Origin of the sequence: Lelliottia sp. AC1 (assembly GCF_023278595.1) — a bacterium.
In the GTDB taxonomy this organism is placed as follows: Bacteria; Pseudomonadota; Gammaproteobacteria; order Enterobacterales; family Enterobacteriaceae; genus Enterobacter; species Enterobacter nimipressuralis.
This window is the reverse complement of record NZ_CP025699.1, coordinates 57,672-112,940: the sequence shown is the minus strand read 5'-3', so window position 1 is coordinate 112,940 and position 55,269 is coordinate 57,672. Positions and strand designations below refer to the sequence as shown.

The window sequence follows — 55,269 nt, the reverse complement described above, 5'->3', positions numbered from 1 at the left end:
ATTTTCATCAACACCTAAAAAGCCGTGAATAACGCCAGCGTCATCGCGGGCAATCACAACCTTGAGATTTGGCAGATACGTGTTGAGCAATAACGGGCGCAGCGCCACAATATCGTTTTCCTGCAAAAAGTGGTGGGTGGCGCGAACGGAGGATTCCCAGATCGCGACCAGACATTCGAAATGTGAAGGGTGTGCGGTTTCTATTTTCATGAGGGGATCATGTGCGGTTAAAGACGTTAATTCAAGTCTGTCTCGACGGTCTGTTCCCACTCATACTCTCCCGTTTGGGAGAGGGAATCGATCGAATTAAATGCCCCCACATCAAACCCTAACCTCCATCACCGCATAAACCCCATCTTTCGGCACAATCACCGTCACGTTCTTCGCAGGTATCCCCGCCGCAAGATGGATATCCTGCAACTGCTGCAAGGTGCGCGGGTAGATGTGCGCCCAGCCGATGCAGCGCAAAATAAAGTCAATTTGCGGGCTGGTGGTGAGCATATTCGACACAATCACCGCCCCGCCGGGCTTCACCAGTCGTACGGCGCGTTGCAGGAAGATCACCGCATCGGTGTCGTTGAAATATTCGAAAATCCCCAGCGCGTCGACCAGTTCGGCCTGATGTTCACCCAGCTCGAGCAGTAAATCGTCACTGCGGATGAAATGATGAATCAGATGGCGCTTGAGCAACGTCAATTGTTCCCCCACCACCAGCCCCTCCTGCGCCGCCATGGTTTCTGCCCAGCGCAGGGCGACGGGGTCATCGTCCACCAGCGAGAGATGCACCTTCTGCCCGTCCAGTTTTGCCGTGCGAAGCGCCTCCAGCACCGGGATCGCCGCGCCGCTCGCCAGGCTTATCCAGTCGCTTTCCAGCTCATTGTGAATGTATTTCTCCACCAGCGCGCCCAGCACCTGCGCGCGGGAGCGCACGCCGATGGCGTCGTTGGCGTGGATAAACCACTGGCGGCTTTCGCTGTCCATCCGCGTGCCTTCGGGCAGGCGTTCTTCCAGCGGGTTTTGCACCACAAACAGCGCCAGCGCAGAGGGCACCAGCCGCGCGCGCCAGGCCGCCATCGCCGGGCGTGTGCGGAACGCTCGCTCGGAATGAACATGCTGCGGAATCAGCCTCGGCAGGCCGTTTTCGCCCTCTTCCAGTAGCGGGGGCAGCAGCTCAGGGTCGGCTTTCATGGCCAGATTGAGCGCGTTAATCTCCCGCGTGACATCGTCTTTCATCGGCCATTGATCGCTGATATCAGGAAACGATGCGCTGTAAATTGTCATATTTGCCGGTGCATCACCGCGAAAAGAGTGCCAGTTCATCTCGTAACCCCCCGTTCGACCCTAAACGGAAGTCTATGCAAACGGTACGGCATTGCCCTACGAAAAATGCACGATATGCCTTAATTTTCAGCTCACCTGTGCCGCTTTGAATCGCTATACATGAAGGAGCGATCGGGATGAAAAAACAGGTTTGGCGGCTGCTGCTGCCGTTGATGCTAACGGGCTGCGCCAGCATTGTCGGCAGCAACGAAGAGACGCTGTATATCGACAGCACCCCGACGGAGGCATATTACGCGGTCATCGATCGCAACGGCGACCTGATCGCCACCGGTAAAACGCCGCAGTCTGTAGTACTGAAAAAATCCGACGGCAGTTATTTCGGCAAACGGGAATACACCCTGACGCTTAAACAGGAGGGCTATTACTCGACGATGATGCCGCTCGAGTACCGCTTCAGCCACTGGTACACCTTCGGGAATATCCTCTTCTTCGGCGTGCCGGGCTGGCTTGTCGTAGACCCGTTCTCGGGCGGCATGTACACGCTCAAAGAGGACCACGTAAACGCCATATTGCGCCCCTGCCCGCCGGGGCCGTTCAATCACATGTGCTCGTAAGGAGCGGAATTCGTAGTATATTGAGAGTTAACTTGGTCATCAGGCGCACTCCATGTCTTACTCCATCGGCGAATTCGCCCGACTTTGCGGCATCACCGCGACCACGCTGCGCGCGTGGCAGCGTCGCTATGGTTTGCTGAAACCGCTTCGCACCGATGGCGGGCACCGTCTTTACAGCGATGACGACGTCCAACAGGCGCTCAAAATTCTCGACTGGGTGAAAAAAGGCGTACCGGTCAGCCAGGTAAAACCGCTGCTGGCGCGGCCTGGCGCACGGCGCACCAATAACTGGCTCACCCTGCAGGAGAGCATGCTGCAGCGCCTGAAAGAGGGGAAAATCGAATCCCTGCGCCAGCTGATTTACGACTCAGGCCGCGAATCGCCACGGCCAGAACTGGTGACCGAAGTCCTGCGCCCGCTGCGCAGCCAGGTCTCCGCGAATATCCCGGCGATCGTGACCCTGCGGGAAATCCTCGACGGCATCATCATTGCCTACACGTCGTTTTGCCTCGAAGGGGATAAACGCGCGCCGGGCGATAATTGTCTGATCACCGGCTGGCATCTTAACGACCCGTGTGAAATCTGGCTCGAAGCGCTCAAACGCACGGGGCAAGGCCACCGCATCGACGTCCTCCCGATACCGCCCGCAACCCTGGCACCGGAAATTTTCCCGGACCGAAAATGGCTGCTGGTGACCACCGGCAAATTAACCGTCGCGCGCAAAAAACAGATTGCGCAGTGGCAGGAACAGGGTATTTCTCTGGAAATCATCACCCTGTAAAGGCTATTTCCCGCCCCAGTTATCACAAAAGATTGAATATTTTCCTGCCGCCATAATGCTAACGTTTTCCTGTATTCATCACTCAACAGGAAAACAACATGAATAAAGTCTCCGGCCTGCTGCTTTTATCCTCCCTCGCCTTTGCCCCGGTCGCGTTTAGCGCCCCGGTGGGTACGTTGAGCGTCCATATCCTTAACCAGCAAACGGGCACACCGCCGCCGGATGTCACGGTCACGCTGGAAAAACAGCAGCAGGGAAAATGGACCACGCTGGCGAGCGGCAAAACCGATCACGATGGACGTATTAAATCCCTCTATCCGCAGGATCAGGATATGCAGCCCGGCGTGTATAAAGTGACCTTTAAAACCGGTGAATACTTCCAAAGCCAGAAATTATCCTCGTTTTTCCCTGAGATCCCGGTGCTCTTTACTGTCACCACCACCAACGAAAAACTGCATATTCCACTGCTGCTGAGCCAGTACGGCTACTCCACCTACAAGGGCAGCTGATTCGTCCTGCGCTCCTGCCCCGCTATCGGGAGCGCATTAATTTCCGCAAAAATCACCTTTCCTATCCAATTGAAATAAATCACTAATTAAAAATAATCCAAATCAAACTTGGACAAATATCATTGTTTGTGTAAGTTTTAATTATTGGGTTTTTTCAGGATCGTCAACCGGAAAGGTGAGTCAATGAGCGCCGTGCATACCGTCATCGATCGGTTCGTGAGTTACTACGCCGAGCTGGACAACCAGCCGCCATCGGCGCTGCCTGCGCTCTATCATCCTGAAGCCGTGCTGATTGATCCTTTCGGTGAGCATCAGGGGTTGTTCGCGATCCAGCGTTACTTCACCCATCTGCTGGCCAATGTGGACCAGTGTCATTTCTCCATCGATAAGCCATTTACCGACGGTGACCGTTTCGCGCTCACCTGGACCATGCACTGGTCGCATCCCCGTTTAACGGAGGGTAATACGCTGGCTCTGCCAGGCTGTTCCGTGGTGGACGTGCAGGACGGCACAGTGAAACGCCAGCGGGATTATTACGATGCCGGGGAGATGATTTACGAACACCTGCCGGTGCTGGGCTGGGCGGTTCGCGGTGTGAAAAGGAGGGTGCGCCCATGATGACTGTCCTCATCACCGGCGCAAGCTCAGGGATTGGCGAGGGGCTGGCGAAGTCCTGGGCGGATGACGGCTGCCGCGTCATCGCCTGCGGCAGGGATGCTGCCCGCCTTGAGGCCCTGCGCCAGTACAGCCCGCTAATCTCCCTGCGTCAGTTTGACATGACCGACGCACAGGCCTGCCGCGACGCGTTGGCCGATTGCCCCGTGGATCTCGCCGTTTTGTGCGCCGGAACCTGTGAATATCTCGATCACGGGTCGATCGACATCGATCGCGTCTCGCGGGTCATGCGCACCAATTTTCTCGGCCCGGTGAACTGCCTGGCCGCGCTTCAGGATCAACTCGCGCCCGGTAGCCGCGTGGTGCTGGTCAGCTCCATGGCGCACTGGCTGCACTTCCCGCGCGCCGAGGCGTACGGCGCATCCAAAGCAGCGCTGACGTGGTTTGCCAATAGCCTGCGTCTGGACTGGGAGCCTAAAGGCGTGGCCGTTACGGTCGTCTCACCAGGCTTTGTCGACACCCCGCTCACCCGTAAAAATGATTTCCCGATGCCCGGTAAAGTCAGCGTAGAGCAGGCCGTTGCCGCCATCCGCCGTGGCGTGGCGAAAGGCAAAACGCACATCGCGTTTCCTGCCGGGTTTGGTGTGATCCTGCGGCTGCTGGCGTCCCTGCCGCCGTTTGTGCAGAACGCGCTGCTGCGCAGGATGGTGCGCTCATGAACATCGCCATCATCGGCAGCGGGATCGCCGGGCTGACCTGCGCCTGGCGGCTGGCCGGGCACCATCAGGTGACGCTGTTCGAAGCGGCACCCACCGTCGGCGGCCATACCGCCACGGTCGATGTCACCACGCCGTCGGGAGATTTTTCCATCGACACTGGTTTCATCGTTTACAACGACCGCACCTATCCCCGCTTTATGGGCCTGTTGAGCGAGCTGGGCATCAGCGGGCAAAAAACGCAGATGAGCTTTTCTGTGCATAACCCGGCCAGCGGGCTGGAATACAACGGCCACACACTCTCCAGCCTGTTTGCCCAGAGGCGCAATCTGCTGAACCCGACCTTCTGGCGGCTGCTGAAATCCATCGTGCGGTTTAACAAACTGGCGAAACAGACGCTGATTAAGGGCACCAGTAATAACGACACGCTGCAAACGTTCCTGGAACAGCATCACTTCAGCCCTTACTTCGCCAGGCACTACATTCTGCCGATGGGCGCGGCAATCTGGTCCTCCTCGTTGCAGGAGATGCGCCGTTTTCCGCTCGCCCTGTTTTTACGCTTTTTTGAGAATCACGGGCTGCTGGACATCACCCATCGTCCCCAGTGGTACGTGGTGCCCGGCGGATCGCGCGAATATGTCCGCGCACTCGTTACGCAGCTGGGCACTCGTCTGACGCTGCGCACGGATGCACCGGTGCAGAAGGTGATCCGCCACCCCAACCAGGTTGACATTGAACTTGCCGACGGAACTCACACCTTCGATCAGGTCATTTTCGCCTGCCACTCCCGTCAGGCACTGGCGCTACTGGCTAACCCCTCGCTCGCGGAAAAACAGATCCTCGGCGACATCGGCTGGCAGCGTAACGAGGTGGTGCTACACAGCGACAAACGCTGGCTGCCGGTGCGTGAACGAGCCTGGGCAAGCTGGAACTATCGTCTGAACGATCGGGAACAAAACAGCGCCTGCGTGACCTACAACATGAACATTTTACAGGGGCTGCCAGAGGGCGCGCCGCTGTTCTGCGTGACCCTGAATCCGGATGCTCCCATTGACGAGCGTTACGTCTGGCAACGCTTTGTGTATGAACATCCGCAGTTCAACCCAAGAAGCTGGCGTGCCCAGACGCGCCGCGCCGAGATCAACGGCCAGCAGCGAAGCTGGTTCTGCGGTGCCTACTGGTACAACGGATTTCATGAGGATGGCGTGCGCAGCGCGCTCGACGTGGTGACGGGGATCGCAGGAGTGGGAGGGGCGGGAACATGAACAGTTGCCTCTATCAGGGCGTGCTTCGTCACCGTCGTCTGCTGCCGCGAGCGCACCATTTCCGCTACAGCATTTTTTTGGCATGGCTCGATCTCGACGAGCTGGCGCGCCTGCCGTCGCTGGGCATTCGCCGTAACCGCTTTGCCGCCGCGTCGTTTTACGATCGCGATTATCCGCTGGGCGAGCCGCTTAAAGAGCAGGTGCTCACCAGGCTGGAGACGCTGACCGGTGAGCGCACCGATGGCCGGGTGATGCTGCTTACCCAGCTGCGCTATTTCGGTATTCATTTTAATCCGGTCAATTTTTATTACTGCTTTGACCAGCAGGACGTCCTGCGCTGGGTGCTCGCGGAAGTGCGCAACACGCCGTGGAACGAGCGGCATTACTACGCGGTGAACGGGCAGGAGACGCGCCCGATGGCAAAAGCCTTCCACGTTTCGCCGTTTAATCCAATGGATATGGTGTACCACTGGCGCTTCAATCGCCCGGCGAAAACTTTATTCATGCACATTGAGAACCATCAGGAAGCCAAAGTGTTTGATGCCACGCTGATGCTCACTCGTCAGCCTCTGACACGTGCGGCGCTGAGTTCGCTGCTGTGGCGCATTCCGCTCATGACGCTCAAAACCGTCCTCGCCATTTACTGGCAGGCGCTGCGGCTGTGGCTCAAACGCGTACCCATCCATCCCCATCCCACCAGCAGGAGTGAACGCTCATGACCGATCCCGTTTATGCGCTTGAGCCAGACTATCCGCGCAACGCGCGCATGGCGCGCTGGCTGCTGTTCCGCCTGCTGGGGGACTTACAACAGGGTTCGCTGACCGTACGCGAGGGCAACCAGACGTTCCATTTTGGCGACGCCAGTGCGGCCCTGCATGCCGACGTGGAAGTTCTCTCCTCCTCCGTTTACCGGCGACTGCTGACGGGCGGAAGTCTGGCCGCCGCCGAAGCCTGGATGGACGGCGAGTGGGAGACGCATCAGCTCACCACGCTGCTGCACATCCTCGCCCTTAACGGTAAAACGCTCGGGCGGCTGGAGAGCGGTTTCCGACTGCTGGGCAAGCCCGTCGAACGGCTACGCCACTGGATGCGCCGTAACCATCGCCAGCAGGCGCGGGAAAATATTGCCGCCCATTACGATCTCGGCAACACCTTTTATGCCCAGTTTCTCGACGAAGAGCTGCTCTATTCCAGCGCCCTGTTTACCTCGCCGGATCAGGATCTCACGGCCGCGCAGAAGGCAAAAATGGCCCGCCTGTGCGATCAGCTGGCGCTGACCCCGGACGATCATCTGCTGGAGATTGGCACCGGCTGGGGAGCAATGGCCGAATTCGCCGCGCGCCACTACGGCTGTCGGGTCACCACCACCACGCTCTCTTACGAGCAGTTTTGCTGGGCGCAGGCACGGATTAACCGCGCCGGGTTGCAGGATAAAGTCCAGGTTTTGCTGTGTGATTACCGCGACTTAACCGGGGAGTACGACAAGCTGGTGTCCGTTGAGATGATCGAAGCGGTCGGCAAAACCTTTTTGCCGGAGTTTTTCCGCACCTGCCAGGCCCGCCTGCGCCCCGGCGGCAAAATGGCGCTTCAGGCGATCACCATTCAGGACCAGCGCTACCGCGACTACAGCAAAAGCGTCGATTTCATTCAGCGCTACATCTTCCCCGGCGGCTTTTTGCCGAGCATTACGGCGATGAACGAACTGATGACGCGCCACACGGACTTCGTGGTACGCAACCTTTTCGACATGGGACCGGACTACGCCCGCACCCTGACACACTGGCGCACGCGCTTCCTCCACGCCTGGCAGGAGATCGAAAAACTCGGCTTTGACGAGCGTTTTCGCCGCATGTGGCTCTACTACCTGGGCTACTGCGAAGCCGGGTTCAACGCCCGCACCATCAGCGTGGTGCAACTGACGGCAGAGCGCGTATGAACCGCCATGTGCAGGTCTTCGTGCTCGCCATCGCGTTCGATCTCTACTGGACGCTGGTGGTGATATTTCGTGAGCGGGGAGTGATGGTGTGGCTCGCGCTGGCGCTGCTGGCCTGCCTGATGCTGAAACCGATCCAGCGACTCTTCGCCCTGATGCTGGCGGTCGCCGGGAGTTCCCTGGACACCCTCTGGTCGCTGACCGGTCTGCTGCGCTTCAACGGCGAAGGGATTTTGCCTCTCTGGATGATGGCACTTTGGCTGATGTTCGCCTGCGTCTGGACCCAGCTCACGACCACCACCGCGCTGCCGCGCTGGCTGCTGGTTCTGATGGGCACCGCTGGCGGTCCGGTGGCCTATTTTCTCGGCGAGCGGCTGGGCGCGATCACCTTTCAGGCACCGGCATTCATCGTCCTGAGCTGGATGGCGATGGGCTGGCTGGTACTGATTCTCTTTTTCCATCTGCTGGTGGGGAGGCAACGATGAAATCCGCTTTGCTGCTTCTGCTCTGGCTGGCTGCCGCGCTCCCTGCGGCGCACTCCGCCGACTGGCTCACCTGGCGCAAAGTGGGCGAGGCGACCCTCACCTGGGGCCCGTTTGACGTTTATCGCTCACAACTGAGCACCCCGGATGGGCGTTACACCGGCCTGCAACAGGATCAGGCGCTGCTGATTACCTATCAGCGCAGTATCAGCCGTGACGAACTGGTCGACGCCACCCGCGAGCAATGGCAGGCGCAGGGCATTCTGGACAGTGAACCCAACAGCGCCGAATGGCTGCGCAGGCTGCAGGGAATTTGGCCCGATGTGAATCAGGGAAGCCAGCTGGCGTTTGTCGTGAATAACGGACAGGGGCAATTCTGGTATCGCGCCCCGACCGCCCGTTCGGCGTTCACACCGCTCGGCCCACCGCAATCGGCGACCTTCAGCGAGCGCTTTCTGGCGATCTGGCTCGGTCCTCGTACGCAATATCCCGAACTACGACTGCAGTTGCTCGGAGGTAAACCATGAAACGTTTTCTGACTCTCGGCCTGGTGCTGATGACGCTGCTGGCGGGCTGTAGCGCCGACATTAACGATTACCGCGATCAGCAGCCGCGGCTCGATATCTTCCACTATTTTCAGGGCCAGACCGAAGCCTATGGGATGGTGCAGGATCGCAGCGGGAAGCAAATTCGCCGCTTCCACGTCGATCTCAAGGGCGAGGTCAGCGGCGATACGCTGACGCTCAACGAGCAGTTTGTGTATGACGATGGCGAAAAACAGCAGCGCGTATGGCATATCCGGCGCGTCAGCGCCGATCGCTTTGAAGGTCGTGCGGGGGATATCGAGGGCGTGGCGACCGGCCAGGCGGCGGGAAACGCCTTCAACTGGCGCTACAGCATGAACGTCAAAGCCGACGGCAAAACCTGGCTACTGCACTTCGACGACTGGATGTATTTGCAGGACGGCAAACACCTCTTCAATAAAACCGCGATGACGAAGTTTGGCTTTAACGTCGGAACGGTGACCATTTTCTTCACCCGCAACGAGCAGTAAGGGGACAACACCATGAACAATAAACCCATTCTCGGTATCAGCGGATGTCTGACCGGCTCAGCCGTACGGTTCGACGGCGGACATAAACGCATGAGCTTTTTAATGGATGCACTGGCGCAATGGGTAACATTTAAACCCGTATGCCCGGAAATGGCGGTGGGCTTGCCCGTCCCTCGCCCGGCGCTGCGACTGGTCAAAACGCCCGACGGTGAGATGCACATGCGTTTTACCCAAGCCCCCCATGAAGACATCACCCATAAAATGGCCGAGTTTGCCGGGCACTATTTGCCGGGTATTGCCGATTACGCCGGTTTCATCGTCTGCGCCAAATCGCCAAGCTGCGGCATGGAGCGCGTGCGCATCTACGACGAAGCGGGTAATCCTGGCCAGAAAGAGGGAAACGGCCTCTTCACCGCCGCGATGCAGGAAAAATACCCGTGGCTGCCGGTGGAGGAAGACGGGCGGTTGCACGATCCGGTACTGCGGGAGAACTTTATCGCGCGGGTATTTGCCCTGCACGAGCTGAACATGCTCCGCGCCAGCGGCCTGACGCGCGGTGCGCTGCTGGCCTTTCACAGCCGCTACAAGCTGCAACTGCTCGCACATAATCAAGCCGGTTATCGCGAGATCGGGCCTTTTGTGGCGTCGCTTCACGAATGGGACGATTTGGAGGCCTTTTTTGCGGTCTATCGCGAGAAACTGATGGCGATTTTGAAACAGCCCGCGTCGCGCAAAAACCACACCAACGTGCTGATGCACATTCAGGGCTATTTCCGTAAACAGCTCAATACCCGCCAGCGTCTGGAGTTGCGTGAAGTTATCCTCAACTACCGCGCCGGACAGCTGCCGATCCTCGCCCCGCTCACGCTGTTGAAACATTATCTGGCTGAGCACCCGGACCGCTATCTCCTGACGCAAAACTACTTCGACCCGTACCCGCAAGACTTAGGCCTGCGGCTGGCGATCGCCTGATTTAACAACGAGAGACCTTTAGCCCCAAGGGTCCTTACACGCACCCCGTTTTAGACGACAAACCTCACTGTCGTCTTTTTTTTGGCCCGCGGCATGGGTTATTGGCTGGTAGAATGAGTGGGTTGACCCCGTTTTGCATCACTCAGGTAACCACGATGATCCGCGCCCTGCATATTGAAAACTACCGCTCGATTCGCCAGCTCTCGCTCGGGCTGGAACAGCTCAATATCGTTTTTGGGCCGAACGGCACCGGTAAATCGAATATTTACAAGGCGATCCATCTGATGCACAGCGCGGCGCAGGGCCAGTTTTCGCAGGCTCTGGCGAACGAAGGCGGGATTTTAAAGGTGTTCTGGGCCGGGAAAACGCGAAGCGATCAGCTGCGCCGCGTCAATCTGGCGGCGGAAACCGAAACCTACGAGTACGAGCTACAGGTGGGGTTTGTCGAGAAGCTGCCCTATCCTTCACAGTTCCAGCTCGACCCGGTGATCAAAGAAGAGACCCTTTGGCTGAGCGATCACCATCGCCGCCCGTCGTCGCGGCTGATGCAGCGTAAAAACCAGACCGTATTTCTGAACAACATTCACCACGAGAAAGTGACCCACAGCGGCACGCTGTATGAGAACGAATCGGTGTTCGGCCAGTTGGGCGAGCCGCATCTGTATCCTGAGGTGTCGCAGATGCGCGAATCCCTGCGCAACTGGCGCTTTTACCACGAATTTTCCGTCTCGTCTGGCTCGGCGATGCGCGCCCCGCAGGTGGGTTTTCGGTCGCCGGTTTTAGCCAGCGACGGGGCGAATCTCGCGGCAGCGTTCCAGACGATTGTGGAGATTGGCGACGAGCTGCTATTGATGCGGATCCTCGACCAGGCCTTCCCCGGCTGCGTATTTTACAGCGATAACAGCGGGGGACGTTTTCGCATGATGATGCAGCGCGAAGGGTTAAGCCGCCCGCTGGAACCGGCAGAATTCTCGGACGGCACGCTGCGATTCCTGTGCCTGGCCGTCGCACTGCTCAGCCCGCGACCACCCGCGTTTATTGCCCTCAACGAACCGGAAAACAGCCTGCACCCGCAGATGCTGCCCGCCCTTGCCAGCCTGATCGCCGAAGCGAGCCACTACTCGCAAATCTGGCTGACCAGCCACTCACCGGAACTGGCAAATTTAATCGAAAAACACCGCGCGTTTTCGCTGTATCAACTGTCGATGGTCGACGGAGAGACAAGGATGGAGCGGCTGGCGATGACTTAATTTAACAATGCGAGACCTTTAGCCTAAAGGGTCCTTACACGCACCCCGCTTTAGACGACAAACCTCACTAAGGCTTAGAGCATGCAAGAAGGCCATTCATCGCTTTAATGGCCTTCTTGAGATCACCAGCCCGGAACCGCGCCGCCGTTAAAGATTTTTTCTGCCGCTTTCGCCACTTCTGGCGACTGGTACGACTGAATAAATTCTTTCACGTTTTCCGCGTCTTTATTCTCTTCGCGGGTTACCACAATATTCACGTAAGGCGAGTTTTTATCTTCGATAAACACGCCGTCATGCACCGGCGACAGCCCGGTTTGCTGGAGGTAAGTGGTGCTGATGATCGCCACATCCACTTTTGGGTCGTCAAGCACGCGCGGCAGCTGCGCGCCTTCCAGCTCCATGATGTTCAGCTTTTTCGGGTTAGCGGTAATATCAAGAGCCGTTGGCAGCAGGCCGACGTCGGGTTTAAGCGTAATCAGCTTCTCTTTTTGCAGCAGCAACAGCGCGCGGCCAAGGTTAGTGGGATCGTTTGGAATTGCAACGGTCGCGCCATCCTTCAGTTCCGATACCGATTTGATTTTGCGCGAGTAGCCTGCCATCGGGAAGACAAACGTATTTGCCACCGCGACCAGCTTATAGTTGTGAGCTTTGTTATCTTCCGCCAGGAATGGGCGATGCTGGAAGACGTTCGCATCCAGTTCGCCGTGGTTCGTCGCATCGTTGGGCAGCAGCGAGCCGCTGAAACCGACCAGCTCCACATCCAGCCCGTACTTCTCTTTCGCCACTTTTTTGGCGACTTCCGCCACATCCTGCTCTGCGCCGTTAATCACGCCGACTTTAATATGTTTGGCATCGCTGCCGCTTTGATCACAGCCCGCAAGCAGAACGCCCGCCAGAAGTAATGCACCACATCGAGGTAAAGGGAATTTCACGAGACAGATCCTTTTGATAAACGTTTAAACGACTATATCGACAACGAAGCGGTACGCTAAAAACCGAAAAAGAATCAACCAGAAGGAAAAGTTATATATCGGTACTCTCTGAATGGCAGGCCCGGTCACACCGCGCCACCGGGCATCCACCGTTACAGTTCTTTCGCCAGATAGTGCCGCTGCATACCCTGATAAGGGAAATCCTCCAGCGTCATCTGCAGTGTGTACCCCTGCTTCTCATAAAATGGACGCGCCTGAAAGCTGAACGTATCCACCAGCGCACGGCGGCAACCCTGGCGGCGGGCTTCTTCTTCGGCGGCATTCATCAGCTGGCTCCCCAGCCCACTACCGCGCGCGTCATTGCTCACCCACAGGTACTGAATATTCAGCCATTCGCCTTTGCGATTGCCGATCAATCCGCCCGTCATCACGCCACTGTCGTCGCGTGCATAAACGGCGATATCGCCACCGACCGCAGAAAAATCGATATACTGCCGGTTATACGATCGTAATCCATTCAGCAGTTCTTCTTTATCGGCTTCAGTAATGGTATCCGTAAGACTCAAGTGCATGTGGTTCTCCTTATTTTCAGCGCAATCTGAATATCGCACACCTTTATCTTCATAAAAACTCCTTATTCTCTCCTTTATTTCGCAGTAGAAATATTCTTTCAATATGAAAATAAAAAAAGCGCTTTCCTGTACCTTCCTGAAACGTATAATAACCAAAAATGAGAACGATCATTCTCACTCTCAGCGCGGCGGGGAAACGATGAGCACAACGCTTGAAGAACGGCAGAAACTACGGCAGGACGAGATCATCACCGCGGCGCGGCGCTGCTTTCGCGCGAGCGGCTTTCACGGTGCCAGCATGTCGCAAATCGCCAGCGAGGCGAAGCTGAGCGTCGGGCAGATTTACCGTTATTTCAGCAATAAAGATGCCATTATCGAAGAGATGATCCGCCGCATTATCGATTACCGCATCGCCGAGATGGAAGGCAAAACCCAGACCGACCGCATGCCGCAGATCCTTGCCTGGCGCCAGACTCTGAGCGAAGACGACGATGCGCTGATGCTGGAAATGTCCGCCGAAGCGACCCGCAATCCGCTGGTTGCGGCAATGCTGGTGGAAGCCGACGCGCGCATGTTTGCCAACGCCTGCGAGCACCTGAAAAAACAGTGCCCGCACCTGAGCGACGAGCGCATTCGCTGCTGCGTGGAAATAATCGCCGTGATGATGGAAGGCTCCATCTATCGTCGATTAACCCCACAAAAAGTATCAGCAGAAGAATTAGAAAAAATTTATCGGGAAATACTCAATATGCTTCTCATTGTGAATTAATTAAACCTGAACTCATCACCGGGAAATAGCTATTTCCCGTTTTTTCATTTCCGCGAATCGCGGAGATGCGGCAACGCTTTGCCTTAAAACCTCCTCATCTCGTTAAGCCATTAACGGGACAGGCGTCGTTCACCCTGGAAAAAAGTATGAAAACCCTAACAACCGCCATCGCGGCATTATTTCTCCTGACCGGTTGCGATAATGCACAAATATCCGCGCCAGAAGGCGCACTCCCGCAAGTGGGGATCGTCACCCTCATGAGCCAGCCCGTCCCGGTGGTCAGTGAGCTTACCGGGCGGACCAGCGCCGCCCTGAGCGCGGAGGTGCGCCCGCAGGTGGGCGGCATCATCCAGAAGCGGCTGTTTAATGAAGGCGATACGGTGAAAGCCGGGCAGGCCCTGTATCAGATTGACCCGGCCAGTTTCAGAGCGAGCTACGACGAAGCCACCGCCGCGCTGAAACAGGCCCAGTCACTGGTGCAGGCCGACTGCCAGAAAGCCAGGCGCTATGCGCAGCTGGTGAAGGACGATGGCGTTTCGCGCCAGGATGCAGAAGATGCACAGGCCACCTGTGCGCAGGACAAGGCCAGCGTCGAATCCAAAAAAGCTGCACTGGAAAGCGCGCGCATCAGCCTGAACTGGACCACCGTCACCGCGCCGATTAGCGGGCGCATTGGTATTTCGTCCGTCACGCCGGGCGCACTGGTGACCGCCCAGCAGGAGACGGCTCTGGCGACCATTCGCGGGCTGGACAGCATGTACGTCGATCTCACCCGTTCGAGCGCCGATCTGCTGCGATTACGCAAGCAAACGCTGTCCACCAACAGCGATACCCTGAGCGTTTCGCTGATCCTCGAAGACGGCAGCACTTACAGCGAAAAGGGCCGTCTGGCCCTGACGGAAGTGGCCGTTGATGAATCCACCGGCTCCGTCACCCTGCGGGCGATTTTCCCCAATCCAAAGCAGCAGCTTCTGCCGGGCATGTTCGTTCGCGCCAACGTGGACGAGGGCATCATGGATGACGCGATTCTGGCACCGCAGCAGGGCATTACCCGCGACGCCAAAGGCAACGCCACCGCGCTGGTCGTGAACGGCAGCAACAAAGTCGAACAGCGCACGCTGCAAACAGGGGAAACCTACGGCGACAAATGGCTGGTGCTGAGCGGGCTGAAGGCGGGCGATAAGCTGATCGTAGAAGGCACCGGAAAAGTAGCCTCCGGGCAGGAAGTGAAAGCCGAAGAGATCAAAACCGCCGGAGGAGACGCCTGATGTTTTCCCGTTTCTTCGTGCGTCGCCCGGTGTTTGCGTGGGTGATCGCCATTCTGATTATGCTCGCCGGGATGCTGGCGATCCGCACCCTGCCGGTCGCGCAGTACCCGGACGTTGCGCCGCCGTCGGTGAAAATCTCCGCCACCTACACGGGGGCCTCCGCCCAGACCCTGGAAAACAGCGTCACCCAGGTGATTGAGCAGCAGCTGACGGGCCTGGATAACCTGCTTTATTTCACCTCCACCAGCAGCTCCGACGGCTCCGTAAGCATCAACGTCACCTTTGAACAGGGTACGGACCCGGATACTGCCCAGGTGCAGGTGCAAAACAAAGTTCAGCAGGCCGAATCGCGCCTGCCGAGCGAAGTGCAGCAGTCGGGCATCACGGTGGTGAAATCCCAGAGCAACTTCCTGTTGATCATGGGTGTGTACGACAAAACCGACAAAGCCAGCAGTTCAGATATCGCCGACTGGCTGGTGAGTAACGTGCAGGACCCGCTGGCGCGCGTGGAAGGCGTGGGCAGTTTGCAGGTGTTCGGCGCGGAGTACGCGATGCGCATCTGGCTCGATCCGGCGAAGCTGGCCTCGTACGCGCTGATGCCGTCCGACGTACAAACCGCGATTGAAGCGCAGAACGTGCAGGTCTCTGCCGGGAAAATTGGCGCGCTGCCGTCGTCGAATGCACAGCAATTGACGGCCACCGTGCGCGCCCAGTCGCGCCTGCAAACCGTCGATCAGTTTAAAAATATCATCATTAAGAGCCAGTCCAACGGCTCGGTGGTGCGCATCGGCGACGTCGCCCGCGTTGAGATGGGCAGCGAAGATTACACCGCTACTGCGAAGCTAAACGGCCACCCGGCGGCTGGCGTGGCGGTGATGCTCTCGCCTGGGGCTAACGCCCTAAGTACCGCGACCGCAGTAAAAGAAAAAATCGCCGAGTTCAAACGCGCAATGCCCGAAGGCTATGACGTCGCCTACCCGAAAGACAGCACCGAGTTCATCAAAATCTCCGTTGAGGATGTGATTCAGACGCTGTTCGAAGCCATCGTGCTGGTGGTGGTGGTGATGTATCTGTTCCTGCAAAACGTCCGTGCCACGCTGATCCCGGCGCTGGCGGTACCGGTGGTGCTACTCGGCACCTTCGGTGTGCTGGCGCTGTTCGGCTACTCCATCAACACATTGACCCTGTTCGCGATGGTACTGGCCATCGGCCTGCTGGTGGATGACGCCATCGTGGTAGTGGAAAACGTCGAGCGCATTATGCGTGACGAGGGCCTGCCCGCCCGCGAAGCGACCGAAAAATCGATGGGTGAAATCTCCGGCGCACTGGTGGCGATTGCCCTCGTGCTCTCGGCGGTGTTCCTGCCGATGGCGTTCTTTGGCGGCTCAACGGGGGTGATTTACCGTCAGTTCTCCGTGACCATTATCTCGGCGATGATCCTCTCGGTGGTGGTGGCGCTTACGCTCACCCCGGCCCTGTGCGGCACGGTTCTCAGCCACACACCGCCGCACAAGAAAGGCTTTTTCGGCGCCTTTAACCGCTTTTACAGCAGAACAGAAAGTGGCTATCAGCACCGTGTCCTGCGCGTGTTACGCCGCTCCGGCAGCATGATGGCGATCTTCGCCGTCCTGTGCGGGGCGATGGCCCTGACCATGTGGAAACTGCCAGGCAGCTTCCTGCCGACGGAAGATCAGGGCGAAATCATGGTGCAGTACACCCTCCCCGCAGGCGCGACCGCCGTGCGCACCGCCGAGGTGAGCCGCAAGGTCACCGACTGGTTCCTCAGCGAAGAGAAAGACAACACCAATGTGATTTTCACCGTTGAGGGCTTTAGCTTTAGCGGCAGCGGCCAGAACGCCGGGATGGCGTTTGTGTCGCTGAAAAACTGGTCCGAACGTAAGGGCAGCGAAAACACCGCGCAGGCGATTGCCCTGCGCGCCAGCAAAGAGCTGGGCGGCATTCGTGATGCCACCGTGTTCGCCATGACGCCGCCGTCCGTGGACGGTCTCGGCCAGAGCAACGGCTTTACCTTTGAGCTGATGGCGACGGGGAATACGGATCGCGATACCTTGCTGGCGTTTCGTAATCAGCTGATTGGTGAGGCGAATAAAAACGCGTCGCTGCAGGCGGTGCGCGCCAACGATCTGCCACAGATGCCGCAGCTGCAGGTCGATATCGACAACAACAAAGCCGTTTCTCTCGGCCTCGCGTTGAGCGATGTCACCAGCACCCTCTCCAGCGCCTGGGGCGGAACTTACGTGAACGATTTTATCGACCGTGGCCGCGTCAAAAAGGTCTACATCCAGGGCGATAGCGATTACCGCGCCGCGCCGTCGGATCTCAACAAATGGTACGTGCGCGGCAGCGATGACAGCATGACGCCGTTCGCCGCCTTCGCCACCACCCGCTGGGAATACGGCCCGGAAAGCCTGGTGCGCTACAACGGCTCTGCTGCGTATGAAATTCAGGGTGAGAACGCCAGCGGCTCCAGCTCTGGCAGCGCGATGACCACCATGGAACAGCTGGCAAACAAACTGTCCACTGGCACCACCTGGGCGTGGAGCGGCCTGTCGTTGCAGGAAAAACTGGCCAGCGGCCAGGCGATGAGCCTTTACGCCCTGTCGATTCTGGTGGTGTTTCTGTGCCTGGCGGCGCTGTACGAGAGCTGGTCGGTGCCAATCTCGGTGATCATGGTCATTCCGCTCGGCGTACTCGGTGCGGCGCTGGCCGCGACGATGCGTGGTCTGAACAACGACGTTTACTTCCAGGTGGCGCTGCTGACCACCATCGGCCTGTCGTCGAAAAACGCCATTCTGATTGTCGAGTTTGCCGAAGCCAAAGTGGCGGAAGGGTACTCCCTGACGCGCGCTGCCCTGCGCGCCGCCCAGACCCGCTTGCGCCCGATCATCATGACCTCGCTGGCGTTTATCGCAGGGGTCACGCCGCTGGCGGTCGCGACGGGCGCGGGCGCTAACAGCCGCGTGGCAATCGGCACCGGCATCATCGGCGGAACGCTTGCGGCAACGCTGCTGGCGATTTTCTTTGTCCCGTTATTCTTTGTACTGGTGAAGCGTCTGTTCTCCGGTAAGCACGCAAACCGGAGGTAATCATGTTTCGTGTTTCTGTTTTAGTGTTGGCGCTGATGAGCGCAGGCTGTGTCTCACTGGACCCGACCTATCAGCGCCCGGATGCGCCCGTCCCGGCGACGCTGCCGGGCAGCCACGGCGAGGCCAGCGCGGTCGTCAGCCAGTGGCAGCAGGTGGTGAACGATGCGCGGTTAAAAAGCGTGGTGACGATGGCGCTTAACAGCAACCGCGACGTGCAAAAAGCGATTGCCGATATCGACGCCGCCCGCGCCCAGTATGGCGAAACGCGATCGTCCCTGTTCCCAACGGTCGATGCTGAGCTGAGCCATACCCGCAGCCGGACGCTGGCCGGTGGCGTCACCACCAGCGACGAAGCCAACGGCACGGTGTCGAGCTTTGAGCTGGACCTGTTTGGCCGCAACCAGAGCCTCTCCCGCGCCGCGCGGGAAACCTGGCTCGCCAGCGAATTCACCGCGCAAAACACACGCCTGACGATGATTAGCGAGCTGACCACCGCATGGCTGACGCTGGCGGCGGATAACAGCAATCTGGCGCTGGCGAAATCCACCATGGAAAGCGCAGCCAATTCGCTAAAAATCGTGAAACGCCAGCAGGAAGTGGGCGTGGCGGCGGCGACGGATACCAGCGAAGCGATGGCGGTGTATCAGCAGGCGCGTGCCAGCGTGGCGAGTTACCAGACGCTGGTTGCGCAGGATAAAAACGCCCTTAATCTGCTGGCGGGCGATACGGTGCCAGACGCGCTGCTGCCGGGCACGCTGGAGAGTCTGAGCGACAACGCCATCACCCTGATCCCGGCGGGTGTCAGCTCCAGCGCGCTGCTGCGCCGCCCGGATATTCAGGAAGCCGAGCACAATCTGCTGAGCGCCAACGCCAGTATTGGCGCGGCGCGTGCGAATTTCTTCCCGACCATTTCTCTGACCGCCAGCGCCGGTGTTGGCAGCGATTCGTTATCATCCCTGTTCAGCCACGGCCTCAAAGTGTGGTCGTTCGCACCGTCGATCACCTTGCCGCTGTTCAGCGGCGGGAGCAATCTGGCGCAGCTGCGCTATGCCGAAGCGGAGAAAAAGGGGCTGATCGCTACCTACGAAAAGACCATTCAGAGCGCGTTCAAAGACGTTGCCGACGCGCTTGCGCGGCGGGAAACGCTCAGCGAGCAGCTGGACGCGCAGCGGGAATACGTCGCGGCGGAGCAGAAAACGCTGGATGTGGCGACGCGCAGCTATCAGGCGGGTGCGGGGGATTATCTGACGGTACTGACCGCACAGCGGTCCCTGTGGTCGGCGCAGACGTCGCTGATCGCCCTGCAACAGACGGACTTCACCAACCGCGTGACCCTCTGGCAATCGCTCGGCGGTGGCATCCAATAAATCTTTTGCCGGGCGCTGATGCCCGGCAAAAACTCCAGCTACGCTTAAAACGTCTCATACCTGTGTCTGTCCAGAATCATACTTTCGGCTTGAATCGCTTTGATGAATGTAACGATATATTTCAGAGAACAATGCGCGTTTTACTCCGGGGGTTTCAATGAAAGCTGCTCACCTGTTTTGTCTGGTTATCTGTTTGCTTTTCGCCGCCTTCGTCCACGCCAATGAGACGCAGGACCCGGTAAAAACGGAGAAAATCCGCCAGGCCGTGATGAAAGATATCAAGAAAGTCTGCTCGCCTCAGGGCAAGCAGACGGACAAAGAGTGGCAGGCGATGATCATGTCATCCGAGGCTAACAAGCTGCTGGTGAAAAACGCCGTGCTGGCGATGGAGCGCGACAACCTGGATAACTACTGGGAAGCCGTCGGCAAAGTGGACTGCATGGAGGATTACTAAGCGTGAAGCGTGCTTCACGCTTTTTTTTGATTAGCGTTTGCGCATATCCGGGATAATCAGATCCCCGCGCAAAACGTAAGAGCCGAGCATCTGCGTTTTCTCATTCAGCCACGCCACAATCCGCGCCGCCATCGCATCCATGGAGTATTCGATGGCCGGAATGGTCGGAATTCCCGGAAGATGCAGCGATCCGGCGAGACTAAAGACCATGATGTCTTCCGGAACCGACTTATTAAACGCCTGCAATTGCGGGATCACGCGCTGCGCTTCCTGCTCATCCGCCACCAGCAATGCGTTGAAATTCAACGTGGTCGCGTTATTCAGTAGTTCCTGCAACGCCACGGACGACGAAGTGGCGTCCATAAACACCAGATTACGGTTAAACGGCAGGAAGTTTTTCTCCAGCGCGTGTTTGTACCCGAGCAGCACCTGATCGGCAAAACCGCTGCCCTGTGGCTGAATTAAGGCAATCTGCCGACGGCCCTGGCTGGTGAGGTAGTTACAGGCGGTTTCGGCGGCAAAGGCGTGGTCAAACTGGATGCTGTTGGCGTTATCGGACTCCATGCAGTCCACCAGGATGACGTTATCCTGATCGATATGGAGCGGGAAACGCGCCCCGATTATCAGGATGTCGTCGCAAAGGCCGCAGGAGAGTTCATCGAGCGCGTTGAGCACCTCGCTTTTAGTGTTGGCGAAGCGCAGCAGCAGATGTTTTTGGTGCTGACTGAGCTGTTTTTCCAGCGCGTAAAGATACCCGGTGGTCTGGTTGATATTATCCTGCGCACAGATCACGCCGATACAGCCGGTGGACTGGCTCAACAGCGATTGCGCTATGACGTTGGGCCGATAGTTCAGCTCATCCACCGCTTTCAGTACGGCCTCACGGCTGGCTTCCTTCACGCCGCGCGACCCGCTCAACACCCGTGACACCGTGGCTTTGGACACCCCGGCCAGACGTGATACATCGTTGATTGTAGACATCATATTCCCCTGTCAGGACCCACGTAGCCCTGTAATTCCTGTTACCGCTTCGGCTCACATTATAGCCAATCCGGAGTATATCCGTTTCCGTTTTCCATGGAAACCGATTTTCCGTTTCCACTCAATTTGATGTCAAAAACGCCAAAATATGTGACCCACATCGTGATAACAAGCCCCATAAGCTGCGGATCTTGATGGTTATCACACTTCTGGGGTTTATGAATGGAAACCGGTTTCCATATGATATCCAATCATCCCCGCAATAACTTTTTACACTTTGAGGATGGTTGTCGATGTTCAAGATTATGCTGTGCTGCTCTGCCGGGATGTCCACCAGCCTGCTGGTGAGGAAAATGGTTGAAGTGGCAGAAGAACGCGGAGTCCCGGTCACGATTGATGCGTACGGCGTGTCCGAATTTGACACGCAGTTTCCGCAATACCAGGTCGTTCTTCTCGGACCGCAAGTGAAATACATGTTAAAGACACTGGCAGACAAGGCCGCTACGCAGGGTATTCCGGTACAAGCCATCGACATGATGGACTACGGTATGCAGCGTGGTGATAAGGTACTGGACTATGCTCTGTCGCTCATCGAAGCGGCACACTAAGAAGGTGTTCTCATGAGTTCGTTATATCAATCAATGGTTGCCGTTATTGAGCAGTCCATTACCCCGCTGGCGGCAAAGCTCGGACAGCAAAAGTACGTGATTGCGATCCGTGACGGGTTTACCGCCGCCCTGCCGTTTATGATCATCGGCTCGTTTATGCTGGTGTTCATCTTCCCGCCGTTCTCGGCGGATACCACCAACAGTTTTGCCCGCGGCTGGCTCGATTTCTCCCAGACCTACCGCGAACAGCTGATGCTGCCGTTTAACCTCAGCATGGGCGTGATGACCTTCTTTATCTCGGTGGGGATCGGCGCGAGCCTGGGTCGCCAGTTTAATCTCGATCCGGTGATGTCCGGCCTGCTGGCGTTTATGGCGTTTCTGCTGGTGGCGGCACCCTATGCTGACGGCAAAATCTCCACGCAGTATTTGTCCGGCCAGGGGATTTTCACCGCGCTGATTACCGCCATCTACTCCACCCGCGTTTACGCGTGGCTGAAGGAGAACAAAGTCACCATTCGCCTGCCGAAAGAAGTCCCGACTGGCGTGGCACGCTCCTTTGAGATCCTGATTCCGGTGATGGTGGTGATCGGCACGCTGCACCCGCTGAACCTGTTTATCGAAGCGCAAACCGGGATGATTATCCCACAGGCGATTATGCATCTGCTGGAGCCGCTGGTGTCCGCCTCTGACTCCCTGCCGGCGATTCTGCTCTCCGTGCTGCTGTGCCAGATCTTCTGGTTCGCAGGCATCCACGGCTCGCTGATTGTCACCGGTATCATGAACCCGTTCTGGATGGCGAACCTGTCGGCAAACCAGGCGGCACTGGCGGCGGGCGCAGCGCTTCCGCACGTCTATCTGCAGGGCTTCTGGGATCACTATCTGCTGATCGGCGGCGTTGGCTCGACCTTACCGCTGGCCTTCCTGCTGCTGCGCAGCCGCGTGACGCATCTGCGCACCATCGGCAAAATGGGCGTGGTGCCGAGCTTCTTTAACATCAACGAACCGATTCTGTTCGGTGCGCCGATCATCATGAACCCGATGCTGTTTATCCCGTTTGTGTTCGTGCCGCTGGTGAACGCCTGTCTGGCCTACGCCGCGACCAAACTCGGCTGGCTGGCGCAGGTGGTATCCCTGACGCCGTGGACCACCCCGGCACCCATCGGTGCGTCGTGGGCCGCAAACTGGGCGTTCAGTCCGGTAGTGATGTGCGTAATCTGTATGGTGATGTCGGCCCTGATGTATCTGCCGTTCCTGCGCGCCTATGAGCGCTCTTTGATGAAAACCGAAGAGCAAAAAGCCCAGGCAACCGTCGGTACTGCTGAAGCTGCACGTTAATAACGTCAAAGAGGAAGCATTATGAAATATTCATTTCCCGATAACTTTTGGTGGGGCAGCGCAAGCTCCGCGCTGCAAACCGAAGGGGAAAGCCTGGGCGGCGGCAAAGGAGTGACCACCTGGGATCACTGGTTCGCCAATGAGCCAAACCGTTTCCATCAGGGCGTGGGGCCGCAGGATACCTCAGCCTTTTACCAGAACTGGAAATCGGACATTCAGCTGCTGAAACAGCTGAACCATAACAGCTTTCGCACCTCGATTAGCTGGGCGCGCCTGATCCCCGACGGTGTCGGTGAAGTGAATCCGCAGGCGGTGGAATTCTACAATCAGGTCTTCGATGAGCTGCTTGAGCAGGGCATTACGCCGTTCATCACCCTGTTCCACTTCGACATGCCGATGGCGATGCAGGAGATCGGCGGCTGGGAAAACCGTGACGTCGTGGCGGCGTACGCCCGCTACGCGCAGATCTGCTTCGAGCTGTTCGGCGATCGCGTGCTGCACTGGTTCACCTTTAACGAGCCGATTGTCCCGGTGGAAGGCGGTTATCTGTACGATTTCCACTATCCCAACGTGGTGGATTTCCGTCGCGCGGCGACGGTGGCGTACCACACGGTGCTGGCCCATGCGCAAGCGGTGCGCGCCTTCCGCGCCGGGCATCATGCGGGGGAGATCGGCATCGTGCTGAACCTGACGCCGTCCTATCCGCGCTCGCAGAATCCGCAGGATCTGAAAGCCGCGCATTATGCGGATCTGATGTTTAACCGCAGCTTCCTCGATCCGGTTCTGCGCGGGGAATATCCGGCGGATCTGGTAGCGCTGCTGAAAGCCTACGATCAGCTGCCTGCCTGTCAGCCCGAAGACAGCGCGCTGATTGCCGAAGGAACCATCGACCTGCTGGGCATTAACTATTATCAGCCGCGCCGCGTGAAGTGTCGCGACAGCGCGGTGAACCCTCAGGCGCCGTTTATGCCGGAGTGGTTCTTTGATAATTACGAGATGCCAGGGCGCAAAATGAACCCGTACCGCGGCTGGGAAATCTACGAGCCGGGTATTTACGATATTCTCGTTAATCTGCGTGAGAATTACGGCAACCCGCGCTGTTTTATTTCTGAAAACGGCATGGGCGTTGAAAACGAGCAGCGTTTTATTGAAAACGGTCAGATTAACGATCAATACCGTATCGACTTTATTTCTGAGCACCTTAAATGGGTTCACAAAGGAATTAGCGAAGGCGTAAATTGTCTTGGTTACCATATGTGGACATTTATTGATAACTGGTCATGGTGTAATGCGTATAAAAACCGCTACGGATTTATTCAGCTGGATTTAGCCACGCAGAAACGCACCATTAAGAAAAGCGGGGAGTGGTTCGCCGCCACCTCGTTAAATAATAGTTTTGATAAAGAGTAATGAATGATGATCGCATTAGAAGATGCCGTAATGGAAATTATCGTCAACGCCGGTCAGTCGCGTAGCCTGTGCTTTGAAGCCCTGCACGCGGCCCGGCAGGGCAACCTTGACGAAGCCAAAAGCCTGCTGCGCGAAGCCGATGGCTACGCGCGCCAGGCGCACCATATGCAGACCAAACTCATCGAACAGGATGCGGGCGAAGCCCGCCAGCCGATGACTTTAATTATGGTGCATGCCCAGGATCATTTAATGAATTCACTGTTGGCCCGTGAATTGTCCGAAGAGATTATCCATCTCTACCAGAGATAATAAAGGGAGATATCGTTACGCTAAATTAAACCCTCTGTACCTATAAAAATATAAATCAACTTTTTCTGATGATAGCGACATATTCTGTCAGATCGGAATGGGATGGTTATTGTCTGAATAAAATTTAAATTAATAGAGATGACAATGAATATCATAAAAAAACTTCCATTAACAATGGCGGTTATCGCCGCGCTTTGCCCAATTTCTGTGCTCGCACAAGAATTCACGCAGGAGCAAATTGACGCCATTGTCGCCAAAGCGGTGGATAAAGCCCTGACAGAACGTCAGGCAAAAATGGATGCGGCAGTCGCGAAAAAAGCGGACGTGGTGACGGAACCGCAAAGCGCCGCGCAGTCCCCGGATCTGGCGATTCCCTTTGGCATTAAATTTACCGGCTACGCCCGCTACGGCGCACACTTCCAGGCCGCCGATCAGAAATATGTGGCGGTCGATGGCTCGTATAACGGCGGCTCGGCGATAGGTCGTCTGGGTAACGAAGGCAACGGCGGTGAGTTCCAGCTCTCTAAAGCGTTTAAAGGCGATAACGGCGCGATCTGGGACATCAACGTGATGATCGACCACTGGGGCGACGAAGTTAACCTGAAAAAAGCCTACGCGGGGGTGACCAACATTATGTCATCTAACCCGAATGCCTATTTCTGGGCCGGTCGAGACTTCCACCAGCGTCCACAGCAGGGCATCAACGACTACTTCTGGATGAACCACGATGGCCAGGGTGCCGGGGTGAAAAACTTCGACATCGGCGGGGTGCAGTTTGACGTGGCAACCGTCGCGGCGGTGGAGTCCTGTAATCCGGAAGTGGAAAACGACGGCTCTAACCCGTCGCGCATCTCCTGTACCGGCGGCTCCGGCACCGGCGATAAAGGCAACTACGCGGCCACCTCCAAAATCCACGGCATGAAAATCGGGCCGCTGGATCTGGAACTGTACGCCAACTACGGTTTCGACTCGAAAGCCATCGAGAGCGACGATCGTCTGAACGCCTGGCAGGGCGGCGTAGTGCTGAGCCACACCAACGACAGCGGCGTGAACAAAGTGATCGCCCGTTATTCGGATAACTCAGACAACAGCGTGTTTAATAAAACCGAAGACCTGACCACGGTTTACGCCAGCTTCGAAGGGCTGCATAAATTCACCCAGCAGACGCAGGTGGAGTACATCCTCGCCTTCCACGATTACGACAACAGCCGTGACAGCACCGACAATCGCAAAAACTACAACGCGATTGTGCGCCCAATGCACTGGTGGAACGACGTTCACTCCACCTGGCTGGAAGCGGGCTGGCAGCACGTTGACTACGATAACGGCGGTGATAACAAAGGCTGGAAGCTGACCCTGTCGCAGAACATGTCTATCGCCATGGGCCCCGAGTTCCGCCCAATGCTGCGCTTCTACGTGACCGGTGGCAAGGTGGATAATGAACGTACCGCTCGCGTGAACGGCACCGATGACCAGACGCTCGACGATTTCAACGTCGGCGCAATGTGGGAAGCCTGGTTCTAAGGTAAAAGCAAAACGGCAACGCCCGTTGCCGTTTTTCGTGTTTTCCCCTCTCCCGGTTTGGGAGAGGGCGGAGCGAGGGCATCAGACCACACCACCCGGCATTGCTCCCATGATATGCTAGAAAAAAACGAGCATGCAGGGGAGAACATGGGTTCCACAAAAAGAGGGATGCTGAATGTCCTGATCGCCGCCGTGTTATGGGGCAGTTCAGGGGTTTGCGCGCAGTACATTATGGAGAAGAGTCAGATTTCCTCGCCTTATCTGACCATGATTCGTCTGCTGTTCACCGGCGTGATTTTACTGACGCTCTCTTTCGTCCACGGTGACAAGATTTTCTCGGTCATCAAACATCGCAAAGACGCCATCAGCCTGCTGATTTTCTCACTGGTTGGCGCGCTCACGGTCCAGCTCACGTTCCTGCTGACGATTGAAAAATCCAACGCCGCTACCGCGACTGTCCTGCAATTCCTCTCCCCGACCATTATCGTGGCGTGGTTCGCGCTGGCGCGGAAAAAACGGCCTGGGATATTTGTCCTCTCGGCAATTTTGACCTCCCTGATTGGCACGTTTTTACTGGTGACGCACGGCGATCCGACATCGCTGTCCATCTCCCCTGCGGCGCTGTTCTTTGGCATCGCCTCGGCCTTCGCCGCCGCGTTTTATACCACCTATCCCTCGACGCTTATCGCCCGCTACGGCACGCTGCCGATTGTCGGCTGGAGTATGTTGCTGGCAGGGCTGATGCTGACGCCGTTCTACGCCGGGCGCGGCACCACCTTCGTGATTGACGGCAGCCTGCTGCTGGCCTTTTTCTATCTGGTGGTGATCGGCACCGCGCTGACCTTCAGCTTGTATCTGAAAGGCGCGCAGATGATTGGCGGGCCGAAAGCGAGCATTCTGAGCTGCGCCGAACCGCTGAGCAGCGCGTTGCTGTCGGTGCTGCTGTTAGGGGTGGCGTTTACGCTGCCGGACTGGCTGGGGACGTTGTTGATTGTGTCGTCGGTGGTACTGATTTCGATGGATTCACGCAGACGCGTTCAGGCTTCAGTGTAACCCGATATCCTCACCCGAAAGGGTGAGGATATGCCAGACTTACTGCGCCTTGACCTTCCCCGCCACCAGCAGTGCCGTCAGCAGCATCAGCGTGCCAGACAACACCAGCGGCGACAGCAGCCCCAGATTATCCAGCGCATAGCCGCCAATCGCCGCGCCGCAGGTGTTTGCCAGCTGAATCACTGCCACCTGAATCGACCCGGCTTTTTCCGCCTGATCGGCAAGGGAACGGGTGATCCACGTTGACCAGCCCACCGGCACCAGCGCAAAAGCAAAGCCCCAGATAATCGCAATGGCCGACGCCACCCACTTGTCACTTCCCCACAAAATCAGCACCACGGCGCTGACTGCCAGCACCAGCGGCGCACCTGCCAGGGCGAATTTAAGAGAGCGCTTCAGGAACTGCGCCGACAGGGATGTGCCGACAAAACTCGCAATACCAAAACTCAGCAGCACCAGCGTCAGGCCATCCACATCAAAACCGGCCATGGTCATAAACACCGGGCGGATATAGGTGAAAAAGGCAAACTGTCCGGCAAACGCCATAAAGATGGCGGTCATCCCCGCCAGCACACCGGGGCGTTTCAGCAGGCTGAACATATTCTGCTTGTGATGCGCCGCTTCGCCCGGCAGGGACGGCAGCGCCTTCCACACCCAGAAAATACACAGAATGCCCATGATCGCCGCGCCGTTAAAGACGTTACGCCAGCCGATAATGCCGCCCAAAAAACTGCCCAGCGGTGCGGCAATCACCAGTGCAATCGAGACGGCGCCGAAGATCACCGAGAGCGCTTTCGGCACTTTGCGCGCGGGCACCAGACGCATGGTCAGCGAAGCCGACATTGCCCAGAATCCACCCAGCCCCAGCCCCAGACAGGCGCGGCCCAGCAGCAGCAGGGTAAAGTTATCGGCAAAGGAGACCAGTACGCAGGAGAGCGTGAGCAGAACCGCAAACAGGATCACCACTTTGCGGCGGTCGATGGTGCCGATTATCTGGGTGATAAACAGGCTGGAGAACATGGCGACAAACGCCGTGACGGTGACGGACTGGCCCGCCACTCCTTCGGAAATCCCCAGATCCTGCGCCATCGGCGTCAGCAGGCTGACCGGCAGAAACTCCACGGTAATCAGGCAGGCGACGCAAAACGCCACGGAGAAAACCGCCGACCAGTTAGGTCGCAGGACCTCACCGGTATGGGCTGTGGGCGTGGAGTGGATCTGTTCTGTCATGGCGTCACCTGAGGATAAAACTGCGGGAAAGTCGCGCAGTTTATCATCAAAACTGTGACGGATTTAACGTTTTGACAACTTTTGTTGAAATCTGACCTTCACCGACAGACAGCCAGCATGGGGCTCAGTGCAGGAAAAAAACGCCCTCTTCAGGCAGGAACAGGCGGTTGTAGCGCAGCTGAAAAGCGTTGAACTCCTGCGGATCGGGGTCTATTTCGCGCATAAATCCCAGCGCCAGGCGGATCTGCGCGTCGGTAATCGGCGCGGCAAGACGCGCTTTACGCAGTAGTCGATGCCAGGTATGCAGATTCTCTTCGCTGCCGTCGACGATGCAGACCTGCCAGATCAGCAGCACCTGCGCGGCATTTTGCAGATGGGCTTCGTCCGGGCGCTCCAGGTAGCGGATAAACTCACTGCCTGCGGCTTTACCACACTGGTCAATCATCGACTCCAGCGGAACAGGCGTAATCCCTAAGCGTTCGCTCAGTCGTTTGATCGCCCGACGCGAATCAGACGTCAGAATGCGAAACCCGACAACAAACACCACAACCAGGGTGGCCAGCATTATCCAGACCATGCGTTCTCCTTAATAATAGCCGCTCATGATATCGGGAAACGCGCCGTTGTCGACAGCGTAAAACATGCTGAAAGGGATCGGAAAAAACAGGGGCGGGAATGAAAAAAGCCCGGCACATAGCCGGGCAAAAAAGTTACCTGCACAATCACTCAAGCCATTAGGCCGCTTTCAGTCGTTGAATGCGTTTTTCGCGGCGAATTTTGCGCTCTTCCATCACGGCAACCATCGCCATCAGGCAGATACAGGCGATAGCTGCGGCGTCCAGCGCGGCGAAGGTGCCCGCCCAGCCGGTCAGGCCGAAGATCGGCGTGCCGTCGGCGATCATCCCGAGACCCAGCTTGGCAAAGCTGTCGCCGATCAGATAGGCGAAGGTGCCTTTGATCCCATCGGCAGCGCCGATCGCTTTTTTCGGCACAAATCCGACGGCCGCGACGCCAATCAGCAGCTGCGGGCCAAACACCAGGAAACCGAGCGCAAACAGGGAGGCGAGATAGACGTACTGGTTGCTGGCGTGCTGATACACACCCAGCGTAGCGATAATCAATGCCAGCGCAACGCAGGCCACTAGCGCCCGACGACCGTTTGCCAGATCCGACAGCCAGCCCCACAGCAGCGTTCCCACCAGCGCGCCCACTTCAAACAGGGTAAAGCCCTGGATCGCCACCTCTTTGGAGAGTTTCAGCTCCTGGAAGGCGTACACGGTAGACCACTGGTCGATGCCGATGCGCACCACGTACAGGAAGATGTTGGAGAAGCAGAGCAGCCAGATGACTTTGTTTTTCAGCACATACTCAACGAAGATCTGCCATTTGGTCATCGACTCGTCTTCAGCGTCTTTGTCTTCTTCACTCAGCTCTTCGCCAAACAGCTCTTCCGCTTTGCCCAGACCGTAGGATTCCGGGGAGTCGCTGCCGTAGCGCAGGCCGATAAAGCCAACAATCAGCGCGATAATGGACGGGAAGATGAACATGCCGATCACATGGCCGTCGAACAGGACATTTGCCCCGAACAATGCCACGCCTGCCGCACCCGCCCCACCGAGGTTATGGGAGATGTTCCACATACCAAGATAAGTGCCGCGCTTACGACGTGGCGTCCATTTGGTGATGGTGGAATAGCTGCACGACCCGCCGGTGCTCTGGAAGAAACCGCTCAGGGCATAGAAGGCGATCATCATAAACAGGCTGACGGAGCCTGCGCCCATGCTGGCGCTAAAACCGAGCATACAGATGGCGGAGAGGATCAGCATAAACGGCAGGAACTGCTTGGTATTTTTACCGTCGGCGTAGTACGAAACCAGGGTTTTCCCCACCCCGTAGGTGATGGAGAAACCGAGGCCGATCATCCCCAGCTGCGTCATGCTCAGCCCGTAGGTGGAGATCATGTCGTTCTGGGCGATGTTGAAGTTTTTGCGGATCAGGTACATGGTCAGGTAGCCGATGAACACCACCAGATAGGACTGCATGAACGGCTTGAACCACATTTTGCGCCGCATCTCGAGCGGCAGATCCAGGGTCGGCTTGCGCACCTGGTTTAGAAAGGCCAGCATCAAAAACTCCTGATATGAATACCTGCGAATGGCAGGCATTGTAAAAATCAGCAGTCGCATTGGCCTGAGACAGCGTCCAGGCGAAACCGGGAAAATTTCCTAGTTTTGCCCCACTCGGAGCAAAAAGGTGAGGCGCATCACGCTTCGTTGACCTCACGCGGGGCCTGAGCGTTCAAAAACGGCAACAGCAGCAGGGCGGAAATCCCCGCCGCGATAGCGATCACCGCGAAAAAACCGCTCCAGTGCCAGATGTCGATGACCCGCGCCAATGGCCAGCCGGACAGGGACGCGCCAAGATAGGCAAACAGGCCGACAAAACCGGTCGCCGCCCCCGCCGCCTCTTTGTGCGAGCACTCCGCTGCCGCCATGCCGATCAGCATTTGCGGGCCGAAAACGAAGAATCCGGTGGTGAAGAAGCACGCCGCCTGCATCACGTAGCTGGCAAAAGGCATTAGCCACAGCGAGCCAACGGAGAGCAAAATTCCGGCGGCGAAAATCAGGTTCATCGGGCCACGGTTGCCGTTAAACAGTTTGTCCGAGCCCCAGCCCGCCACCAGCGCGCCGATAAATCCGCCCAGCTCAAACATGGTCACCGCCGAGTTGGCGGTCACCAGATCGACGCCGAGCGTCTCGGACATATACAGATTTCCCCAGTCGTTGATCGCCGCACGCACCACGTACACCAGCACATAGCACAGGGACAGCAGCCAGATATACGGGTTCAGCAGCACATATTTGGTGAGGATCTCTTTGCGCGTCAGCCCCGCCCCTTCCTGCTGCTGGGCGATCTCCATCTCATCGTGACGCCAGTCACCCACCGGCGGCAGGCCGACGGTTTGCGGGCGGTCGCGCAGACGCCAGCAGAGAAACAGCCCGGCGAAAATGGCCAGGGTTCCGGCGATCATCATCCCGGCGCGCCAGCCGTAGTGTAGCGCCGCCGCGCCCACCACGATGGGGATCAGCGCCCCGCCGACGTTATGGGCAGTGTTCCAGATTGCCCACCAGCCGCCGCGCTCGTTGCGGGAGAACCAGGCGGTGAGCAGACGCGCGCAGACGGGCGCGCCCCAGCCCTGGAAAAAGGCGTTCAGCGCCCACAGCAGGGCGAAGGCCCACAGGGAGGTGGAGAAACCAAACAGGATATTGACCACTCCGGTTGCGATCAGCCCCATCCCCATAAAGTAACGGGCGTTGGAGCGGTCGCTGACGATGCCGGAGAAGAATTTCGACAGACCGTAGGTGATGTAAAACAGCGTCGCCAGCAGGCCGATGTCCGTGCGCGTCATCACGCCGCTGGCGAGGATTTCGGGCGCAGCGGCGTTAAAACTTTTACGGGTGAAATAGAACAGCGCATAGCCCAGCCAGATGGTGGTCAGAATATGACGTCGCCAGTAGCGGTAACGCGCATCTCTTTCGCGTTTATCGCCAATGGGGGCGGTATTCGCTGGCGTTTTCAGAAAGGTAAACATGGTCGGTCCTTACGTATAACGCAGCGGCAAATTCACGCTGACGCGCGTGCCGTGGGTACAGGAGATCGTCAACGTTCCGCCAAGCGCCGTGACGCGCTCGCGCATTCCTGCCAGGCCAAATCCCTGCTGCCCGGAGCCGGGCGGCAGACCGCATCCGTCGTCTTCGAGAACCAGCATCAGGCGCTCGTCCTGCTGCCAGCCCTGGAGCGTCACCGCGCTGGCACTGGCGTGTTTGACGATATTGTTCAGCCCCTCCTGACAGACGCGGAACAGGGTGACGCGCTGGCTTTCGCTCAGGAGTGTCTCGTCGATAGCCCAGTCGAGATGGCTGACGATCCCGCGATCTTCCAGCTCCATCTCACGCATCAGGGAACGCACCGCCTGCTCAAGGGATAAATCATCTAACTGGCGTGGACGCAGGCGTCCCAGCAGTCGTCGCACGGAATCGTACACCCCGAGAGAGAGCTGCTCGATGTGCGCGCCGCCCTGCCGGACGCCGGGATTTTCCGGGGCCAGCCGCTGAACGATACCCGCCTGAGTGCGGATGGCCGTGATGGTCTGGCCGATATCATCGTGCAGTTCGCGCGCCACTTCCTGCCGCACATTTTCTTCGGTTTCCAGTAACCGCTCCGCCAGGCGTCGATTGCGGGCCAACTCGTTTTGCAGCGACTGGTTCAGCTCGCGCAGACGCTGTATACCCGCGCCCAGCAGCAGTCCGGTCAGGCTTTGCGCCAGCAGCGAGAGGAGTAAATCAACGGGATGATCGTGCCACGTCTGGCTGGCAATCAGGGCGATGGCGTTCATCAGGGTAGCGATCAGCGCCCCCTGCCAGCCGTAATGCCAGGCCAGCGCGATAATCGGCAGCGCCAGACAAAACGGCGTAAAGCGGGAGAGTTCCGCAGGCAGACCCAGCTGAAGCCACAGGCTGACCACAAACAGCAGCAGATACCAGATAAGGTGCCGCGCGCGCCAGTTCACCGGCTGGGAGACCAGCGCCGGGCCGAGCGGCTGCCAGACAGTGCTGGTGAGATAATGCCAGATGACGAGGCACGTGGGCGCAAGCGTCAGGCCGCCGGTCAGCGTCAGCAGGAGCGCCGTCAGGGTGTCGGGTTTGCCGATCCACGGCAGGGATTGCAGCAGCGCAGCGGCAATCAGCGCCGCCCCCTGACGCAGCAGCGTGCGCCAGTCGCGCTGATGGCGGTAGCGGGAAATCAGCGCCACCGGCAGCAGCGTCAATACGCCCCCGATCATCAATAAGGGGAGATGCGCCAGTGCCACTTCCTGCGCCAGCCAGACCAGCATGATCCACTCGGCCCCCAGCAAAACCGGCCAGTAGCCGCGCGGACATTGCAGCATCAGCCCCAGACGCAGGCCAAACGGGAAGAGCAGCACCGCCAGCTCCGGGCGCTCGACCAGATGCAGGCTAATACTCCACAGACAAAACCAGGCGGCCGAGAAGATAAAAAAGCTGGCGACGACGGAGACCAGCCGCGAGAAGTACGGGCTCATTGCCAGCCGTCAAACATGCGGCGGGCCAGCTCGACATCGTTACTGACGCCGAGTTTTTCCATCAGATTGGCGCGATGAACGTGAACGGTTTTGGGCGACAGGCCCAGCTCGACGGCAATCTCTTTCACCGCCATCCCCTGGGCGAGCTTTTCCGCCACCTGACGCTCGCGTTTTGTCAGCGGGTCCTGGCGTCCGGCGGCCAGTTTAATGGCGATATCCGGCGTGAGGTAACATCCGCCCGTCGCGACGGTGCGCACAGCGGAAATGAGTTCGTCGGGGCTACAACGTTTGGAGAGAAACCCTCGCGCACCGGCGTTGAGCGCCTGTTCTACCAGCGCCGGGCTGTCGTGAACAGAGAGCATAATGGTCGCCATTCCTTTCGGCAGCTGGCTGAGCAGCTCAAGCCCGGAGAGATCCGGCATTGAGATATCGCAAATGCAGACCTGCACGCCACGCCCCGGTAATCCGGCCAGCGCCTCGCGGCCTGAACCGAATTCAGCCACGACCTGAAAATCTGCCTCCAGGCTCAGCAACTGGGCAAAACCGGAGCGGACGATAAGGTGATCGTCGATAAGGGCAATGGTGGTCATGTGGCATTCCTGGCGGATAAAAAACGCGCTTACCTTAACGATAAGCGCGTTGCCGTTCAAGCCTTGAGCGATTTACTCGAAAAACACCGCAATTTTATTAAACATGGTCGGATCGGACTGGTTGCGGACCACTTGGGTGACATCTTCCAGTTTGTCGATTTGGGCAATCATCTGCTCGAGGCGCTGATCGTCGTTCACGAGGAGCCAGATGCGGCTATGATCGCTGCCCTGAATCGGCAGACAAAGAATGCCTTCCACGTTAAATGCGCGGCGCGCGAACAGGCCGCAGACGTGGGTCATGACGCCAGGGTGGTTGCGGACGGTGAGTTCGAGAATGACGTTATCATATTGTTTTTGCATGGCTTATTCTCCCACCATCTCAGTATTCGCCGCACCCGGCGGGACCATTGGATACACTTTTTGTTCTGGATCGATGCGCACGTGAATCAGCGCCGGGCCAGGGCGGGAAATCGCCTCCTGCAGGGCGGCTTGCGCGTCCTCGGCGGCGTTCAGATCGCAGGTGTGCAGGCCAAAACCGGCCGCAATCTGCATAAAGTTGATCATCCCCGGGTAGGTCGCCGCAAACACGCCCTGCTTGTAGAACAGGCTCTGCTGCTGATGCACCAGCCCCAGCGCTTCGTTGTTCATCAGAATGATTTTCACATCCAGCTGGTTTTCAGCCGCCGTCGCCATCTCCTGAATGTTCATCATCAGGCTGCCGTCACCGGAGAAGCAAATCACCTTCCGATCCGGATTCGCCAGCGCAGCGCCCACGGCGGCGGGCAGGCCAAAGCCCATGGTGCCTAAGCCGCCGGACGTCAGCCACTGACGCGGACGGTTCAGCGGGTAAGCCTGGGCGGTCCACATCTGATGCTGGCCGACGTCGGTGGTGATAATAGCGCTGTCGTCCACGCAGGAGGCGACGGCGTTAATCAGGCCGTAGTGGCTCAGCGGGTCGCCTTCGGTCGGGATGGCGCTCGGGAACTCCTGCTGCAGCTGAGCAACCAAATCGCACCACTCGGCGTTGTCGGTGGCGTGGGTTTGGGGGATTAACTGGGCCAACACCTCGCCCACGTCACCCTGAATCGCCACATGCGGCTGCTTGATTTTGCCAAGCTCTGCGCGGTCGATATCCACGTGAATGATTTTCGCGTTCGGGCAGAACTGCTCAGTTTTACCAATCGCCCGGTCATCAAAACGTGCGCCAAGAACGATCAGCAAATCAGACTCTTGCAAAATAAAGTTGGTGCTGCGCGCGCCGTGCATCCCCAGCATGCCCAGCGACAGCGGGTGCGCTTTCGGCAGCATTCCCAGCGCCATTAAGGTCATGGTGGTGGGCAGATTGGCTTTTTCGGCAAATTCACGCACCTGTTCTGCGGCGTTGATCGCCCCGCCGCCCAGATAGAGCACTGGCCGTTTCGCGGCGTTGATCATCGCGGCGGCGTCCTGCACGCTCTGGGCGCTGAATTCCGGTGCGGGGGCACGGCCACCCGGCTCCGGGAAGGTTTCGATGTCGATTTCAGCGGTTTGTACGTCCTTAGGAATGTCTATCCACACCGGGCCTGGGCGGCCGGATTGCGCAATGCGGAACGCATCGCTGATCACCTGAGGTAACTCGGCGATGTCGCGAACTAAATAGTTATGCTTGGTGATGGGGATAGAAATACCGTAGGTGTCGACTTCCTGAAACGCGTCGGTGCCGATCATCGACGAAGGAACCTGGCCGGTAATACAGATCAGCGGAATGGAGTCGAGGCGCGCGTCGGCAATCGCTGTGACCAGGTTGGTGGCACCCGGCCCGCTACAGGCCATACAGACCGCAGGTTTGCCCTGCGTACGCGCCATGCCCTGCGCGATAAAGCCTGCGCCCTGCTCGTGGCGCGCCAGAACGTGGCGGATTTGCGTGCTTTGACTTAACGCGTCATAGAGCGGCAGGACCGTACCGCCCGGGATCCCCGAAACGATGCTGATACCCTGACGTTCCAGTAAGTGAACGATTAATTGCGCGCCCGTAAAACGCGTCTTGCCTGATGTTGTGCCCGAACTTGCCATGCTCCAGTCCTTTTGTTCTGAGCCGACTTTCCGGGAGGTTTAAACTAAAAACCCCGCCGGTTTGCGCCGGCGGGGTTTTGGATTCGTGTGTTGATCCAGTCCCTACGGCGCATTGCCGACGACCACCACCACACGTACGACGACCACTGCGGCAGGTTGCGCAGTTTTTAGTAGGGTCGACGCCATCATGGAAGTTGTCATTGAGGACCTGTGTTTAGAATCATTGATAGAATTTATACAAACACAGGATTCGGTGCCTGACAATGGAAATATTTTCATCCACCCAAATTTGCGTCAGGGATCACGTTTCGTTTGTAAGAGAAATAAAAACAAAAAACCCCGCCGGAGCGAGGTTTTTTTTCAGGGTTTGCGGTTGGTTTCCGCGAACACACTGTGTTACGTCAACGCAAGAAGTATACGCGATCGGCCACGAACGCGCAATTTTAGCTCTCTTTTTTGACGAATATGAGTATGGATCAGCCTTCCGAATTTGTCGACAAAATACTGTTCATGCATCCAGTGTTTATCTATACTGAGTTTGTTCGCAGTGCGTATTGGGGGCCGCAAGCAGTACACCGGCGCAAAGAAGTCCTGGCTGAAACGGGTGGTGCCGTCAGTGCCTTAACCCCCAAATGAGCACACTGTGTTACGTCAACAAAGGTGCTGGCAACAGGCGGCGGAGAGGTACGCCAGCATCGTGCTCCTTCTGCCAGAAGGAGGCGCGTATGGGCGTCGTGGATATGGTTATTCTTATCCTGAGACTCATTGTTGCGGTACTGCAACTGCTTGACGCTGTCCTGAAATAACTCCGGTGATTCAGGGTCAAGTCGCACCAAAGAGGGGCGGGCAACCGCCCCTCTTTAACATCTGCACACTGGCAACATAAGTTGCCGATATCGTTTACAAATCCTGCCTGCTTCTGCTCAATCATTCACCCCAGAGATGCTTAAATTGTCATCTCGTTGTGGTAGATTCCTCGCGCATTTACGGGAATGCGCAGTCACTTATTCTTTATTTCTCTCTTTTTGCAAAAGTATTCAGCGACATGAAAAAGCAAAGGAACGTTAATTTACTGTTGATGCTGGTGTTACTGGTGGCCGTCGGTCAGATGGCGCAGACCATTTATATTCCGGCGATTGCAGACATGGCGAAAGCGCTCAGCGTGCGCGAAGGTGCGGTGCAGAGCGTGATGGCCGCCTATCTGCTGACTTACGGCGTCTCGCAGCTGTTCTACGGTCCGCTGTCTGACCGCGTCGGGCGTCGCCCGGTGATCCTGGTCGGGATGACCATTTTCATGATCGCCACGGTGATCGCCATAACCACTCACAGCCTGACGATCCTGATTGCCGCCAGCGCCCTGCAGGGCATGGGGACCGGCGTCGGCGGGGTGATGGCGCGTACGCTGCCGCGCGATCTGTACGAAGGGACACAGCTGCGTCATGCCAACAGCCTGCTGAATATGGGGATTCTGGTAAGCCCGCTGCTGGCACCGCTGATTGGCGGCGTGCTGGACAGCATCTGGTCGTGGCGCGCCTGCTACGCTTTCCTGCTGGTCCTGTGCATTATCGTCACCTTCAGCATGGCGCGCTGGATGCCGGAAACACGCCCGACGGGCGCACCGCGCACCAGGCTTATTGCCAACTACAAAACGCTTTTCGGCAACGGCGCGTTCACCTGTTACCTGCTGATGCTGATTGGCGGCCTGGCGGGGATTGCTGTGTTTGAGGCCTGTTCCGGCGTGTTGCTGGGTGCAGGTCTGGGGTTAAGCAGCATGGTGGTGAGCATTCTGTTCATTCTGCCGATCCCGGCGGCATTCTTCGGCGCATGGTTTGCCGGTCGCCCGAACAAGCGTTTTTCCACGCTGATGTGGCAGTCGGTGATGAGCTGCCTGCTGGCAGGGGTGATGATGTGGGTCCCAGGCTTACTGGGTGTGATGACCGTCTGGACGCTGCTGATCCCGGCCGCCCTGTTCTTCTTCGGTGCGGGAATGCTCTTCCCGCTCGCGACCAGCGGCGCGATGGAGCCGTTCCCGTTCCTGGCAGGAACCGCAGGTGCGCTGGTGGGCGGCCTGCAAAACATCGGCTCCGGCGCGCTGGCCTGGCTCTCCGCCATGATGCCGCAGACGGGTCAGTCTAGCCTTGGCCTGTTGATGACCCTGATGGGGTTGCTGATTTTACTGTGCTGGCTGCCGCTGGCGTCGCGCGAGCCGCATCACGAGCAGACGATTTAATCACATGATGGCCCGGCTTCTCATCGGGCTTTTCACACACCGGTGCAAGCATCGCCTGCAGCAGCGGTTCCGGCCCTGGTCGCCACGCCCCCTCCTCGCCGTCATAAAACTGGAAATCCGCGTTAATGGCGTAAGGGATTTTGGCTTTTTGCAGTTCGCAGGCCATAAAGCTGGCGAAAGCCATCTGCGGTGCCGTTGGGGTAACGCGGCTGGATTCACCCACGCCCCAGCCGCCCACCCAGCTCACATGCCCGGTTTTTTGCTGCCAGCGCAACGCGGTAGTGATCCGGCTGCGAATCATCGATTTCTCCGCCGCCGTGCCTGATGTCCACGGGTATTTTCCGTTGTTCTTGAGCGGTCCCCACGGGAAGATGTGCCATTCGGCCAGCACGTAATTCTGGCTGTGGGCAGGCAGCTTAAGGCTGCCGAGATCTTCCGGTGCCGCGCGCAGGCGCGGAGCGACGAAAATCATGCGTTCGGCATCGATGGCATGAATGGCTTTGATCGCTTTTTCGTAGACGCGGTTAAGGGATGCGAGATTGTGATTGAGCTTGTCCGCCGGCTCGTAGATCAGGTCAAAACCGAGCAGCGGCGAGCTTTTCTCAAAGTAGTGCGCCACGGCAATCCACCAGTTCACCACCTCTTTTTCGTTATCCGCTTTCGGGTCGTTTTTGTATTCATCCGCCTGATAGGCAATCACCGGGATCACGCCGTATTGCTCACAGGCTTCCACCAGCTTGCGCAGATGAATCAGGCGCGCTTCCGTCGGCTCGCCGGCCACGCGGATACGCACGTGGGTAAACCCTTTGGCCTTAAAATCACGCACTTCCAGCGGATCGAATTCGCGAATGCCGCGCTCGGTGCGCGCCCAGTCCACGTCGATGCCCACCCCGAGCTGCTGCGCGTAGCGCGCAGCCGTCAGCGGTGGCTCAGCGGCAGACACCCAGCCAGAGGAGATAATCAGCGCAGCGGCGATCAGGGGCTTTAACACGGTTAACCTTGCGAGAAATCGAAAGCAATATGCTGTATTTAGCACGCTTTTCGCGGTTTGGTGTAGAGGCTACGCGTAATAATTCTTCAACCCACCTGACTTTTCAGCCAGTCGATAAAGGCATCAATTTTCGGCCACTGCCTGCCCGAAAGGGTCGATATGTAGTAGTGCTGATGGCATTTCAGGGCTTTCTCGCCGAAGGGCGCAATCAGCTCCCCGCGATCCAGCCGCTTTTGCACCAGCCGCTGACGCCCCATGGCGACACCCACGTGGTTCATCGCGGCGATAACGGCTAAATCGGAACGATCGAAACCAATGCCCGACGATGGCGGCAAATTCACTGCAAAGTGCTGCGCCCAACTAAACCACTCATCGGTTCCCGAGTCGTTACTCCACGCCTGTCTGTCATGCAGGAGCGTGCAGTGGCGCAGATTGTCTGGGTTTTTAATTAACTCATGTTCGCGCGCGTATTCCGGCGTGCAGACCGGCAGGATCGCCTCGTTCATCAGAAAATGATGGGCGAGCTGAGTGGGCGGCGTATCGTCGAAGTAGAGCGCCAGATCGATACCCGTTCGCTGCATGTTCGGGTAATCATTGCCAGTGAGAATGGTCAGGGAGATCGACGGATAGCGGCGGGAAAAATCCCCGAGCATCGGCACCAGCCAGCACTGGGCAATGCTGGGGCGCGAATAGACGGTCAGGGTGCCGGAAAGCGCCTGATTCTTGATGTCGAGGATCTCCTGGTTCAAGGTATCCAGCGACGATTTGAGGGTCCAGAAAACCCGTTTTCCCTCCTGCGTCAGCTCCACTTTGCGGTGCGAGCGGACGAACAGCTGAATCCCCAGCTCCTCTTCCAGCAGGTTAATGCGATGGCTGACGGCGCTCGGGCTGAGCGACAGCTCTTCCGCCGCCAGCGCGAAGGACTCATGCCGGGCCGCCACTTCAAACGTGTACATTTTTGACAGTTGCCAGCCGTTCAGCAGGCGATTGCCGACCTCATTCGCATCGTTCATGGCGGTTTTTTATCCCCTCAGCCTCGTATTTCTGCCCTCAGAATATCCGTTATGAATGAATTAATGTGAAGCAACGCCGAATAAAGTGCGCTTTTTAGAGCAATGTCACTCACTTGATCCAATCTGCCTCACCTGAACGGCAATTTATATCGTTTGTCAGCCGGTGCCGTTTTTTCGTCCAATAGCCGCAGATTACTTAAGGGTGGGGTGAGATATGGGATCTCAGATGTGGGTTGTGGCGACGCTGCTGGCAAGCATCGTGTTGATTGTATTAACCATCGTAAAACTGAAGTTTCACCCGTTTCTGGCGCTGCTGCTGGCGAGCTTCTTCGTTGGCGCAATGATGGGCATGAGCCCGCTGGATATGGTCAATGCCATCGAGAGCGGCATCGGCGGCACGCTGGGATTCCTGGCGGCGGTGATTGGCCTCGGCACCATTCTCGGCAAGATGATGGAAGTTTCTGGCGCGGCGGAACGCATCGGGCTAACGCTGCAGCGTTGCCGCTGGCTCTCCGCCGATGTGATTATGGTCCTGGTCGGGCTGATCTGCGGTATCACGCTGTTCGTTGAAGTGGGCGTGGTGTTGCTGATCCCGCTGGCGTTCTCAATCGCCAAAAAGACGCAGACTTCGCTGCTGAAACTGGCAATCCCTCTGTGTACGGCGCTGATGGCGGTTCACTGCGTGGTGCCTCCCCATCCGGCGGCGCTATTTGTCACTAACAAACTGGGCGCGGATGTCGGAACGGTAATTGTATACGGTCTGCTGGTCGGGCTGATGGCCTCTCTGGTGGGCGGCCCGCTGTTCCTGAAAATCCTCGGCGATCGCCTGCCGTTTAAACCGGTTCCGGCGGAGTTTTCTGACCTCAAAGTGCGAGAAGAACATACGCTGCCCACGCTGGGCGCCACGTTGTTCACGGTGCTGTTACCGATTGGCCTGATGCTGGTAAAAACCATCGCCGAGCTGAATATGGAAAAAACCGGCTCGCTCTACACGCTGCTGGAATTTATCGGCAACCCGATCACCGCCATGTTTATCGCCGTGTTTGTGGCCTATTACCTGCTCGGCATTCGTCAGCATATCGGGATGAGCGCGCTGCTCAAGCACACGGAAACGGGCTTTGGTTCGATTGCCAACATCCTGTTGATTATCGGGGCGGGCGGGGCATTTAACGCGATCCTCAAAACCAGCGGCCTGGCCGATACGCTGGCGCTGATTTTATCGAACATGCATATGCACCCGATTCTGCTGGCCTGGCTGGTGGCGTTAATTCTGCATGCGGCCGTCGGGTCTGCCACGGTTGCGATGATGGGGGCCACGGCGATTGTCGCGCCGATGCTGCCTCTCTATCCCAACGTCAGCCCGGAGATCATCGCCATTGCCATCGGTTCTGGCGCCATTGGCTGCACGATCGTCACAGATTCTCTCTTCTGGCTGGTGAAGCAATACTGCGGCGCGACCCTGAACGAGACCTTTAAATACTATACAACGGCGACATTTATCGCCTCGGTACTTGCACTTGGCTGCACGTTCCTGCTTTCTTTCATTATCTAAGCGCGAAGAGACGTACTATGGAAAACGCAAACATCACCACCTTAATCGCCCAATATCCTCTGGTAGAGGATCTGATGGCGCTGAAAGAGACCACCTGGTTTAACCCGCGCACCACCACGCTTGCCGAAGGGCTGCCGTATGTCGGGCTGACGCAGGCGGATGTGAAGGATGCCCACGCCCGCCTGGCCCGCTTTGCGCCTTATCTGGCGAAAGCGTTCCCGGAAACCGCGGCCAAAAACGGCATTATCGAATCAGACGTGGTGGCCATTCCCGCCATGCAACAGCGCCTGGCGAAGGAGTTTGCCACGCAGATCAACGGCACTTTGCTGCTGAAAAAAGACAGCCATTTGCCGATTTCCGGCTCTATCAAAGCGCGTGGCGGGATTTATGAAGTGCTGACCCACGCCGAAAAACTGGCGCTGGAAGCGGGGCTGCTGGCGCTGACAGACGATTACAGCATCCTGCTGGAACCACGCTTTAAAGCGTTTTTCAGCCAGTACAGCATTGCCGTTGGCTCAACGGGTAATCTGGGGATGTCGATTGGCATCATGAGCGCCCGCGTTGGCTTTAAGGTAACGGTGCATATGTCTGCCGACGCCCGCGAGTGGAAAAAGGCCAAACTGCGCAGCCACGGCGTTGAAGTGGTGGAGTACGAACAAGATTACGGCGTGGCGGTGGAGCAGGGGCGAAAGGCTGCCGAGAGCGATCCCAACTGCTTCTTTATCGACGACGAAAACTCTCGCACCCTGTTTTTGGGTTATGCCGTGGCGGGTGAGCGTCTGAAAGCTCAGTTTGCTGAACAGGGGCGCGTGGTGGATGCGGATCATCCACTGTATGTCTATCTGCCGTGCGGCGTGGGCGGTGGCCCTGGCGGCGTCGCGTTTGGCCTCAAGCTGGCCTTTGGCGACCACGTTCACTGCTTCTTCGCCGAGCCAACCCATTCGCCGTGCATGTTGCTGGGTGTTTATACCGGTTTGCACGATGAAATTGCGGTGCAGGATTTGGGGATCGATAACCTAACGGCCGCAGATGGTCTGGCGGTGGGACGCGCGTCCGGGTTTGTTGGCCGCGCAATGGAGCGTCTGCTGGACGGGTTCTACACCCTGTCCGATCAGAGCATGTACGATATGCTGGGCTGGCTGGCGCAGGAAGAGGGCATTCGTCTGGAGCCATCGGCGCTGGCGGGTATGGCCGGGCCGGTGCGTGTGCCTTCTTCAGCCAATACGACCCACCTCGTCTGGGCAACGGGCGGCGGGATGGTGCCGGAAGCGGAGATGGCAAAATATCTGGCGAAAGGCCGTCCGTCACGTCTGCCGTAACAGCGTCATCAGCTCTTGCGTCGAGCGGTTGTGCTTTTTCAAATCGCGCATCACTTTCATAAAGGGTGCGCTGTAGTCATAGAACGCCAGATAGCCCTGACACAGCACGTCGTCATTTGCCGACGTGCATAACCGCCGTCCTGCGCACGTCTGGCATTTCAGCAGCCCTTTCTTCTGGCACAGCGCGGTGCCGCACCAGCCGTCCAGTGTGTCGTCGAACAGGCGCACCGAGATCTCCCCGATATCCTGCCGGACCCACATCGCAAAAATCTGCGTTAAGAACTCGCCCCACACCTCCGGCGTTACAGGCTTTTCACCCGCCGTCTGTGGCAAAAAATGGACGTTTTTGTTACCGCTGAGGCGTAACGCTTGATAAACCTTCCCTGGCTCGCGCGCGTTGCAGTTATCGACTACAACCACGCGGGTACTTCCGTGGCATCCTGTCATTCACGACCCTAGAAAAATCAGTATTTGCTGTAAGTGTGTTACAGCAAACAGTAATGCGAGGGAGAGTACTGCGAGAGAGATCAAGAATTTGTCACGCACTGCTTTGGGCTGCGCGAAATCGTTGTGATTCACGTCCATCAGGTTGCGGCTGCGGGTGTAGCGCCAGAGAAGAGCCGCTACCAGTGCCAGCACCACAATCGAGACCCAGAACGGCAGACCGGTGCGGTGCCAGTTGTGTTTAATCGCCAGTGCGATCAGCGCGCCGTAGCCCAGCAGCGTGCGTAGCCAGGCTAGCGATGTGCGTTCGGGCTGCAGGCCGGGATCGGCTTCTCGCCGCGCTTTGCGGCTATCCGCCATAGAACACCAGCACCATGACCGCTGCCGCGACGGCCAGCAATATCACGCTGATCGCCAGCAGGCCGCGCGTGTAGGGCATATCCTGTTTCAGGCGCATCGCCTTTTCATTGCGCAGCCAGCGCAGATAACCGTAGATCGCCAGCACACCGGCGAACAGACACAGCAGCAGGGCCAGCACTTCACGAATCAGGGGCGTGGCGAAATCCGGTGCGAGCTGGTCCAGCCCGACGCCTGCCGCGAGAAACCCCAGCGCGGTGCGGATCCATGCGAGAAATGTGCGCTCATTGGCGAGGGAAAACCGATAGTCAGGCGCTTCGCCCAGCTGGGAAATTTTCATGAAGGCTCCTTGTCGTACCGCAAGCAGGCTTCAGCATAGCGTAAATTGACCGGCATCTGGGATGCCGGTCGGCGGGATTAGTGCAATTCTGGCCAGTAATCTTTGTTGGCCTCAATCAGATCATCGAGGATGGCTTTGGCAACCGAAGCGCTTGGCACCGTTTTAGACAGGGTAATCGCCTGCCAGAGTTTGGTGTAGGAGCGCTCTTCCCAGGCGTCGACCACCAGTTTTTCCACTGCCACCTGCTGGCCCATCAGCCCTTTCTGGAAGTGTGGAATATCGCCCACGGTCAGCGGCTCAGGGCCGTTTTTCCCGACCAGGCAAGGAATTTCGACCATCGCATCGGCGTCGAAGTTATGAATCGCCCCGTTGTTCGGCACAATCAACAGCATCCGCTCCTGAGTGTTGAACGCAATAGCCGTTGCCAGATCGACGATGTACGACGCATGTTCATCGATTTCCAGCTCACCGGCGGAAGATTTCCCCGCTTCGATGATGGCGCGGCAGGAGCTGAAAACATGCTTCTCGCGGTGATCCATCACTTCGTTCGCGCGGGTGCGCTCCGGGTTTGAGTGCGCCACCACGTAATCCGGGAAGAGGTAATATTTCAGGTAGGTGTTCGGCATGGTGTCCGGATCGAGCGCCTGCACGTCTTTTGCTTTCGCGAACGTGTCATTCCAGCTGGCTTCCGTATGGGCATCGTCAGAAGGTGGCACATAACCGTTTTTCGCCACGTACTCGCGCAGTTTCGGCATCAGATCGTTACCGTTCAGATCTTCAATCGACGTCCACCAGCCGAAATGGTTCAGCCCGTAGTAGCGCACGCGCATCTCTTTGCGGTCTTTCAGACCGACGATCTGCGCCATTCGCCCTTCGATGCCAATCGGCATATCGCAGATGTTGAGAATTTTGGCGTGAGGTCGCAGACGGCGGGTGGCTTCAGCAACGATCGCCGCCGGGTTGGAGTAGTTGAGCATCCATGCATTCGGGGAGTATTGCTCCATATAATCCACCAGCTCCAGCACGCCGCCAATGGAGCGCATGCCGTAGGAGATCCCACCCGGACCGCAGGTTTCCTGGCCCAGCACGCCGTGACGTAACGGGATTTTCTCATCCTTCTCACGCATCGGGTATTTGCCGACACGGATATGCGCCATCACAAAGTCCACGTCGGTAAACGCGGTTTTAGGGTCGGTGGTGTAGCTGAATTCGATATCCGGCGCCTGCTCCTGCAGGATGATTTTGCACGCCTCGGCGATGGTCTCCTGACGTGCACCGTCGTTGTCATAAAACTTGAGCGCACGCAGTGGGAAGCGGTCGCGATTCGCCAGCAACATCAGGACGATACCAGGAGTGAAGGTGCTGCCGCCGCCTGCGATAACAACTGAGAATTTTTTCATGATACAGCCTCTGTCATGGTGGATGATGGGTTTGTAGTAGAAGGGGTCATCAGGGATTCAAGCTGGTCGCGCACCTGTGGGACGTGCAGCCCAACAATCACCTGAATACCATTGCCGCGACGCACCACACCGTGGGCGCCAAGGGCTTTGAAAACGTCGTCACTTTGCGTTTTGCTCATATCAAACAGGGCGATACGCAGCCGGGTGGCGCAGTTGTTGATACTTTCGATATTGCCTGCGCCGCCCAGCGCCTGCAGATAGGCGGCCGCCTGGCCAGAGCTGGTGTTCGCCGCAACGGTGGTTTGCCCGCGCGCGGCCTGGTAATCCGCTTTGCTGTAGAGTTTGATTTCGCTCTCTTCACGGCCTGGTGTTTTCAGGTTGAAGCGTTCGATAAGCGTCTTAAAGACCAGGAAATAGAGGGCGGTGAAGCACAAGCCGATGCCAATCTGGGTGAACATCATGGAGGCATGATTGTGGAACATCGGTATCCAGTTCTGCGGGAGGAACTGGTCAAGCAGCCCGCCGCCCATGTTGCCGACCACACCAAAGATATACATCACGGTCGCCATGGTCGCGGCGAGGACCGCGTGAACGGCAAACAGCAGTGGCGAGATAAACAGGAAGGTAAATTCCAGCGGTTCGGTGATCCCCACCAGCATCGCGGTCAGCGTCGCCGGGATCAGCAGCCCCGCCACTTTGACGCGATTTTCCGGCGAGGCGGTGTACCAGAGCGCCAGCGCAATCCCAACGGAACCAAACACTTTCGAGTTACCGTGCAACGCAAAGCCGCCTTCCGGGAACAGGGTTTTCAGCGGCAACGTGCTCTGGCTGAACGCCTGCAAATGCTGCGCCCAGTACACCTGAATACCGCCCTCGACCGCCGCCGGGCCGAAAATAAATGGACCGTAGACGAAGTGGTGCAGGCCCGTTGGGATCAAAATGCGTTCCAGGAAGGTATAAACCCACACGCCCAGCGCCCCGGCGGAGCGTAAAAACGCCTGCAACGACTCAATGCCCATCTGCACTTTTGGCCAGCCGAGCAGCGTCAGCCAGGCACATGGAATCATCACGAAGAAGGCGATGATCACCACAAACGAGGTGCCCTGGAAGATGCCTAAAAATACCGGCAGCTGTTTATCGAAATAGCGGTTGTGGATGGCGGTCACCAGCCCGGAAATCACAATCGCGCCGATAATGCTGGTATCGAGGGTTTTGATCCCGGCAATCATCGCCAGCCCGCTTCCCGCGGTAGGCTCGGCCATAAAGTTCACGCCAAAGAACTGACCCCAGGTCATGCCCATTGCGTTGATAAAGTAGTTCCAGGTCAGGAAGCTAATCAGCACCGCCAGACACGCCCGGCCCTGCGCCTGTTTGGCGAGGCCGATCGGTAAGCCGACAGCGAAAATCAGCGGCATATTACGAAAGACCGCCCAGCCGCCCTCTTCAATGATGTGGACGATTTGGGCAAATAAATGATCGGGTGCCGTTAAGGCCTCGCCCACAAAAAGCGGATTGCGCAGCATGATGGCAATTCCAACCACCATGCCTGCGAAAGGGAACAACAGCACCGGGGTAAACATGGCGCCGCCAAAACGTTGTATTTGACTGAGCATCTTTAAATCCTCATGTAACAACCTGTAGGGGGTTTGGCCTTATTGGTTTTGTGCTGGCCTGAAATGAGAATAAAAATTTACTCAGCGGCTCACACCGCGCGCCGCTGCGTTCCGTGATCGCATTCATGGTTTTAATTTGCCCACTCAGGTCTACTTTCAGTTCAAAATATGGACATGTTAAGACGCGATGCACGACTGAATACGCGCAGAGAGGTCTACAGGTGATCTACAAATCCATTGCCGACAGATTACGTCTGCGGCTCAATTCGTCGGATTACAATGTCGGCAGCCCGCTGCCCGGCGAAAAAGCGCTGGCGCAGGAGTTTGGCGTGGCGCGGATGACCATTCGCAAGGCCATCGATTTACTGGTCGGCTGGGGGCTGGTGGTGCGCCGTCACGGCAGCGGCACCTTTGTCGCGCGCAAGGATGTTCACCATGAAACAACCAATCTGACCGGGCTGGTGGAGGTCTTGCGCCAGCAGGGCAAAGAGGTGCAGAGCCAGGTATTGCAGTTTGAAGTGATGCCCGCCCCGCCCGCCATCGCCAGCCAGCTGCGTATTCAGATTGACGAGCGGATCTACTTTTCGCGTCGGGTGCGTTACGTGGAGGGAAAACCGCTGATGCTGGAAGACAGCTTTATGCCCGTGAAGCTGTTTCGCAACCTGTCGCTGGCGCACCTTGAAGGGTCGAAGTTTGATTACATCGAGAAGGAGTGCGGGATCACCATCAGCGGGAACTACGAGAGCCTGACGCCGGTGCTGGCTGACCGGCAGCTGGCGAATCTGATGAATTTACCGGAACAGACGCCGCTGCTGCGCATTACGTCCTTGTCCTACAGCGACAGCGGCGAGTTCCTGAATTACTCCGTGATGTTCCGCAATACCAGCGATTACCAGGTGGACTACCATCTGCGGCGTATCCACCCGGACGCGATGTTAGCCTATCCCCCAGAACAGCACGGCCAGTAGCTGCGGCGTGATGATGCGCAGGAACATCACCAGCGGATAAACGGTGGCGTAGGAGAGTGCCGCCGCGCCGCTGGTGGCGTGCAGATTGTTGGCGAAGGCCAGCGCCGGAGGATCGGTCATCGAGCCGGCCAGCATGCCGCACAGGGTCAGGTAGTTCATCTTCGCGAAGATTCGCGCCAGAATCCCGACCGTCAGCAGCGGAACCGCCGTGATGATAATTCCGTAGCCAATCCAGCTTATCCCCTCGCCCTGCGTCAGAGTGTGGATAAAGTCGCCGCCAGATTTCAGCCCCACTACCGAGAGGAACAGCACAATGCCCAGCTCGCGCAGGGCCAGGTTGGCGCTTGGCGGCATGAACCAGTACAGCTTCCCGATACAGCCGATACGCCCCAAAATCAGCGCCATGATCAGCGGCCCGCCCGCCAGACCGAGCTTGAGCGCTACCGGGAATCCGGGCACGTAGAGGGGAATTGAGCCAAGCAGCACCCCCAGCCCGATACCGATAAACACCGGCAGCATCTGCACCTGCTGCAATTTTTGCTGCGCATTGCCGACCATATCGGCGACGGCGTCAATGGACGACGGGCGGCCAACCAGATTGAGGATATCGCCAAACTGCAGGCTGGCATCCGGGCTGGCGACCAGTTCAACGCCCGCACGATTCAGGCGTGAGATCACTACGTCGTATCGCTCTTTTACCTGCAGATCGCGGATTTTCTTGCCCAATACCTGCTCGTTGGTGACCACAACGCGTTCCACGCGCATGTCGGTGCCCCGCGTCGAGAGGGAGGTGTCTACCTCCTGGCCGATCACCAGTTGCGCGCTGTGCAGATCGCCGGGCTGGCCGACCAGGTGCAATAAGTCCCCGAGCTGAATCACAGTGCCGGGGGACGGGACCATCAGCATTTCGTCCCGCTTCAGGCGCGAGCAGATGATATTGACGTTGTTCAGAATCGGCACATCCTGAATTGCCATGTGGTTCAGATTGGGGTTTTCGACGCGAATGTTGATGGTTTTGATCAGCATGTGGCCGTTGGTGATCGTGGATTCATGCTTTTTGGCTTCGTCGTCCACGTTGATACGAAACAGCACACGCACCAGCCACATGGTCAGCAGAATGCCGCAAATGCCAAACGGGTAAGCCATCGCATAGCTCATCCCCATCTGATCCACTACGCCGGGCGCAATGCCCAGATCGCGCAGAATTTGCTGTCCAGCCCCCAGCGCAGGAGTATTGGTGACCGCGCCGGAGAAAATCCCCAGAACCACCGGGAGCGGAATATCAAAGATTTTATGCAGAATGGCGGTGACGAGGCCGCCCATGACGACAATGCCGAGAGCAAAGAGATTCAGCCGCAGCCCGGAGACGCGCAGCGAGGCGAAAAACCCAGGCCCGACCTGAATGCCGATGGTGTAGACGAAGAGGATCAGGCCGAATTCCTGAATGAAGTGCAGCATTTCAGCGCTGAGGGTTAACCCAAGCTGATCGGCGAAATGGCCGACAAAAATACCGCCGAAAAGCACTCCGCCAATGCCAAATCCGACACCGCGGATTTTGATATTGCCAATCCACAGCCCAACCACTGCAACCAGGGCCAACACGCTAACCGTTAACGCGATATCACTCATGACCTTTTCCCTGCGCATATCCTTAGTGATTAAGGGGATTCTCGCAGAGGTTATGGGGTTTGTATGGGCGATGGCGCACAAAAAAGCCCCGCGAAAGCGGGGCTTAGTCGTTTGCTTTGCCCGCAGACACTGCCCTTGAGCAGGCCTGCGGGTTTTGTTGGCCGGGAAAGCGCAGCGCCTCCCGACACAAATTAGCTGTTCAGCGCCGGACGTTCGCTGATGGCGATTTTCTGCGGTGCCAGTGCTTCCGGCACATTGCGCGTCAAATCAATGTGCAACAGCCCGTTGGTAAAGGTCGCACCGGAGACTTCCATATGGTCGGCCAGGGTAAAGCTCAGGCTAAACGGCTGAGTCACCAGGCCCTGATGCAGCCACTGGGTCTCGGTTTGTGGTTTTTCCGGCGTCCCTTTCACCGTCAGGCGCGCGCCTTCGAGCTGGATATCGAGATCCTCCTGACGGAATCCGGCCAGCGCCAGCGTGATGCGGTAGTGGTTGTCATCGCTTTTTTCGATGTTGTACGGCGGAAAACTCTGTTGTTCAGCCGTGCTTTGCAGGGCGTTAGCCAGTTTGTCAAAACCAATCCACTGACGCAGCAGGGGGGATAAATCGTAGTTACGCATTGTTAATCTCCTTCTGAGAAGCGAGTTAAGCACTGTTTTTAGTGCGCAGTTGTTCCTGCAAATCCACATGGATTCGCACAGGCTCCCGTTTCGGCAAGCCACTCTGGATGGGCCGCGCGAGCGACCCGCTTAAATTAGTTGATCTCGATACGGCGCGGTTTTTTCTCTTCCGGAATCACACGTTCCAGATCGATAAACAGCAGACCGTTCACCAGGTTCGCACCGTAAACGTGGATGTTTTCGGCGAGCTGGAATTTGCGTTCAAAGTTGCGCTCAGCAATGCCCTGGTAGAGATAGGTACGTTCTTTCTGCTCTGCCGTGTGTGCGCCTTTCACCACCAGCAGGTTGTCCTGCGCGGTGATTTCCAGTTCGCTCTCAGCGAAACCGGCGACAGCAATGGCAATGCGGTAGTGGTTTTCGTCAACCAGCTCAACGTTGTATGGAGGGTAACCGTTACCCTGGCTTTGGTTATTTTCTAAATGGTTGAACAGGCGATCAAAACCAATAGCAGAACGGTACAGCGGGGAAAAATCGAAATTACGCATAAATCAATGCTCCTGAAATCAGCGAGTAATGTTTGCCTTCCACCATGGACAGGCCGTTGTGCCACCAAACACCCATCAGGCGTGTTCGTTCTTCGGCTACACAGATAAAGTGGGTCTGATTCCGATCATTTCAAGAGGTTAAATGCGAGATTTTTTTGCACTTTGCTGGGTCTCGCATAGACTGGGACTACAGCACAAAGAGTGAAATTGCGATGCCTGCCACAGAGCGGCGCTTTCCAGCTATTCTTTTCGCACATGGCTCGCTATAACTCGATATTGCGGTTATGTCTCGCCATTAACATTGATTAACAGATGATGAATAATGTTCTGATAAAGCTGACAACATGCAGCGTAGTGGTATTACTTTGCGGGTGTTCGAGCGTGATGTCTCACACCGGCGGTAAAGAAGGAACATATCCGGGCACGCGCGCCAGCGCGAATATGATTTCGGATGATGAGACGAACTGGGGCACCAAATCCCTGGCGATTCTGGATCTGCCGTTTACAGCGGTGCTGGATACGCTGTTAGTCCCGTGGGATCTGTTCCGCACCGATAGCTCGGTGCGTTCACGCGTGGAAAAAAGCGAAAAGCAGAATATGGCCACCAACAGCGTTATCCCACCCGCTGAGATGACAGCGCCCTGATTACTTCCCGGTTTCCGTGACCCAAAGCTGACGGAAACCGGCCGTCTCTTCCATCCACGCCACATAGCGGCCATCCGGCGAGAACACCACCGCATCACCCGATGGCGGATTGCCGTGATCGGACGTCAAAAACGTCACTTCACCGCTTCGCGCATCGCAGCAGGCAATGCGGTTGTCCAGCACAAATCCCAGCGCTTCGCCCGACGGATGCCAGTTAAACGCCGACTGAATATCGCGGGTGTTATGCGTCAGCTGGCGCGGCTCCCCGCCCTCTGGTGCGATAAGCCACAGCTGCACAATGCCACGCTCATCGCGCATCAAAAACGCGATTTCACCGCCCTGCGGATGGCTGCGCACCCAGTGGCGCGGCACGTTGACCAGCCCCGGATAGCGGTTTTCATGGGTGAACGTTAAACGCCGCTGCACCACACCAGCAGGCGGTGCGGGCAGGGTCTGCTCCGTCCCTTCCAGCGGTTCGTCGCCCGCCTGTTTCCAGCCCGCCTCATCCTCTGGAAGATCGACGATAAACAGCTCCGGCACTTTTTCGCCGCGTTCAGAGAGCGTGTCGCCGATAAAGGCCAGCTGGCGGTTACCCACCCAGCCCTCTTCATAGGCGCGGTTGATCTCATCGCTGCCGGGCCGTGGCGTAGACGTCGTGCGGCTGATCAGTACGCTCCAGAACGTTCCGGCATATTCGCGCGGATGACTGCCCTGCGGCGTCACCGGGCCGAACGGCACGGCGACGCCGACATTGCGCAGATCCAGCGTCACGTCGCGTTCGTGCATCACATGGTCGTTATAGGTAAAACTGACCCGTTGCCCGTTGGGGCTAAAGACGTGAACATGGCTCCCGCCGCGCAGCGCGCCGGGGGTATAGGGCGCAGTGATGTCCATGGCATCGAGATTACTGACTTCGCCGTTGCGGGCAATCACACCGCGACGATGGTGAAAGTCGTAATGCCAGCCCGCATCCGGGTTTTCCGGGCCGTGAATAAAGACGTATTGTTCCTCAAGAGGATGAACGGTCACCACGCCCACGTGTGCGCCATTTTTAGCGCGGTAGATCACCTCGGTTTCGCCCGTCTTCACGTTGACTCGCTCGATCGTCTCGCCCGTAAAGGACGCGCCGGACGGTCGCACGTCAAACGCCAGCCATTGGCTGTCAGGCGTCCAGGTATTGGTATTCGTGAGTTGATGATGACGGGGAGCGAAGGTGATTTGTTTCATGGAGAGACCCTGATGCGCGGTTATCGCATCAGGGTAAAGCATCGCGAAGATTTAGCCTACTCGTTTAACATCGCCGACAAGCAGGATGTAGGAGAGCGCGCCAATCAGAGTGATAACGGAGATGTAGGTCAGAGCAGGCGCAAAGCCGTGCGCCTGCGCCAGATAGCCAATGACCAGCGGAACGGTGATACCGCCTAACCCGCCGGCAAAGTTAAACACGCCTCCGGTGAGGCCAATCAGACGCATCGGTGCCAGTGAGGAGACCAGCGACCAGGTGATGGACGCAAAACCGTTGCCGAAGAACGCCACCGCCATCAGCACGGTGATCCACACCGGGTCATTGGTGTAGTTCGCGCCCATAATGCAGGTGGAGAGCAGCAGGCCGAAGATGATCGGCAGCTTGCGCGAGAATCCAATCGAGAAGCCTTTGCGCACTAACATATCGGCGATCCAGCCCGACAACAGGACGCCCACGAACGCTGCCAGGAACGGAACCGTGGTCATGAAACCGGCTTTCAGCGCGGTGATGCCTTTTTCCTGGGTCAGATAGTTCGGGAACCAGGTCAGGAAGAACCACAGGGTAGACGCAATCGCGAACTGCCCGAGATAAACCCCCACCAGCTTGCGGTGGAAAACCAGTTTCCAGTCACTTTTGGTCAGGCGGGTGCGCCCCTTGTTTTCAATCTGCGCATCGCCATCCACCAGACCGCCGCCCTGCTCGATGTAATTCAGTTCAGCTGTGGTGATGCCTTTGGTTTTACGCGGTGACTGATAGACCTTAAACCAGACAAACGACCAGATAATCCCGATGCCGCCAGTGATGATGAACACCCAGTGCCAGCTCAGCGACTCCTGAATCCAGATCAGCAGCGGTGTGAGGAACGCCAGGCCCACAAACTGTCCGGAGGTGTAGAACCCCACCGCCGAGGCGCGTTCATGCTCCGGGAACCAGCTGGTCACCATGCGGTTGTTGGTCGGGAAAGCGGGCGCTTCGAAGATCCCGGTGATGGCACGCAGGCCAATCAGCGACAGCAGTCCGGTGGCAAAGCCCTGGAACAGGGTGGCAACGGACCAGCCAAAAATCGCGATGCAGTAGGTGGTGCGAGAGCCTAAGCGGTCCAGTACACGTCCGCCTGGGATCTGGCACAGGGTATACATCCAGGCAAACGCCGAGAAGATGTAGCCCATCTCGGTTTTCGAAATGCCAAACTCTTCCTGAATATGCGCGGACGCCACGGCCAGGTTGGCGCGGTCAACGTAGCAAATCACCACGGTAATAAAAATCATCAGCAGCGTCAGGTAACGACGACGGCCTGTTTTTGCGGTAGTCACAGAAATATCCATTAATCTGTCTCCAGATTTTGGGCATAGCGATACACGTCACCATGCCCTGTAAGTTACAGAGGGTTATGTTTTTGTGGGTAAGAATTTTTGCCCGGGAATATGGCGCTGACCGGGCTTACGAAATGGTGATCACCACTCCGCTACGCTACCATCCGAATATCGCCACAGCGGGTTACGCCAGTCGGAGGCGTTTTTACTCAGCTCAATCACTTTGGCTTCGTCAATGTCCACGCCAAGACCCGGTTTGGTTAACGGTTTGAAGAACCCGCCTTCCATGTTGAAGTCTTCTTTGTTTTTCACAAAATCGAGCAGCTCAGCACCTTTGTTGTAATGGATGCCCATGCTCTGCTCCTGGAATACCGCGTTACGCGAGACGAAGTCCACGTGCAGACAGGCGGCCAGGGCAATCGGTCCCAGCGGGCAGTGTGGTGCCAGCGCCACGTCGTAAGCTTCGGCCATACCAGCGATTTTGTAGCATTCGGTGATACCCCCGGCGTGGGACAGATCCGGCTGCAGAATCGCCAGGCCGCCCGCTTCCAGCACGCGTTTGAATTCGAAGCGCGAGAACATACGTTCGCCCGCCGCGATCGGAATATGGGTCTGTGCCGCCAGCTTCGGATAGTACTCGGCCTGCTCCGCCAGTACCGGCTCTTCGATAAACAGCGGGCGGTACGGCTCCAGCTCTTTGATCAGCACTTTCGCCATCGGCGCGCTGACGCGACCGTGGAAATCGAGGCCAAACTCAATCTCATTGCCAAAGGCTTCGCGGATTTGCGCCACCGTATTCACGGCGTTATCCACCGCCCGGGAGCTGTCAATGACGCCCATCTCTTCGCAGCCGTTAAGCTTGAAGGTATCAAAGCCAATTTTGCGCAGCGTTTTGATGCCGTCGATCACC

Annotated in this window: 56 protein-coding genes, 1 pseudogene and 1 other annotated feature (2 of these 58 running past the window's edge); of the genes and pseudogenes, 30 read left to right on the top strand and 27 right to left on the bottom strand. The window is 57.6% G+C overall.

What is annotated here, in order from left to right:
- Both C0560_RS00545 and C0560_RS00540 read right to left on the bottom strand, forming a co-directional pair.
- Positions 1-210: the beginning of a GNAT family N-acetyltransferase gene (locus C0560_RS00545; RefSeq protein WP_181827093.1), read on the bottom strand. Its footprint begins 246 nt before the window's first position; the window shows 210 of its 456 coding nt (coding positions 1-210); its start codon is at positions 208-210; its stop codon lies off the left edge, out of view.
- A 111-nt stretch (positions 211-321) separates the two neighbouring features.
- Complete coding sequence (locus tag C0560_RS00540; RefSeq protein WP_248859397.1) at positions 322-1,320, bottom strand: class I SAM-dependent methyltransferase; 999 nt, start codon at positions 1,318-1,320, stop codon at positions 322-324.
- 137 nt (positions 1,321-1,457) lie between these two features.
- Between C0560_RS00540 and C0560_RS00535 the strand changes: the two genes are divergently transcribed.
- The 13 genes from C0560_RS00535 (at position 1,458) to C0560_RS00475 (ending at position 11,472) form a co-directional block, all read left to right on the top strand.
- Complete coding sequence (locus tag C0560_RS00535; RefSeq protein WP_123429718.1) at positions 1,458-1,895, top strand: hypothetical protein; 438 nt, start codon at positions 1,458-1,460, stop codon at positions 1,893-1,895.
- A 52-nt stretch (positions 1,896-1,947) separates the two neighbouring features.
- The gene (locus C0560_RS00530) at positions 1,948-2,676 is read left to right on the top strand and encodes a MerR family transcriptional regulator (protein WP_248859395.1); all 729 of its coding nucleotides are present in this window, start codon (positions 1,948-1,950) and stop codon (positions 2,674-2,676) included.
- 98 nt (positions 2,677-2,774) lie between these two features.
- Positions 2,775-3,185 (top strand): hydroxyisourate hydrolase, encoded by a 411-nt coding sequence (gene uraH, locus C0560_RS00525; RefSeq protein WP_123429719.1) that lies wholly within the window; start codon positions 2,775-2,777, stop codon positions 3,183-3,185.
- Positions 3,186-3,368: 183 nt separating this feature from the next.
- Positions 3,369-3,803: a nuclear transport factor 2 family protein gene (locus tag C0560_RS00520; RefSeq protein ID WP_100778225.1), complete on the top strand. Its 435-nt coding sequence runs from the start codon at positions 3,369-3,371 to the stop codon at positions 3,801-3,803.
- A complete protein-coding gene (locus C0560_RS00515; protein WP_181827088.1) occupies positions 3,800-4,519 on the top strand; it encodes an SDR family NAD(P)-dependent oxidoreductase in 720 nt (239 codons plus the stop codon). Before C0560_RS00520 ends, C0560_RS00515 begins: the two co-directional genes overlap by 4 nt.
- Entirely contained in the window at positions 4,516-5,781 is a 1,266-nt protein-coding gene (locus C0560_RS00510) for an NAD(P)/FAD-dependent oxidoreductase (RefSeq protein WP_248859394.1), read from the top strand. Before C0560_RS00515 ends, C0560_RS00510 begins: the two co-directional genes overlap by 4 nt.
- On the top strand, positions 5,778-6,500 hold the full coding sequence (locus C0560_RS00505; protein ID WP_248859393.1) for a DUF1365 domain-containing protein: 723 nt from the start codon (positions 5,778-5,780) through the stop codon (positions 6,498-6,500). Before C0560_RS00510 ends, C0560_RS00505 begins: the two co-directional genes overlap by 4 nt.
- Positions 6,497-7,717 (top strand): cyclopropane-fatty-acyl-phospholipid synthase family protein, encoded by a 1,221-nt coding sequence (locus C0560_RS00500; RefSeq protein WP_248859392.1) that lies wholly within the window; start codon positions 6,497-6,499, stop codon positions 7,715-7,717. The genes C0560_RS00505 and C0560_RS00500 overlap by 4 nt, the downstream gene beginning before the upstream one ends.
- Positions 7,714-8,199 (top strand): DUF2878 domain-containing protein, encoded by a 486-nt coding sequence (locus C0560_RS00495; RefSeq protein ID WP_248859391.1) that lies wholly within the window; start codon positions 7,714-7,716, stop codon positions 8,197-8,199. The genes C0560_RS00500 and C0560_RS00495 overlap by 4 nt, the downstream gene beginning before the upstream one ends.
- Entirely contained in the window at positions 8,196-8,723 is a 528-nt protein-coding gene (locus C0560_RS00490; RefSeq protein ID WP_248859390.1) for a chalcone isomerase family protein, read from the top strand. The genes C0560_RS00495 and C0560_RS00490 overlap by 4 nt, the downstream gene beginning before the upstream one ends.
- Positions 8,720-9,250, top strand: coding sequence for a DUF3833 domain-containing protein (locus tag C0560_RS00485; RefSeq protein WP_123429726.1), 531 nt, complete (start codon positions 8,720-8,722; stop codon positions 9,248-9,250). The genes C0560_RS00490 and C0560_RS00485 overlap by 4 nt, the downstream gene beginning before the upstream one ends.
- A 12-nt stretch (positions 9,251-9,262) precedes the next feature.
- Positions 9,263-10,222: a DUF523 and DUF1722 domain-containing protein gene (locus C0560_RS00480; protein ID WP_248859389.1), complete on the top strand. Its 960-nt coding sequence runs from the start codon at positions 9,263-9,265 to the stop codon at positions 10,220-10,222.
- Between the two features lie 155 nt (positions 10,223-10,377).
- Complete coding sequence (locus C0560_RS00475) at positions 10,378-11,472, top strand: AAA family ATPase (protein WP_248859388.1); 1,095 nt, start codon at positions 10,378-10,380, stop codon at positions 11,470-11,472.
- A gap of 122 nt (positions 11,473-11,594) precedes the next feature.
- Here C0560_RS00475 and nlpA read toward each other — a convergent pair whose 3' ends face one another.
- Together nlpA and C0560_RS00465 are read right to left on the bottom strand one after the other, a co-directional pair.
- Positions 11,595-12,404 (bottom strand): lipoprotein NlpA, encoded by an 810-nt coding sequence (gene nlpA / locus C0560_RS00470; RefSeq protein ID WP_233210364.1) that lies wholly within the window; start codon positions 12,402-12,404, stop codon positions 11,595-11,597.
- Positions 12,405-12,556: 152 nt separating this feature from the next.
- Positions 12,557-12,976: a GNAT family N-acetyltransferase gene (locus C0560_RS00465; RefSeq protein WP_248859387.1), complete on the bottom strand. Its 420-nt coding sequence runs from the start codon at positions 12,974-12,976 to the stop codon at positions 12,557-12,559.
- Between the two features lie 199 nt (positions 12,977-13,175).
- On the opposite strand from C0560_RS00465, the gene C0560_RS00460 reads away from it, so the two are divergent.
- The 5 genes from C0560_RS00460 to C0560_RS00440 all read left to right on the top strand — a co-directional run bounded on the left by C0560_RS00460 (position 13,176) and on the right by C0560_RS00440 (position 19,941).
- Positions 13,176-13,745: a TetR/AcrR family transcriptional regulator gene (locus C0560_RS00460; RefSeq protein ID WP_102105101.1), complete on the top strand. Its 570-nt coding sequence runs from the start codon at positions 13,176-13,178 to the stop codon at positions 13,743-13,745.
- Positions 13,746-13,891: 146 nt separating this feature from the next.
- Positions 13,892-15,013 carry an efflux RND transporter periplasmic adaptor subunit gene (locus C0560_RS00455; protein ID WP_248859386.1) on the top strand — a complete coding sequence of 374 codons (1,122 nt, stop codon included), beginning with the start codon at positions 13,892-13,894 and terminating at the stop codon, positions 15,011-15,013.
- Positions 15,013-18,120: an efflux RND transporter permease subunit gene (locus C0560_RS00450; RefSeq protein WP_248859385.1), complete on the top strand. Its 3,108-nt coding sequence runs from the start codon at positions 15,013-15,015 to the stop codon at positions 18,118-18,120. Before C0560_RS00455 ends, C0560_RS00450 begins: the two co-directional genes overlap by 1 nt.
- Positions 18,121-18,122: 2 nt before the next feature.
- Positions 18,123-19,487, top strand: a complete 1,365-nt coding sequence (locus tag C0560_RS00445; RefSeq protein ID WP_123429729.1) for an efflux transporter outer membrane subunit — start codon at positions 18,123-18,125, stop codon at positions 19,485-19,487.
- A 157-nt stretch (positions 19,488-19,644) separates the two neighbouring features.
- Complete coding sequence (locus C0560_RS00440) at positions 19,645-19,941, top strand: YicS family protein (RefSeq protein WP_123429730.1); 297 nt, start codon at positions 19,645-19,647, stop codon at positions 19,939-19,941.
- 30 nt (positions 19,942-19,971) lie between these two features.
- Here C0560_RS00440 and C0560_RS00435 read toward each other — a convergent pair whose 3' ends face one another.
- Entirely contained in the window at positions 19,972-20,922 is a 951-nt protein-coding gene (locus C0560_RS00435) for a LacI family DNA-binding transcriptional regulator (protein WP_100778242.1), read from the bottom strand.
- A 293-nt stretch (positions 20,923-21,215) separates the two neighbouring features.
- Here C0560_RS00435 and C0560_RS00430 point away from each other — a divergent pair, with 293 nt between their 5' ends.
- The 6 genes from C0560_RS00430 to C0560_RS00405 all read left to right on the top strand — a co-directional run bounded on the left by C0560_RS00430 (position 21,216) and on the right by C0560_RS00405 (position 27,161).
- Entirely contained in the window at positions 21,216-21,530 is a 315-nt protein-coding gene (locus C0560_RS00430) for a PTS sugar transporter subunit IIB (protein ID WP_102105105.1), read from the top strand.
- A gap of 12 nt (positions 21,531-21,542) precedes the next feature.
- Positions 21,543-22,865, top strand: a complete 1,323-nt coding sequence (locus tag C0560_RS00425) for a PTS sugar transporter subunit IIC (protein WP_100778244.1) — start codon at positions 21,543-21,545, stop codon at positions 22,863-22,865.
- Positions 22,866-22,886: 21 nt separating this feature from the next.
- Positions 22,887-24,275 (top strand): glycoside hydrolase family 1 protein, encoded by a 1,389-nt coding sequence (locus tag C0560_RS00420; protein WP_248859383.1) that lies wholly within the window; start codon positions 22,887-22,889, stop codon positions 24,273-24,275.
- 6 nt (positions 24,276-24,281) lie between these two features.
- The gene (locus C0560_RS00415) at positions 24,282-24,584 is read left to right on the top strand and encodes a PTS lactose/cellobiose transporter subunit IIA (RefSeq protein WP_142503674.1); all 303 of its coding nucleotides are present in this window, start codon (positions 24,282-24,284) and stop codon (positions 24,582-24,584) included.
- A 144-nt stretch (positions 24,585-24,728) separates the two neighbouring features.
- The gene (locus tag C0560_RS00410; protein WP_100778246.1) at positions 24,729-26,108 is read left to right on the top strand and encodes a carbohydrate porin; all 1,380 of its coding nucleotides are present in this window, start codon (positions 24,729-24,731) and stop codon (positions 26,106-26,108) included.
- Between the two features lie 147 nt (positions 26,109-26,255).
- Positions 26,256-27,161, top strand: coding sequence for an EamA family transporter (locus C0560_RS00405; protein ID WP_100778247.1), 906 nt, complete (start codon positions 26,256-26,258; stop codon positions 27,159-27,161).
- Between the two features lie 39 nt (positions 27,162-27,200).
- Here C0560_RS00405 and nepI read toward each other — a convergent pair whose 3' ends face one another.
- The 9 genes from nepI to ivbL all read right to left on the bottom strand — a co-directional run bounded on the left by nepI (position 27,201) and on the right by ivbL (position 36,335).
- Complete coding sequence (gene nepI, locus C0560_RS00400) at positions 27,201-28,391, bottom strand: purine ribonucleoside efflux pump NepI (protein ID WP_100778248.1); 1,191 nt, start codon at positions 28,389-28,391, stop codon at positions 27,201-27,203.
- A gap of 124 nt (positions 28,392-28,515) precedes the next feature.
- Positions 28,516-28,968, bottom strand: coding sequence for a DUF1198 domain-containing protein (locus C0560_RS00395; RefSeq protein WP_123429732.1), 453 nt, complete (start codon positions 28,966-28,968; stop codon positions 28,516-28,518).
- Positions 28,969-29,125: 157 nt separating this feature from the next.
- Positions 29,126-30,517 carry a hexose-6-phosphate:phosphate antiporter gene (gene uhpT / locus C0560_RS00390; RefSeq protein WP_100778250.1) on the bottom strand — a complete coding sequence of 464 codons (1,392 nt, stop codon included), beginning with the start codon at positions 30,515-30,517 and terminating at the stop codon, positions 29,126-29,128.
- Positions 30,518-30,654: 137 nt separating this feature from the next.
- Positions 30,655-31,983: an MFS transporter gene (locus C0560_RS00385; protein WP_181827077.1), complete on the bottom strand. Its 1,329-nt coding sequence runs from the start codon at positions 31,981-31,983 to the stop codon at positions 30,655-30,657.
- A 9-nt stretch (positions 31,984-31,992) separates the two neighbouring features.
- Entirely contained in the window at positions 31,993-33,492 is a 1,500-nt protein-coding gene (gene uhpB, locus C0560_RS00380) for a signal transduction histidine-protein kinase/phosphatase UhpB (RefSeq protein WP_100778252.1), read from the bottom strand.
- Positions 33,489-34,082, bottom strand: a complete 594-nt coding sequence (uhpA, locus tag C0560_RS00375) for a transcriptional regulator UhpA (RefSeq protein WP_095280027.1) — start codon at positions 34,080-34,082, stop codon at positions 33,489-33,491. The genes uhpB and uhpA overlap by 4 nt, the downstream gene beginning before the upstream one ends.
- A 72-nt stretch (positions 34,083-34,154) precedes the next feature.
- A complete protein-coding gene (gene ilvN / locus C0560_RS00370; RefSeq protein ID WP_100778253.1) occupies positions 34,155-34,442 on the bottom strand; it encodes an acetolactate synthase small subunit in 288 nt (95 codons plus the stop codon).
- A gap of 3 nt (positions 34,443-34,445) precedes the next feature.
- Positions 34,446-36,134, bottom strand: a complete 1,689-nt coding sequence (gene ilvB, locus C0560_RS00365) for an acetolactate synthase large subunit (protein WP_100778254.1) — start codon at positions 36,132-36,134, stop codon at positions 34,446-34,448.
- Positions 36,135-36,236: 102 nt separating this feature from the next.
- The gene (gene ivbL, locus C0560_RS00360; RefSeq protein WP_100778255.1) at positions 36,237-36,335 is read right to left on the bottom strand and encodes an ilvB operon leader peptide IvbL; all 99 of its coding nucleotides are present in this window, start codon (positions 36,333-36,335) and stop codon (positions 36,237-36,239) included.
- 524 nt (positions 36,336-36,859) lie between these two features.
- On the opposite strand from ivbL, the gene tisB reads away from it, so the two are divergent.
- Positions 36,860-36,940, top strand: a complete 81-nt coding sequence (gene tisB, locus C0560_RS00355) for a type I toxin-antitoxin system toxin TisB (RefSeq protein WP_248860317.1) — start codon at positions 36,860-36,862, stop codon at positions 36,938-36,940.
- Positions 36,941-37,179: 239 nt separating this feature from the next.
- Positions 37,180-38,364: a multidrug efflux MFS transporter EmrD gene (emrD, locus tag C0560_RS00350; protein ID WP_107704216.1), complete on the top strand. Its 1,185-nt coding sequence runs from the start codon at positions 37,180-37,182 to the stop codon at positions 38,362-38,364.
- On the opposite strand, the gene C0560_RS00345 is transcribed toward emrD, so the two are convergent.
- On the bottom strand, positions 38,267-39,355 hold the full coding sequence (locus tag C0560_RS00345; protein WP_123429736.1) for a glycoside hydrolase family 5 protein: 1,089 nt from the start codon (positions 39,353-39,355) through the stop codon (positions 38,267-38,269). The two genes, emrD and C0560_RS00345, sit on opposite strands and share 98 nt — an antisense overlap.
- Before the next feature lie 86 nt (positions 39,356-39,441).
- Positions 39,442-40,368, bottom strand: coding sequence for a DNA-binding transcriptional regulator DsdC (dsdC, locus tag C0560_RS00340; RefSeq protein ID WP_100778258.1), 927 nt, complete (start codon positions 40,366-40,368; stop codon positions 39,442-39,444).
- A 214-nt stretch (positions 40,369-40,582) separates the two neighbouring features.
- Between dsdC and dsdX the strand changes: the two genes are divergently transcribed.
- Both dsdX and dsdA read left to right on the top strand, forming a co-directional pair.
- Positions 40,583-41,920 (top strand): D-serine transporter DsdX, encoded by a 1,338-nt coding sequence (dsdX, locus tag C0560_RS00335; RefSeq protein ID WP_102105110.1) that lies wholly within the window; start codon positions 40,583-40,585, stop codon positions 41,918-41,920.
- A 17-nt stretch (positions 41,921-41,937) separates the two neighbouring features.
- Positions 41,938-43,239 (top strand): D-serine ammonia-lyase, encoded by a 1,302-nt coding sequence (gene dsdA / locus C0560_RS00330; protein WP_248859382.1) that lies wholly within the window; start codon positions 41,938-41,940, stop codon positions 43,237-43,239.
- Here dsdA and C0560_RS00325 read toward each other — a convergent pair.
- The 5 genes from C0560_RS00325 to C0560_RS00305 all read right to left on the bottom strand — a co-directional run bounded on the left by C0560_RS00325 (position 43,225) and on the right by C0560_RS00305 (position 47,393).
- Positions 43,225-43,686 carry a regulator gene (locus C0560_RS00325; RefSeq protein WP_129035795.1) on the bottom strand — a complete coding sequence of 154 codons (462 nt, stop codon included), beginning with the start codon at positions 43,684-43,686 and terminating at the stop codon, positions 43,225-43,227. The two genes, dsdA and C0560_RS00325, sit on opposite strands and share 15 nt — an antisense overlap.
- The gene (locus C0560_RS00320; RefSeq protein ID WP_107702572.1) at positions 43,687-44,043 is read right to left on the bottom strand and encodes a DUF202 domain-containing protein; all 357 of its coding nucleotides are present in this window, start codon (positions 44,041-44,043) and stop codon (positions 43,687-43,689) included.
- Positions 44,033-44,380 (bottom strand): YidH family protein, encoded by a 348-nt coding sequence (locus C0560_RS00315; RefSeq protein ID WP_100778263.1) that lies wholly within the window; start codon positions 44,378-44,380, stop codon positions 44,033-44,035. Before C0560_RS00315 ends, C0560_RS00320 begins: the two co-directional genes overlap by 11 nt.
- Positions 44,381-44,457: 77 nt before the next feature.
- Entirely contained in the window at positions 44,458-45,780 is a 1,323-nt protein-coding gene (locus C0560_RS00310; protein ID WP_181827072.1) for a 6-phospho-alpha-glucosidase, read from the bottom strand.
- Positions 45,777-47,393, bottom strand: a complete 1,617-nt coding sequence (locus tag C0560_RS00305; protein ID WP_184957400.1) for an alpha-glucoside-specific PTS transporter subunit IIBC — start codon at positions 47,391-47,393, stop codon at positions 45,777-45,779. Before C0560_RS00305 ends, C0560_RS00310 begins: the two co-directional genes overlap by 4 nt.
- A 221-nt stretch (positions 47,394-47,614) precedes the next feature.
- Here C0560_RS00305 and C0560_RS00300 point away from each other — a divergent pair, with 221 nt between their 5' ends.
- Complete coding sequence (locus tag C0560_RS00300; protein ID WP_248859381.1) at positions 47,615-48,361, top strand: GntR family transcriptional regulator; 747 nt, start codon at positions 47,615-47,617, stop codon at positions 48,359-48,361.
- Here the strand turns inward: C0560_RS00300 and C0560_RS00295 are convergent.
- From C0560_RS00295 to ibpA, 3 genes are all read right to left on the bottom strand, one after another.
- The gene (locus tag C0560_RS00295) at positions 48,329-49,990 is read right to left on the bottom strand and encodes a putative transporter (RefSeq protein ID WP_123429741.1); all 1,662 of its coding nucleotides are present in this window, start codon (positions 49,988-49,990) and stop codon (positions 48,329-48,331) included. The two genes, C0560_RS00300 and C0560_RS00295, sit on opposite strands and share 33 nt — an antisense overlap.
- A 191-nt stretch (positions 49,991-50,181) precedes the next feature.
- A complete protein-coding gene (gene ibpB, locus C0560_RS00290) occupies positions 50,182-50,610 on the bottom strand; it encodes a small heat shock chaperone IbpB (RefSeq protein WP_100778267.1) in 429 nt (142 codons plus the stop codon).
- 134 nt (positions 50,611-50,744) lie between these two features.
- Complete coding sequence (gene ibpA, locus C0560_RS00285) at positions 50,745-51,155, bottom strand: small heat shock chaperone IbpA (protein WP_100778268.1); 411 nt, start codon at positions 51,153-51,155, stop codon at positions 50,745-50,747.
- Positions 51,149-51,221: a sequence feature (ROSE (Repression Of Heat Shock gene Expression) occurs in the 5'-region of heat shock genes and acts as an RNA thermometer to modulate expression.), on the bottom strand. (Overlaps the previous gene by 7 nt.)
- A 246-nt stretch (positions 51,222-51,467) precedes the next feature.
- Here ibpA and C0560_RS00280 point away from each other — a divergent pair.
- Positions 51,468-51,800 (top strand): YceK/YidQ family lipoprotein, encoded by a 333-nt coding sequence (locus C0560_RS00280; protein WP_100778269.1) that lies wholly within the window; start codon positions 51,468-51,470, stop codon positions 51,798-51,800.
- Here the strand turns inward: C0560_RS00280 and C0560_RS00275 are convergent, their stop codons facing one another.
- The 3 genes and pseudogenes from C0560_RS00275 to dgoD form a co-directional block, all read right to left on the bottom strand.
- Positions 51,801-53,027: a DUF3748 domain-containing protein gene (locus tag C0560_RS00275; RefSeq protein WP_248859380.1), complete on the bottom strand. Its 1,227-nt coding sequence runs from the start codon at positions 53,025-53,027 to the stop codon at positions 51,801-51,803.
- A 51-nt stretch (positions 53,028-53,078) separates the two neighbouring features.
- Positions 53,079-54,414 (bottom strand): annotated as a pseudogene (locus C0560_RS00270) (MFS transporter).
- A gap of 86 nt (positions 54,415-54,500) precedes the next feature.
- Positions 54,501-55,269, bottom strand: the 3' portion of a protein-coding gene (dgoD, locus tag C0560_RS00265; protein ID WP_102105116.1) for a galactonate dehydratase. The gene runs 380 nt beyond the window's last position; 769 of the gene's 1,149 nt are visible here — the last part of the coding sequence; the start codon falls outside the window, past its right edge; the stop codon is at positions 54,501-54,503.

What these genes read in the sequence shown, in the direction of transcription:
- C0560_RS00540 (WP_248859397.1), bottom strand. Translation starts at nt 1,320, where the DNA reads ATGAACTGGCACTCTTTTCGCGGTGATGCACCGGCAAATATGACAATT.
- C0560_RS00535 (WP_123429718.1), top strand. Translation starts at nt 1,458, where the DNA reads ATGAAAAAACAGGTTTGGCGGCTGCTGCTGCCGTTGATGCTAACGGGC.
- C0560_RS00530 (WP_248859395.1), top strand. Translation starts at nt 1,948, where the DNA reads ATGTCTTACTCCATCGGCGAATTCGCCCGACTTTGCGGCATCACCGCG.
- uraH (WP_123429719.1), top strand. Translation starts at nt 2,775, where the DNA reads ATGAATAAAGTCTCCGGCCTGCTGCTTTTATCCTCCCTCGCCTTTGCC.
- C0560_RS00520 (WP_100778225.1), top strand. Translation starts at nt 3,369, where the DNA reads ATGAGCGCCGTGCATACCGTCATCGATCGGTTCGTGAGTTACTACGCC.
- C0560_RS00515 (WP_181827088.1), top strand. Translation starts at nt 3,800, where the DNA reads ATGATGACTGTCCTCATCACCGGCGCAAGCTCAGGGATTGGCGAGGGG.
- C0560_RS00510 (WP_248859394.1), top strand. Translation starts at nt 4,516, where the DNA reads ATGAACATCGCCATCATCGGCAGCGGGATCGCCGGGCTGACCTGCGCC.
- C0560_RS00505 (WP_248859393.1), top strand. Translation starts at nt 5,778, where the DNA reads ATGAACAGTTGCCTCTATCAGGGCGTGCTTCGTCACCGTCGTCTGCTG.
- C0560_RS00500 (WP_248859392.1), top strand. Translation starts at nt 6,497, where the DNA reads ATGACCGATCCCGTTTATGCGCTTGAGCCAGACTATCCGCGCAACGCG.
- C0560_RS00495 (WP_248859391.1), top strand. Translation starts at nt 7,714, where the DNA reads ATGAACCGCCATGTGCAGGTCTTCGTGCTCGCCATCGCGTTCGATCTC.
- C0560_RS00490 (WP_248859390.1), top strand. Translation starts at nt 8,196, where the DNA reads ATGAAATCCGCTTTGCTGCTTCTGCTCTGGCTGGCTGCCGCGCTCCCT.
- C0560_RS00485 (WP_123429726.1), top strand. Translation starts at nt 8,720, where the DNA reads ATGAAACGTTTTCTGACTCTCGGCCTGGTGCTGATGACGCTGCTGGCG.
- C0560_RS00480 (WP_248859389.1), top strand. Translation starts at nt 9,263, where the DNA reads ATGAACAATAAACCCATTCTCGGTATCAGCGGATGTCTGACCGGCTCA.
- C0560_RS00475 (WP_248859388.1), top strand. Translation starts at nt 10,378, where the DNA reads ATGATCCGCGCCCTGCATATTGAAAACTACCGCTCGATTCGCCAGCTC.
- C0560_RS00465 (WP_248859387.1), bottom strand. Translation starts at nt 12,976, where the DNA reads ATGCACTTGAGTCTTACGGATACCATTACTGAAGCCGATAAAGAAGAA.
- C0560_RS00460 (WP_102105101.1), top strand. Translation starts at nt 13,176, where the DNA reads ATGAGCACAACGCTTGAAGAACGGCAGAAACTACGGCAGGACGAGATC.
- C0560_RS00455 (WP_248859386.1), top strand. Translation starts at nt 13,892, where the DNA reads ATGAAAACCCTAACAACCGCCATCGCGGCATTATTTCTCCTGACCGGT.
- C0560_RS00450 (WP_248859385.1), top strand. Translation starts at nt 15,013, where the DNA reads ATGTTTTCCCGTTTCTTCGTGCGTCGCCCGGTGTTTGCGTGGGTGATC.
- C0560_RS00445 (WP_123429729.1), top strand. Translation starts at nt 18,123, where the DNA reads ATGTTTCGTGTTTCTGTTTTAGTGTTGGCGCTGATGAGCGCAGGCTGT.
- C0560_RS00440 (WP_123429730.1), top strand. Translation starts at nt 19,645, where the DNA reads ATGAAAGCTGCTCACCTGTTTTGTCTGGTTATCTGTTTGCTTTTCGCC.
- C0560_RS00435 (WP_100778242.1), bottom strand. Translation starts at nt 20,922, where the DNA reads ATGTCTACAATCAACGATGTATCACGTCTGGCCGGGGTGTCCAAAGCC.
- C0560_RS00430 (WP_102105105.1), top strand. Translation starts at nt 21,216, where the DNA reads ATGTTCAAGATTATGCTGTGCTGCTCTGCCGGGATGTCCACCAGCCTG.
- C0560_RS00425 (WP_100778244.1), top strand. Translation starts at nt 21,543, where the DNA reads ATGAGTTCGTTATATCAATCAATGGTTGCCGTTATTGAGCAGTCCATT.
- C0560_RS00420 (WP_248859383.1), top strand. Translation starts at nt 22,887, where the DNA reads ATGAAATATTCATTTCCCGATAACTTTTGGTGGGGCAGCGCAAGCTCC.
- C0560_RS00415 (WP_142503674.1), top strand. Translation starts at nt 24,282, where the DNA reads ATGATCGCATTAGAAGATGCCGTAATGGAAATTATCGTCAACGCCGGT.
- C0560_RS00410 (WP_100778246.1), top strand. Translation starts at nt 24,729, where the DNA reads ATGAATATCATAAAAAAACTTCCATTAACAATGGCGGTTATCGCCGCG.
- C0560_RS00405 (WP_100778247.1), top strand. Translation starts at nt 26,256, where the DNA reads ATGGGTTCCACAAAAAGAGGGATGCTGAATGTCCTGATCGCCGCCGTG.
- nepI (WP_100778248.1), bottom strand. Translation starts at nt 28,391, where the DNA reads ATGACAGAACAGATCCACTCCACGCCCACAGCCCATACCGGTGAGGTC.
- C0560_RS00395 (WP_123429732.1), bottom strand. Translation starts at nt 28,968, where the DNA reads ATGGTCTGGATAATGCTGGCCACCCTGGTTGTGGTGTTTGTTGTCGGG.
- uhpT (WP_100778250.1), bottom strand. Translation starts at nt 30,517, where the DNA reads ATGCTGGCCTTTCTAAACCAGGTGCGCAAGCCGACCCTGGATCTGCCG.
- C0560_RS00385 (WP_181827077.1), bottom strand. Translation starts at nt 31,983, where the DNA reads ATGTTTACCTTTCTGAAAACGCCAGCGAATACCGCCCCCATTGGCGAT.
- uhpB (WP_100778252.1), bottom strand. Translation starts at nt 33,492, where the DNA reads ATGAGCCCGTACTTCTCGCGGCTGGTCTCCGTCGTCGCCAGCTTTTTT.
- uhpA (WP_095280027.1), bottom strand. Translation starts at nt 34,082, where the DNA reads ATGACCACCATTGCCCTTATCGACGATCACCTTATCGTCCGCTCCGGT.
- ilvN (WP_100778253.1), bottom strand. Translation starts at nt 34,442, where the DNA reads ATGCAAAAACAATATGATAACGTCATTCTCGAACTCACCGTCCGCAAC.
- ilvB (WP_100778254.1), bottom strand. Translation starts at nt 36,134, where the DNA reads ATGGCAAGTTCGGGCACAACATCAGGCAAGACGCGTTTTACGGGCGCG.
- ivbL (WP_100778255.1), bottom strand. Translation starts at nt 36,335, where the DNA reads ATGACAACTTCCATGATGGCGTCGACCCTACTAAAAACTGCGCAACCT.
- tisB (WP_248860317.1), top strand. Translation starts at nt 36,860, where the DNA reads ATGGGCGTCGTGGATATGGTTATTCTTATCCTGAGACTCATTGTTGCG.
- emrD (WP_107704216.1), top strand. Translation starts at nt 37,180, where the DNA reads ATGAAAAAGCAAAGGAACGTTAATTTACTGTTGATGCTGGTGTTACTG.
- dsdC (WP_100778258.1), bottom strand. Translation starts at nt 40,368, where the DNA reads ATGAACGATGCGAATGAGGTCGGCAATCGCCTGCTGAACGGCTGGCAA.
- dsdX (WP_102105110.1), top strand. Translation starts at nt 40,583, where the DNA reads ATGGGATCTCAGATGTGGGTTGTGGCGACGCTGCTGGCAAGCATCGTG.
- dsdA (WP_248859382.1), top strand. Translation starts at nt 41,938, where the DNA reads ATGGAAAACGCAAACATCACCACCTTAATCGCCCAATATCCTCTGGTA.
- C0560_RS00325 (WP_129035795.1), bottom strand. Translation starts at nt 43,686, where the DNA reads ATGACAGGATGCCACGGAAGTACCCGCGTGGTTGTAGTCGATAACTGC.
- C0560_RS00320 (WP_107702572.1), bottom strand. Translation starts at nt 44,043, where the DNA reads ATGGCGGATAGCCGCAAAGCGCGGCGAGAAGCCGATCCCGGCCTGCAG.
- C0560_RS00315 (WP_100778263.1), bottom strand. Translation starts at nt 44,380, where the DNA reads ATGAAAATTTCCCAGCTGGGCGAAGCGCCTGACTATCGGTTTTCCCTC.
- C0560_RS00310 (WP_181827072.1), bottom strand. Translation starts at nt 45,780, where the DNA reads ATGAAAAAATTCTCAGTTGTTATCGCAGGCGGCGGCAGCACCTTCACT.
- C0560_RS00305 (WP_184957400.1), bottom strand. Translation starts at nt 47,393, where the DNA reads ATGCTCAGTCAAATACAACGTTTTGGCGGCGCCATGTTTACCCCGGTG.
- C0560_RS00295 (WP_123429741.1), bottom strand. Translation starts at nt 49,990, where the DNA reads ATGAGTGATATCGCGTTAACGGTTAGCGTGTTGGCCCTGGTTGCAGTG.
- ibpB (WP_100778267.1), bottom strand. Translation starts at nt 50,610, where the DNA reads ATGCGTAACTACGATTTATCCCCCCTGCTGCGTCAGTGGATTGGTTTT.
- ibpA (WP_100778268.1), bottom strand. Translation starts at nt 51,155, where the DNA reads ATGCGTAATTTCGATTTTTCCCCGCTGTACCGTTCTGCTATTGGTTTT.
- C0560_RS00280 (WP_100778269.1), top strand. Translation starts at nt 51,468, where the DNA reads ATGATGAATAATGTTCTGATAAAGCTGACAACATGCAGCGTAGTGGTA.
- C0560_RS00275 (WP_248859380.1), bottom strand. Translation starts at nt 53,027, where the DNA reads ATGAAACAAATCACCTTCGCTCCCCGTCATCATCAACTCACGAATACC.